Consider the following 43,679-nt stretch of genomic DNA (forward strand, 5'->3'; position numbering starts at 1 on the left):
CGCCACCTGCCCGGCGTCGCGCGCGTTGTCCAGCAGCACCAGCATGCGGCGGTCGGCGAGCAGCGACCGGAACAGCGCGGCCCGTTCGGCCAGGCCGTCGGGGATCACGTCCACCGGCAGGCCGAGCGCGCGCAGGAAGGCGGCCAGCACCGAGGCCGGGTCGGTGGGCTCCTCGCCGTAGCCGCGCAGGTCGGCGTAGAGCTGGCCGTCGGGGAACACCTCGTGCAGCGAGTGCGCGACGTGCACGGCCAGCGCCGTCTTGCCCACCCCGCCGATACCGGACACCGCGGCGACCGGCATACCCTCGCCGTGTCCCGCGGCGAGCAGGGTGCGCAGCCGGTTCACCAGCTGCCGGCGACCGGTGAAGTCGGCGACCGCCGCCGGAAGCTGCGCGGGGCGCGGCATCTCGTGCCGGACCTCCGGCCCGTCACGCGGCCCGTCCCGGTCGTCCGGTTCGGTGCCGCGCGGATCCGGGCCGGCCGGCCGCCGCGCGCCGCCGGCGTCCGGCCCGGCCGGCGGGCGCGCAGCCGGAGCCCAGGCCAGCCCCGGGTCGGCCGCCAGCACGCGCCGGTGCAGCGCGGCCAGCTCCGGACCGGGGTCGATGCCCAGCTCCTCCACCAGCGCGCGCCGGGTGTCGGAGAACACCGCGAGCGCCTCGGCCTGCCGCCCGCACCGGTAGAAGGCGAGCATCAGCTGGGCGCGCAGCCGCTCCCGGAGCGGGTGCTCGGCGGTGAGCGTGATCAGCTCGGGGATGACGTCGGCGTGCCGGCCGAGCGCCAGGTCCAGCTCCATCAGCGTCTCGAGCACGCCCACCCGGCGCTCCAGCAGCCGGCCGCGCTGGCTCTCGGCGTACGGGCCGACCGCACCGGCCAGCGGCTCGCCCGACCACAGGCCGAGCGCCTCGCGGACGGCCGCCGCCGCGCCGGCCAGGTCGCCGGCCCGGCGCTCGTTCTCGGCGGCGGCCACCCGGCGCTCGAAGACCTCCAGGTCGAGCAGGCCGGGGGTGAGCCGCAGGGCGTACCCGCGGCCGACCGAGGTGAGCAGTTCGGGCCGGGTGCGGGGGGAGCGGTCCGGCTCCAGCACCGCGCGCAGCCGCGACACGTAGGTCCGCAGCGCGCCGAGGGCGCGCGGCGGGGCCTCCTCGCCCCAGACCGCGTCGATCATCTCGGTCGGGGTGACCGCGCGGCCCTCGCGCAGCAGCAGCATGGCCAGGATCGACCGTTGCAGCGGGGTGCCGATCTCCAGCTCGCGGCCGTCCCGCCAGGCCCGGACCGGGCCGAGCACGGCGAACGTCAGGCCAGCCGCCAGACCATGACCAGCCATTGGACGCTTCCCCACCCTGAGCAAGGTTTCTTCCGCTGATGATAGATCCCCGCTCCGGCGCGCCCCAAGCGGTACACCTACCGGTAATCGCCGGTTCCGCCGGGCGTCGAGGCGTCGTCGCCGGGCGCGAGCCCGGCCGCCGCGGGACGGTCGACTTCGCCCGGCCCCCGAGGGCCGGATCCGGCCGGGCCGGCCGGATCCGGCGCCGCGGCGGTCAGCAGCCGACGCGGCGGGTGCTGAGCGCGATGTCGTCCATCCAGACGTCGTAGGCGGCAGGGGTCGGTCCGGGCTGGTAGAGCTGCCAGCCCAGCTTGACGGTGTCGAAGCGCGGGAAGACGAAGTCGACGTCGTTGCCCCCGTGCTCGCGGGTGGACACGGTGAGGTCCGGCTGCGGCACGCCGTCGAACCACAGGGTGATCCGGTTGTCGGCCGGGTCCATCCGCCATTCGACGCACTGCCACCGGCCGGCCCGGGACGGCGCGGACTCGCGCCAGTTCGTCCAGTCACCGGTGGGCCCGCCGTCCGCGCCGACCCCCCACAGGGCGGTCCGGGTGGTGGGCACGTACTGGCCGCCGAGCGGCCGGACGATCTCCGGACCGGCGCCGGTGGCCTCGATCAGCGTGTAGTGCGCCCAGTCCGGCGCGGTGGGGAAGGCGGCGACGCGCAGCCGTACCCGGCCGTAGAAGCCGTTGCCGGGCGCGGCGAAGTCGTCCACCCTGAGGAAGGCCCGCCCGTTGCCCTCGGTGTGCACGTGCAGGGCCTTCTGGCCGTCGCGCCCGGTCCGTTCCACGGTCAGGGTGCCGTGCCGGGTGTCGACCCCCCAGTCGAGGCTCGCCGCGCCGCCGGTCGGCAGGTCCTGGAAATCCTCGCAGAACAGCGCGGCATGCCGGCCGCAGGTGCCGGGGCCGCGGTCCCCGGCCGCGGCGGTGAGTGTGGACCCCGTCAAGGGCAGGATCATGGCCGCGCAGGCCACGGTCAACCATCTGCGCACGATCAGCTCCTCCGTTCGGACGACAGGAGCAACGTACGCCACTTGGGAGCGCTCCCATAGACCCATCTCCCAGCCGTCCCACTGGTCGATACGGCGGCCGGGCCGGATCAGCCGGGAGCGGTCCCGCGGGCCACCGCGCTGGACTGGGTGAGCCGGTAGTGCGAGGGCGGGACGCCGTACTGGCCGACGAACGCCTGGCGCAGGGTCTCGGCCGTGCCGAACCCGCAGCGGGCGGCCACGGTGGCCATCGGCAGGGAGGTGGTCGCCAGCAGCTGGGCCGCGGCCTCCACCCGCGCCTGCCGGACGAACCTGCCCGGTGTCTGCCCGAGGTACCGCAGGAACAGCCGGGTCAGGTGCCGCTCGCTCACCCCGGCGGCCGCGGCCAGCGTCCCCACGCCGAGATCGCCGCCCAGGTCGCCGGTGATGTGGTCGATCACCCGACCGACCAGGGCGTTGGCCGGTGGTGGCGCGGCGGTGAACATGCTCATCTGGGCCTGGTTCCCCGGCCGCTGCAGGTAGGTCACCAGCTGGCGGGCCACGGTGCGGGCCAGCTCGGTACCGTGGTCCTCCTCGATGAGGGCGAGGGTCAGGTCCAGGGCGCTGGTGACGCCGGCCGAGGTGTAGACGTTCCCGTCCCGGATGAAGATCGGATCGGGATCCACCCTGACCCGCGGATACAGCGCGGCGAGGTCGTCGGCCCACCGCCAGTGCGTGGTGACCCGCCGGCCGTCCAGCAGCCCGGCGGCGGCCAGGATCGCCGCGCCGGTGCACACCGACGCCACCCGCCGGCTCTCGCGGGCCAGCCGGCGGACGTGCGCGACGACCAGCCGGTCGGCGGCCGCGTCCTCGCTGCCCGCCCCGCCGGAGACGACCAGCGTGTCGATCGGCCCGGTGACCCGTTCGAGCCGCTCGCCGGCCTGCAACTTCACGCTCGGGCCGCAGTCGATGAGCCGCGCGCCCGGGGTGGCCAGCCGGACCCGGTAGTGCGGCATCCCGCTCCGGAAGTTCGCGCTCTCCAGCGCGCCGACCACGCAGGCGATGTCGAGCAACTCGGCGGCCTCGTAACCCACGATCAGGACGTGCCGGGTTTCCATGGCCTGAATATAGGCGGGAATGACACGACCCCCAAGATTCCGGACCGCCACCTTGTTGTCCCTTGGACGCCGGCCCGCCCGCTCCCATAGTCGAACCATGACTCACACAGCGGCACGAGCCCATGGTGGACGGCTCCGGTTCACCCTTCACTACATCGAGATGATCGTCGCGATGTTCGTCGGGATGGCGGTGTTCGGGTTCCTCCGGTCGCTGGCCGGCCTGGACGTCTCCTTCGCCCGCGAGCCCGAACTCGGCTACCTGGCGATGGCCTTCGACATGTCCCTCGGCATGGCGGTCTGGATGCGGATCCGCGGCCACGCCTGGCGGCACACCCTGGAGATGTGCGCCGCGATGTTCGTGCCGATCGTCCCGCTCTTTCCGATGCTCTGGACCGGCCTGATCGACGGCGATACCTTGATGATCGCCGCGCACGTCGCCATGTTCCCGCTCATGCTGGGCGCGATGCTGCTGCGCCGCCACGACCACCTCTGAGCCGGTCTGTAAGCGAATCGCAGGGCGGGGTAAGGCGGCTGTAAGCGCCTTGCAGGCGGTGCCCCGTATCAATGAGGACACAAGCCCCGGACGGGTCAGGAGGACCGGGGCATCGCAGGCACCAGGAGAAGAAATGCGCCGCTCCATCCGCACCGCGCTCGGTCTCGCCGCCGCGTCCACCGTCATCGCCGTCGGCGCCCCCGCCGTCGCCGCCTCGGCCGCCACCGCGGCCACGACCACCACCGCGTCGGCCACGGCCGCGAGCTTCGACCGCGACTTCTGGGGGCCGTACTACAGCAAGTACTTCCACGGCTCCCGCGCCAAGGCCAAGGGCAGCGTCTACGAGGACCACCACGGCAACATCCACGTCGAGGGCAAGGTGTACGACAAGGGCTCCCCGTGGTGGCTGTGCGGGTACGTCCAGGTCAAGTTCGAGAACGAGGACGGCGACGAGTCGACCTACTGGGCCAAGAAGTGCGGCTCCAGCGGCTACCGCTACTTCCACTACTACCAGGACGAGGTCGACAGCATCCAGACCCGCGTCTGCTACTGGGACAACCACCAGGCCAAGAAGAAGTACTGCGGCCGCTGGAACTACATCTACGAGGCCGACGGCGAGGAGTGACCCGCCGCCTCGGGGGCGCGTGCCCGCTGATGGCGAGGGCCTGGGACCGCCACCGGCCGCCGCATCAGGGTGCACCACCACGTGACGGGGAGGACCGCGGGGGCGCATCGGCCCGCCGGGCCGCCATCAGGCGGTCCGGCGGGCCTTTCGCGTATCGGGAACCGCCCGCCGGGGTGTCGACCACCGGCGGGCATCCCCACCGGTACCCGCCCGGAGCGGCGGGAACCGGTGGCGGCCGCAGGTCAGCAGTCGACGAGGTCGGGCCGCTGGTTGAGGATCTGGGCGCGGGCGGTGACGAACTCCGCGTGCGCCTTCTCGGCCGCCGGGTCGAACACCGCGACGCGGTGGCAGTTCTGGAAGGCGAGCCGCACACCGAACCTGCGCTCCAGCGCGCCGCGCATGGCGTCGCTGGCCAGGCAGCGCAGCAGCTGCCCGCGGGCCGCCTCGTCCGGCGGCGGCGTGTGGTTGTCCGCGAACTCGGCACCGCTCTGCTCGCGCCGGTGCACCAGCTCGGTGATCAGGGACCACGCGTAGGGCAGCGAGTCGCGGACGCAGGCGAGGAACGCCTCGTCGTCGACGTCGCCGGCGCGGGCCTGGTCGACCAGCTCGGTTGGAACGGTCAGCGACATGCTTGGTTCTCCTCTCGGGAGGGGACGGATCCGACGTTAGGCGGGCGGGGTGATCGGCTCCAGATGGCGGGACGGGGACAGTCGCGTGGACGCCGCGCCGGCGGCCACCGGCCGGCCGGCACCGGTCGCGGGGCGTTCACCGAAGACGAAGTCGGGGTCGATCTGCCCGATCAGGTCCGCACCGGTGGCGCGGTTCGCCCACGCGCGGGCGTTGCGGATGTGGAATTCGACGGCCTGCCGGCCGAACTTCGCCCAGTCCTTGGGCCGGCCGGCGACCTGGGCGGCGAGCACGCCCAGCGCCTGCCGGCCGGACGGTTCCAGGTCGTCCAGGGTGAACGGCCGGCCCTGCTCCATGGCGCGGACGGCCGGCGAGTGTTCCAGGCAGACCAGCAGGTCGTCGCCGACCTGCTCGCGAAGGAAGGCGACGTCCGCCGCCGAGTGCACCTTGTTGCCCACCACCGCGACGGGCACGTCGAATTCGCGGGCGTGGTCGCGGTACTGGCGGTAGACGCCCACCCCCTGGCGGGTCGGCTCGGCGACCAGGAAGGTCAGGTCGAATCGGGTGAACAGCCCGGAGGCGAACGCGTCGGCGCCGGCGGTCATGTCCACGATCACGTACTCGCCGGGACCGTCCACCAGGTGGTTGAGGAAGAGCTCCACCGCGCCGACCTTGGAGTGGTAGCAGGCGACGCCCAGGTCCTCTTCGGCGAACGGGCCGGTGACCATCAGGTGCACGCCCTGGACCTCGGTGGCGAACCGGCCGAGGAAGAACGGATCGGTGACGCCGACCAGGCGCGACCCCCGGCCGGGCGGGGTGGTCTTGACCATGGCGGCGGCCGAGCCGATCCGCCGGTTGTCACCGCGCAGATATTCCTTGATCTCGTCGAGGTGGGCGCCGAGCGGGACCGGTGCCGCCGCCGGGTCCAGGCCGAGGGCCATGCCGAGGTGCTGGTTGATGTCGGCGTCGACGGCGACCACCGGGCCGCCCTGCCGCGCGAGATATCTGGCGAACAAGGACGACAGCGTGGTCTTGCCGCTGCCGCCCTTGCCGACGAACGCAACTCTCATGCGCGGCATTCAACATGATTATGAAAACCATTTCAATCACATCGAGCGGCATACCTGGGGTTCCAGGTATTGGCACGGTGGCGCCGGGACCGCCGCACCCGGCGGCCGGCGCGTACGGCTCAGTCGACGGCCGGCGGGTCGTAGCGGTCGAAGACGGCGCGCATGGTGGGCTTCATCCGCTCCCACTCGGCGGCGGTGGTCACCCAGTCCAGCACGGTCGTCCGGCCGCCGGAGACCACCAGCCGCTGGACCGCGTGGTAGTCCACCCCCTTGACCGTCCAGGAACGGTGCCCCGGCCCGGTCCAGGTGCTCTCCCACTCCGCGACGACCTCCCGGCCGCCCGGCACCCGGCCGACCCGCACCCGCCGGTACTCCCGGACCGACGCCGAAAGGGCGGCCTCGCTCGCCCGCAGCCGGCGCAACGGATCCTTCACCGCGGACCTGAGCAGCCGCAACTCCAGGTAGGCGGTGCCCGCCGGCTCCGCCCAGGTGAACACCTCGTGCTGGGCGGTCAGCCGCCAGCCGCGCGGCACCGCCGCCCGCCAGCCCTCGCCGGCGTCGAACCACCGCATGCGTTCCTCCCCGGGGCTGGCCGACGGGGGCGTCAGCGACCCCCGCTCGCGCACCGCGGGGCCGGCCGGCCGGTCGGCGGGCCCGCGCGGCGCCGCCGATCCGGTGGTGACGTCCGACGGCCGCAGCACCGCCCAGCCGCCGATGGCACCGGCGGCCACCGCGGCGGCCGCCACCCCGGCGAGCACCCGGGTGTGCCGCGCGGCCGCCGGCCGGCCCGGTTCCCGGGTGGCGAGCGCCTCCAGCATCTCCCGGGCCTGCGCGGCGCCCATCCGCCTGGCCGGGTCCTGGGCGAGTAAACCGGCCAGCACCGGGCGCAGCTCGGCCGGTGCCCTGCCGAGGGCGGCGTCCTGGGTGAGCAGCGAGGCCAGCGGCCCCATCGGGCCGGACGCCGGGGGGCGGCCCACCACCATCGCGTAGAGCGTCGCGCCCAGCGACCACAGGTCTCCGGCCGGCGTGGCCGGCGCCCCGGCGATGCGTTCGGGGGCGAGGAAGCCCGGCGAGCCCACCGTGCCGCTGCGCTGCGCGTAGGGGTCGCCGAGCGAGATGGCGATGCCGAAGTCGCTCAGCACCACCCGCCCGTCGTATCCGATGAGGATGTTGGCCGGCTTCACGTCGCGGTGCACGATGCCGGCGGCGTGCGCGACCGACAGCGCGGTGAGCATCTGCGCGGCGATGGGCGCGGCCCGGGCGACCGACAGCGGGCCTTCGCTGCCGATCACCCGGTCCAGCGACCGGGACGGGACCAGCTCCATCACGATCCACGGGCGCCCGTCCTCCTCGGCGACGTCGAAGACGGTGACGATGCCGTGGTGGTGCAGCCGGGCGGCGGTGCGGGCCTCGCGGGAGGTGCGGTGGATCATCGCCAGGCGCTGCCGCGAGTCGAGGGTCTGCGACACCAGCACCTCCTTGATCGCCACCGGCCGGTCCAGCAGGGTGTCGTGGCCTTCCCAGACCATGCCCATGCCGCCCTGGCCCAGCGCGCGCACCAGCCGGTACCGCCGCACCAGCAGCTGCCCGGGAGTTCCCATCCGATAAGCCCCCTCGCGGGTGATAGAGCGAGAAGTCAGCAGATCGGAAGTCTTCCACAACGCACGACGAATCTGGCGGGACTGTCACTTCCCCGGCACCGGACCGCACCGGCTCACGGGACGGCCAGCGCCTCGGTGGGCGGGAGGCGGGCGGCCCGCAGCGCGGGATACAGACCGGCCAGCGCGCCGATGGCCGGCGGGACGGCCACCCCACCGAGCAGCGCCCACGGCGGGACGACGACCGGCCAGCCCTGGTAGGCGGCGTACCCGGCGGTGAGCGCGGCGCCGAGCAGCGCACCGGCCACCCCGCCCGCCGCCGAGAGCAGCAGCGACTCGGTGAGGAACTGGGCGCGCACTTGGCCGCGGGTCGCGCCGAGTGACCGGCGCAGCCCGATCTCCGCCCGCCGCTCCAGCACCGAGATCACCATGGTGTTGGCCACCCCGACCCCGCCGACCAGCAGCGCGACCGCGCCGAGGCCGAGCAGCAGCCCGGTGAACGCCTGCCCGGCGGCCTGCCGGGCGGCCAGCGCGTCCGACGGCCGCGAGACCTCCACCTCGTTGGGCGCCGCCGGGTTGGCGGTGGCGCCGAGCACGTCGCGCACCGCCGCGACCTGGTCGTCCGCCGCCCGCGCGTAGACCATGGTCGGGTGCCCGTCGAACCCCAGCCGGTCCGCCGCCACCGGCCAGCCGACCAGGGCCGCGGTGTCCAGCTCCGGAGCGAGCTCGGCGGGCCGCAGGACGCCCACGACGGTGAACCAGACGCCGCCGGCCAGCACCCGGGTGTCGGGCCCCGGGTGGCCGATGCCGAGGCGCGCCGCCGCGGTGGCGCCGAGCACCGTGGCCGGGTAGCGGGCGGTGGCCCGGTTCAGCCAGGCGCCGAGGCGCAGCCGGACGCCGAGGACGTCGCGCAGGTCCTCCCGGGCGGCGTACACGGCGAGCCCGTTGGTCTGGACCTCGGGGATCCTGCCGGTGCGGTACACCTTCGCGCCGTCCACCCGCCCCACGGCGGAGACCGCGCGTACCGGCCCGATCCGCCCGATCATGGTTTCGGCGGTGTCCGGCAGCCAGGCCTGCTCGCCGGTCAGCGTAGTCCCTCGGGAGACGGTGAGCAGGTTGGTGCCGAGGGCGGCGAGGGCCCGGTCGAGCTCGGCGCGGGAGGAGGACGACACGCCGACCACGGCGACCATCGCGGCGATGCCGATGGAGATGCCGAGCGCGGACAGGAAGGCGCGCAGCGGGCGGGCGCGCATCCCGGTGGCCCCGACCCGCAGCAGGTCGGCCGGCCGCAGCCGGGCCGGTCGCGGCGGGGGAGGCGGCCCGGCCGGCCGGGCGGGGGTGAGGACGGGGCCGGCGTTCGCCGGCGGGGTGGCGGCCATCAGCACTCCTTCGCTGCGGCGCCGGGGGACACGCCGTCGTCCAGGACGCGACCGTCGCGCATCCGCACCCGGCGCGGCAGGGACGCGGCGATGCCCTCGTCATGCGTGATGATCAACACGGTGGTGCCGCCCGCGTTCAGCTCGCGCAGCAGCGCCATCACCCCGGCGCCGGCCGCCGAGTCGAGCGCGCCGGTGGGCTCGTCGGCCAGCAGCAGTGACGGCCCACCGGCGACGGCGCGCGCGATGGCGACCCGCTGGCGTTCCCCGCCGGACAGCTCGTGCGGCTCGTGGTCCATTCGGTGCGCCAGGCCCACCCGCTCCAGCGCGCCGGCGGCGAGCCGCCGCCGCTCGGCCCGCCGCAGCCCGCGGTACAGCAGCCCGTCGGCGACGTTGTCCAGGGCCGGCACGCCCGGGGCCAGGTGGAACCGCTGGAAGACGAAACCGATCCGGCCGGCCCGCAGCGCGGACAGCTCGGCGTCCGACAGCCGGGTGACGTCGTATCCGGCGACGTGCACGGTGCCGGAGGTGGGCCGGTCCAGGGTGCCGGCCACGTGCAGCATGGTGGACTTGCCGGACCCGGACGGCCCGACGATGGCGGCCAGTTCCCCGGCCTCGACGGCCAGCGACACCCCGGCGAGGGCGGTGACGCCGCCCGGGTAGGCCTTCGTCACGTCGCGGAGGTGGATCATGCCGGCACCCCCACCGCCGTGCCTTCGGCGATCCCGGCGCCGGAGATCTCCACCAGGCCGTCGGCGAACAGACCGGTGCGCACCGGGACGTACCGCGAGGTACCGCCCTGGACGACCTCCACGCCGAACCCGCCCTCGCGCAGCGCGAGCAGCGCGGCCACCGGGACGGCGAGCACCCCTTCGCGCCGGCCGGCGGTGAAGGTGACGTCCACCGCGGCGAGCGCGTACGCGCCGGCCGCCCGCCGGGCCGCGCGCCCGGGGAACCCGACCGTCACCTCCACCTTGGTGGCCGGTTCCTGCTCGCCCTGCGCCTGCTCGATGACCGTGGCGCTCTCGGTGACCCGGCCGGCCACCTCCTTCCCGTCGGGGAGGGTGACGGTGACCGCGGCGCCCCTGGCGGCCAGGCGCGCGTCGGACACCTCGAGGTCCACGGTGACGGCCGTGGTCACGCCGGTGTAGGACAGCACCCGCTGCCCGGGGGCGGTGGGGCCGCCCTCCTCGGCGTGCAGCGCGTCGATCCGCACCGGCCCGGACGCGAAGACCACCCGGCCGAGCGGGACGGTGCCGGTCTCGGCCATCTTCCGGTCGGCCTGCCACTCGCGGACCGCCGTGGCGGTGCCGTAGGTGTACTCGCCGTCCACGGTGAAACCGTCGTAGCCGAGGGCCCGCAGGTTGCGCTCCAGCTGCCGCACGTCGGCGCCCTCGGCGCCGGGGGCGAGCGTCCGGTAGGCCGGGGTCGAGCCGTACATGAGCGTCACCGGGTCACCGTCCACCGAGTACAGCGCCCGGCCGCGGGTGATCTCGGCGCCGGTGCCGGGCAGGTGGGTGAGCGTGCCGGGCAACCGGCTGGTGGCGGTGGTGGCCGGGCCGTGGCCGAGCACCCCGTCGGCGGTCGTGGTGTCGCTCAGCGTCCGGCGGGTGACGGTGGCGGTCGCGGGCGGGGCGGTGCTCGCCGCGGTGGCGCCCGGCGGGCCGCCGCGCAGCACCGGCAGGCCGGCTGCCGCCCCCGCGATCGCGGCGACGGCGGCCAGCGCGGCGCCGTAGGCCCACGGCCGCGCCCCGCGCCGGCGCCGCCGGCCGGGCGGGGGCTCCGGGGCGCCGGGCGCGGGCGTGCCCGTCACCTGGTCCCCACCGAGACGCCGGAGGACAGGATCTCGTTGCACTTGCGCTCGGCGGCCGGGAAGTCGGGGTCCTCGCCGATCTCGGGGGTGATCTTGATCTGGCCGCCCTCCAGGTCGGGGAACTTCTCCACGCCGTTCTCCCGCATGCACGCGGCGAACTTCCGCTGGTTCTCCTGCCGCTCCGGATCGGCGCCGCCGGTGCCGACCTTGCCGGGGGCGTACCGGCGGCACGCCTCCATCGCCTTGTCCACCGTGGTGCGGTCGGTGTCCTTGCCGAACTTGAAGCGGATGCCCTCGCCGGGCTGCGGGTCGGGAACGTCGAGCCCGTGCTCGCGCAGGCACTGAGTGAACTTGATCCCCATCTCCTCGGGGTCGGCGCTCGCGGCCGGGCTCGCGCCGGCCGGCGCGGCGGTACCGCCGCCGCCGGTGGCGACCCGCGGGCCGGCGTCGCCGGCGCAGCCGGTGAGCGGGACGGCCAGGGCGAGGGCCAGGGTGAACGTCACCAGGGCGCCGGGTGCTCGCATCGTCGTCTCCTCCACAGGGGTGGTGCCGGCCGGGACGGTCCCCGCCGGTCGGACGGCATGCAACGCGATCGGGCGTTTCCCCGGCGTTTCCGCCCGGCCCGCGGCGGACCGCCGTCCCTATCACCGGGGCCGCTAACGGCGAGGAAACGGGCCCGGCGGTCATCATTGCCTTGGCCGTCCCCCGGTGGCGGACGCCGGAAGGGGAGAGCGATGCGGGTACTGGTGGTGGAGGACGAGCCGCTGCTGGCCGGGACGATCGCCGAGTGGCTGCGCGAGGAGGCGCACGCGGTCGACGTGGCCCATGACGGCGCGGCGGCGCTGGAGCGGCTCGCCGTACACGACTACGACGTGGTGGTCCTGGACCGCGACCTGCCGGCGGTGCCCGGCGACGAGGTCTGCCGCGAGCTGGTGGACTCGGCGGCCGGCACCCGGGTGCTGATGCTCACCGCGGCCGCCGAGATCACCGACCGGGTGGCCGGGCTCTCGCTCGGCGCCGACGACTACCTCGCCAAGCCGTTCGCCTTCCCCGAGCTGGCCGCGCGGGTGCAGGCGCTCGGGCGCCGCTGCCGGCCGGCCGCGCCGCCGGTGCTGCACCGCGCGGGCATCACCCTGGACCCGGCCCGCCGCGAGGTGTTCCGCGACGGCCGGTACGTCCCGCTGTCGAAGAAGGAGTTCGCCGTGCTCGCCGAGCTGCTGCGTGCCGGTGGCGCCACGGTGTCCGCCGAGCAACTGCTGGAGAAGGCGTGGGACGAGAACGCCGACCCGTTCACCGGCGCGGTCCGGATCGCCGTGCTCAAGCTGCGCCGCAAGCTCGGCCCGCCCGCGGTGGTGGAGACCGTGACCGGCGTCGGCTACCGGATCCGGTGATGGCGCGCGAGCGGCGTCCCCGCCGGGTCAGCCTGCGGGCCCGGCTGACCCTCATCTACGGCGGGTTGTTCCTCGCGGCCGGGGTGGTGCTGCTCGGCACCACGTACGCGCTGTTCAACCAGCAGCTCAACGGCTCCGACCGCAAGTTCGTGGCCCAGTTGCTGCCGCCGCCGGCCGCCGCCTCGGCGCCGGGCGCCTCCCCGCGTCCGAGGTCGACCGTCGTCTACACCGGCGACGGCGACATCCTGTCCGGGCCGGACGCGAGCAGGTGGCTGGACGCCCAGCGGGGCAGGCTGCACGACGCCGCGACGACCTCCCTGCTCACCCAGGGCGCCATCGCCCTGATCGTGGTGGGCGGCGCGGCGGCGGCGTTCGGCTGGCTGGTCGCGGGCCGGGTGCTGGCCCCGCTGCACCGGGTCACCGAGACCGCCCGCCGCATCGCGGCGGCGCCCGCGGCCGACCGCGGCCTGCACGAGCGGATCTCCCTCACCGGCCCGCACGACGAGGTGAAGGACCTGGCCGACACGTTCGACACCATGGTGGAGCGGCTGGACCGCTCGTTCGACGGGCAGCGCCGGTTCGTCGCCAACGCCTCGCACGAGCTGCGCACCCCGCTCACCCTGGGCCGGGCGCTGGTGGAGCTGGCCATGCACCGGGCGTCGGCGTCGGAGGACGTCAAGCGGCTCGGCGAGAGCCTGCTGGAGATCAACGTGCGGCACGAGCGGCTGATCAGCGGCCTGCTGCTGCTGGCCGGCTCGGAGCGCGAGATCGTCGGACGGCTGCCGGTGGACCTCGCCGACGTGGTCGGCCACGTGGTGGCGCAGTGCGCGGCGGAGGCCGCCGCCGCCGGGGTGGCGGTGGAGGAGCGGGCCGGGCCCGCACCCACCGCCGGCGACGCGCTGCTGCTGGAACGGATGGTGCACAACCTGGTGGAGAACGGGATCCGGCACAACACCGGGACGGGCGGCCGGGTGCTGGTCGCCAGCCGCCACGCGGGCGGCGGCCGGGTGGAGGTGACGGTGAGCAACACCGGCCCCGCCGTGCCGCCCTACGAGGTGCCCGGCCTGTTCGAGCCGTTCCGCCGGCTGGGCCGGGACCGGGTGATCGGCCCCGGCGGTGCCGGGCTCGGCCTGTCCATCGTCCGGTCGGTGGCCCGCGCGCACGGCGGGGACGTCACCGCCCGGCCCCGGGCGGGCGGCGGTCTCGCGGTGACGGTGACCCTGCCGGCCGCGCCGGACGACCTGCCGGCGGGCCCGGACGGCCTGCCCGCCACCCTGGACGGCCTGCCGGCCGGCCCGGACTCCGGCGCCGGCCACGCCGGCCCGCGCGGCGGCGACCCCGGCCGGGCCCGCCCGGCACGGGCGGCGGACCGCTGACCGGTGGCCTGGTCACCGGTGGCCGGTGACCGGGATCACCTGGTGGCCGGCGGCCGGGTCACCAGGTGACCGGAAGCTCGGCGAAGCCGCCGGTGAGCATGCCGCTGCGCATCTGCAGGTCCGCCACCGGCCGGGCGAGCTCCATCGTGGGGAACCGCCGGAACAGGGTGGCGAACACCGTCCGCAGCTCCAGCCGGGCCAGGTGCGCGCCGATGCAGAAGTGCGGGCCGTAGCCGAAGGCCACGTGCCGCTCGGCGCCCGCCCGGCCCGGTTCGAAGTCGTCCGGGGCGCTGAACACGGTCTCGTCGCGGTTGGCCGCCTCGGTGAGGACCACCACGGCCTCGCCGGCCCGGATCGTCACCTCGCCGAGTGGCACGTCCTCCCTGGCGTAGCGGATCAGGCCGTGGTCGGACGGCGCGGCCACCCGCAGCACCTCTTCCACCACGCCGGCGGCCGATTCGGGGTCGCGGGCCAGCGCGTCCCGCCGGCCCAGGTCGCTCAGCAGGATCACCACCCCGTGGTCGATGCGGGTCATCGTGGTCTCGTGCCCGGCGAACAGCAGGCCGGCGCCGAGCGAGGCGATCTCCTCGTCGTCGGCGTCCATGGTCGCCAGGTCCGACAGCACGTCGTCGGCCGGCCGCCGCCGCTTCGCCACGACCAGCCCGTGGATGTAGACGCCGAGGTCGGTACGCGCGGCCGCGGCCGACAGCGGGTCGGTCAGGTCGGCCATCCGGTCGGCCAGCGCGCGGAACCGGTCGCGGTCGGCGTACGGCACGCCCAGCAGCTCGCAGATCACCAGCACGGGCAGCGGGAACGAGAGGTGCTCGTGCAGGTCGACCGGCGGGCCCATCCCGGCGATCCGGTCGAGCAGGCCGTCGACGAGGTCCTGTACGTGGCCGCCGAGCGCCTTCATCCGCCGCGGCGAGAACGCCGGGACCAGCAGTCGGCGCATCCGCTCGTCACGTTCCCGCTCGGTGGCGTGGTCGCCCATCGGGCCGCCGATGAGCACCGAGTTGGAGATCCGCGGCGCGTTGGCCGGGTCGGGGTGCGAGCGGCCGAACCGGCGGTCGGCGAGCACCCGCCGCACGTCCTCGTATCCGCTGACCAGCCAGGCCTCGTCCCCGGCCCGGGTGCGCACCCGGGCGATCGGGGTCCGCCGGCGCAGTTCGCGGTACTCGGTGGAGACGTCCAACCGGTCCCGCCGCGCGAGCGGCAGCTGCGGCAGATCGGACATCAGGTGATGCCTCCCTTGTTCGGCGTCGCCCCGCCGGGCGGCCGGGCCCTTCGACCGTCGCATCCGCCGGGGTGCTCCGGCAATGCGGATGGTCAAGAATTGTCACGGAATCGAGTGACGGTCAGCCGGCCGGGATGATGTCGAACGCCACCAAGGCGATCACCACGATGCCCAGGATCACCCGGTAGATGATGAACGGCGTGAAGCGGTGGGTGGCGATGTACCGCAGGAACCACGCGATGGCGGCGTAGCCGACGGCGAACGAGATAAGGGTGGCCAGGATGGTCGGCCCCCAATCCGGGGCCTCGCCTTCGCCGATGGAGAACAGCTCCAGCACGCCGGACATCAGCACCGCCGGGATCGCCAGCAGGAAGGAGTACTCCGCCGCCTGCTCCCGCCGGTAGCCGAGCAGCAGCCCGGCGCCGGTCGTGCCGCCGGAGCGCGAGACGCCCGGGATGAGGGCCAGCGACTGGGCGAGGCCGTAGGTCAGCGCGTGCGGCAGGTTCAGGTGACGGTCCAGGGTGAGCTCGTTGCGGGCCAGCCGGTCGGCCACCGCGAGCAGCAGGCCGAAGACGATCAGGCAGGCGCCGACCAGCCGCAGGTCGCGCACGGTGGTCTCGATCTGGTCCTTGAAGGCCAGGCCGAGCACGCCGATCGGGACGCTGCCCGCGATCACGTACCAGCCCATCCGGGCGGCGGGCAGGCCGCGCAGCTCGGGCGTCCACAGCGCGCGGGTCCAGGTGGAGATGATGTCCCAGATGCGGCGCCGGAAGTAGATGAGCACGGCGGTCTCGGTGCCGAGCTGGATCACCGCGGTGAACGCGGCGCCGGGGTCCTCCCAGCCGAAGAAGGCGGACACCACCCGGACGTGGGCGCTGGACGAGATGGGGAGGAACTCGGTCAACCCCTGGACCACGCCTAGAACGAACGCCTCGAACCAGCCGATCAACGAACACACCTTCCGGGGGAGGGGACGCGGCCCGCCGACGGGCCGGACGCGGACGCTGGCCCCTGAGGCTAGCCGAATTCGGCACCGCCCGGATTCGGTCGAACGGCCGATGTGCCCGGTTCGCCGCGCGGCCCGCCGCCCCGCCCCCCGTCCGCCGCCCGGCCCCGTCCGCCGCCCGGGCACGCCTCGGGCCTGCCCGGCCCCGGCACGCCGCCGCCCCCGGCCGGACGTCGTGACCGGGCGGGGGGGGGCGGGCGGCGCCGGCCGGTGCGGCTCAGACGTCGATGCGGGCCTCGGGGCGGCCGGGCAGCTCCCAGTGCGTGTGGTAGAAGCCCTCGCGGTCGTCGCGGCGGTAGGTGTGCGCGCCGAAGAAGTCGCGCTGCGCCTGGATCAGCGCGGCCGGCAGCCGTTCGGCGCGCAGCCCGTCGTAGTAGGCGAGCGAACTGGCGAAGCCGGGCGCCGGGATGCCCCGCCGGATCGCGGCGACGACCACCTCCCGCCAGGCGTCCTGCCCCTTGCTGATCTCGGCGGCGAAGTTCGCGTCGCTCAGCAGGGTCGGGGTGGCGGGGTCGGCCTGGTAGGCGGCGCGGATGCGGTCCAGGAAGTGCGCCCGGATGATGCAGCCGCCGCGCCAGATGGTGGCCATCGCGCCGAGGTCGATGTTCCAGTCGTACTGCTCGCTGCCCGCCCGGATCTGGTCGAAGCCCTGGGCGTAGGCCACGACCTTGGAGGCGTACAGCGCCTGCTCGACGGCGTCGGCGAAGGACGCCTCCAGGCCGGCGCCGGACGCGCCCGGCAGCTCGCGGGCGGCCCCGCGCACCGCGGCGTGGCCGGACAGCGAGCGGGCGAACACCGCCTCGGCGATGCCGGTGACCGGCACCCCGAGGTCGAGCGCCGCCTGCACCGTCCACCGGCCGGTGCCCTTCTGCTCGGCCTGGTCGAGCACCACGTCGACGAACGGCCGCCCGGTGGCGGCGTCGGTGTGCGCGAGCACCTCGGCGGTGATCTCGATCAGGTACGACTCCAGCCGGCCGGAGTTCCAGGTGCGGAACACCTCGGTGATCTCCGCCGGGGACAGCCCGGCGCCCTTGCGCAGGATGTCGTAGGCCTCGGCGATGAGCTGCATGTCGGCGTACTCGATGCCGTTGTGCACCATCTTGACGAAGTGCCCGGCGCCGTCCGGCCCGACGTGCGCGCAGCACGGGACGCCGTCGACCTTGGCCGCGATGTCCTCCAGGATCGGCCCCAGGGACGCGTACGCCTCCGCCGACCCGCCCGGCATGATCGACGGTCCTTCCAGCGCGCCCTGCTCGCCGCCGGAGATGCCCACGCCGACGAAGTGGATGCCGAGCTCGCGCAGCGTGCGCTCCCGGCGCCGGGTGTCGGCGTAGTGCGCGTTGCCGCCGTCCACCAGGATGTCGCCCGGCTCCAGCAGCGGGGCGTACTCGTCGATGACCGCGTCGGTGGACAGGCCGGCCTTCACCATGATGATCATCTTGCGGGGCCGGGCCAGCGAGGCGACGAACTCCGCCGGCGTCTCGGCCGGTATGAAGTCACCCTCGTGGCCGAACTCCTCCATCAGCGCCGTGGTCTTGGCGCTCGTCCGGTTGTGCACCGCGACCGGGTACCCGTGCCGGGCGAAGTTGCGCGCCAGGTTCCGGCCCATGACCCCGAGCCCGGTGACGCCGATGACCGCCTGCTGTGCCATTCCGATCACTCCCCTTCCCATCGGGCAATACGCCCGGGAGCGCGGCCGGGTTCGACCGGGGGCCGATGGCTGCGCCGGCGCATCACCCGTCAATTCTGGACGAGGCGGCCGATCGGGCTGTCATCGAGGTGGGAAAGCAGGTCCTGGCAGTCCTTGTAGACGGCCATCGCGCCCGCGTCGGTCAGCGACGCGGTGTCGATGCCGCCGGACCGGACGGCCACGCAGCCGACCTTCGCGGCCCGGGCGGCGACGCAGTCCCAGACGCTGTCCCCGACCAGCAGCGCGTCCTGCGGGCGCAGCCCGGACTTCTCCAGCGCCTGCCGCACCGGCTCGGGGTCCGGCTTGGACCGCTCGACATCCCCGGCGTGCACCAGCACCGAGACGGCGTCCTCCGCGCCGGTGATCGCGATCAGGCGTTCGGCCTGGTCCTTGGGCGCGCTGGTGGCGATGATCACCTCCAGGCCGCGGGCCGCCACGGTGCGCAGCAACTCGCCCGCGCCGGGAACCGCGCGGACCTCGCCCAACCGCGCCTGGTACCGCTCCGCGTGCGTGTCGGAGATCGTCTGGATCTCCTGGTCGGTCGCGTCCGGCACCAGATAGTCGAGCAGGGCCCGGTCCGCGCGGCCGACGGCCCCGTGCACGTCCACCATCTGGACGTCCCGTCCGGCCCGCCGGAAGCCCTCCCACCAGGCGACCACGTGCAGGTAATCGCTGTCGACCAGCGTGCCGTCCAGGTCGAATATCACTCCACGCCGCATGTCCACCACCCCTGTGTCGCTCGCCGGCCTCGCCCCGGAGCCCCGGCGAAGGACGGCCGATACATGTCACCTTCATTACCCCGGCGCCCGCCGCTACACCGGGCCGGAGGTCCTGCGGGCCGCCCCGGCCGGCGGCGCGGGGGGTCAGGCCGGGGCCGCGCAGGAGTCCTGGGTCGCGTCGATGCCGGTCAGCTCCTTCTCCGCGAGCGGCGGCGGCTTCACCCCGCGCCAGTCGTCGCCGATCACCAGCACCAGCCGCCGGGTGGTGGCGGCGGGCACCGGGAGATTGCGCGAGACGAGCAGATCACCGGCCAGGGTGGGCACCGAGGTCGCGCCGCCGGGGGAGTACTTGATGGTGGTCTTCGGGTACGGCTTGCGGCGGGCGTCGCCCACGTGCACCACCGGATAGCCGAGCCGTTCCAGGTCGGCGGCGACCCGGGCGCCGAGCCCGCCGCGGTTCGTGCCGTTCTGCACCACCACCTCGACCGTGGACTTCGGCACCTTGCCCTGCCGCCCGGTCCTGATCTGCGAACCCTTGAGCGTGCCGTCCGTCGCCACCAGGCGGAACAGCTGCCGCGCCTGCGGCTGCACCCACTCCACCCGGCCGGGCTGCGTCAGCGAGTAGTGCCAGGGGGTGGTGACGAAGCGGATGTTCCCCGCGGCCAGCCCCTGCGCGCCCGCCGCCAGGTCCTTCATCACCCCGACGGTGAGGGCGGGATCGGTCGTCACCGACCGGGTGGCGGCGTCCAGGAAGCGGAACAGGGTGGCCGGGTCGCGGAGCGTGGCCCCGCTCATGGCCTTCTTGACCATGGACGCCAGGAACATCTGCTGGCGCTGGATGCGGCCGATGTCCGAGCCGTCGCCCAGGCTGTAGCGGGCGCGCACGTAGCCGAGCGCCTGCTCGCCCCGGACGGTCTGCCGGCCGGCCGGCAGGCGCAGCATGGCCTTGCGGTCGTCGATCGCCTTCGGCACGCAGATCTCGACGCCGCCGAGGGCGTTCACCATGCTCTTGAACCCGGTGAAGTCGACCTTGACGAAGTGGTCGATGTGGATGCCGGTGAGCGACTCGATCGTCTGCCAGGTGCAGCCGATGCCGCCGAAGTTGAACGATTCGTTGATCATGCCGAGGTGGGCCCGCTGCCCGGGCAGGCCGTTCTTCGCCCGGCAGGCGGGCAGCTGCACCAGCGAGTCACGCGGGAAGCTGACCAGCAGCGCGTTGTCCCGGCGCGGCGAGATGTGCGCCAGGATGATCGTGTCGGTGCGCTCGCCGAACTCCCGGTGGCCGTACTTGGCGTTGGCCCCGGCCCGGGAGTCGGAGCCGACGAGCAGCACGTTGATGGCCCTGCCCAGCTTGACGGGCCGCCGGCCCAGCTCGCCGGGGTCCACCGCCACGTGCTTGATGTTGCCGCTCAGCCGGGTGTAGGCGCCGACCAGCGTGGCGCCGCCCGCCACCGCCACGCCGGCCACCGCGGCGACCGCGCACCACACCCATGGCATGAACCGCCGCCGGCCCGGGCGCGCCGCGGAATCATCCGCAGGCCGGACGGCAGGCGTGTCGAGGAGCTCGCCGCTCAACTGGTCCCCATGTGATCGGCCAGGGCTGTGGCCGGGGCCACGCACCGACGAAGGTCGGCCGGGTCCCCGCCCGGCGAACCGCCGGCAAGTCTAGCGATCGTGATGATATTCCTGCCGCTCCGTCACCGTATTCGCAGCAAAGGTTCATTTTCCGGCCACTATGCGCTCCGGGGACGACCGCAGGAGCCGTGCTTCGGGGGGAAAGGTACGCTCTTTTCGTGATCAGTACGAATCCTCCCGAGGCGGCGACGTCGGTCTGGGGGACCGAGCTGCTCGACCTGCCGGCCTACCTGGACCGGATCGGCCGGCCCGCGCCCGCCGCCCCGACCGCGGAGACGCTGCGCCTGCTGCACCGGGCGCACGTCGAGGCCGTTCCGTTCGAGAACATCGACGTGTTCCTCGGCCGCGAGCTGCGGCTGGACCCGGCCGGGCTGCAGGCCAAGATGCGGCCCGGTCGCGGCGGTTACTGCTACGAGCAGAACCTGCTCTTCGGCGCGGTGCTGGAGCGCCTCGGCCACCGGGTCGAGCGGCAGCTGGCCCGGGTCCGGATCGGCGCGGACCGGGTGCGCCCGCGCACCCACGCCATGCTGGTGGTGCACGCAGACGGCGGCCGGTGGCTGGCCGACGTGGGGTTCGGTGCCGAAGGGCTGCTGGAGCCGCTGCCGCTGGTCGGCGGCGCCACCGTCACCGTGGGCGCCCGGACCTGGGATCTCACCCATCATGACGGCGACTGGGTGCTCCGCGCGGTGCGGCCGGACGGCCCGGTCGACCTGTACACCTTCCGCGAGGAGCGCCACCACCCGGCGGACTTCCAGATGGCCAACCACTACACCGCCACCTCGTCCCGGTCGCCGTTCCTCGGCGCGCTGGTGGCCCAGCGGAGCGGCCCGCGGGTCCGCCACACCCTGCGCGACCTGCGGCTGACCGAGGCGACTCCGGACGGGACCGCCGAGCGTGACATCGCGCCCGGCGAGCTGGCGGGCGTGCTGCGCGAGACCTTCGGCATCGTGCCGGACGCCGAGGACGAGCGCGCGATCATCGCCCGGCTCGCCGCGGCCCCAGCCTGACCATCTGCCGCGGAGCCGCTGCGGGCCCGGGCCGGGCGCGCGCGTGCCGTGCCGGTCCGGCGTGATCAGCGCGCCGAGCCGGCGAGTTCGCGGCCGCCGGCCGGGCCGCCTGGACCCGGTCCGGCGGTCTCCCGGCGGGCCGCGGCCCGGGCCAGCCGGTGACCGAGGCGCTGCGCCGGGGTCTCCACGTACCGGTAGGTCAGCGCGGCACAACCGGCCACCGCCGCGAACAGCACCGCCTCCCAGGCCAGCCGGGCCGGCAGCGGGATCCCGGCGGGGTCCACGGTGATCCGTCGGATGACCTGCACCACCAGCGGGTGCAGCAGGTAGACGGAGTAGCTGGCCAGGCCGAGCCAGGCCAGCACCGGGGAAACCTCGCGGTGGCGCAGCGCGAGACCGGCGGCGAAGGTCAGCCAGGCGGCGACGACCGCCACCGACCAGCTCCATTTGAACTCCACCTGCGCGGCCGGCGGCATGCCCCAGCCGGGGCCGTGCAGCACAGCCGCGGTGACCGACAGCACCGGCACCAGGGCGATCGGCAGGGCGGCCCGCAGCGAGGACGAGCGCTCCAGGCGGTAGATCGCGGTGCCGCCGAACATGGTGGCGAGGATGATCAGGCTCTGCCAGGAGCCGACCCGGCTGTTGGCGGTGACCAGCAGCAGGACCGGTACGGCGAGCAGCACGGCGCCGCAGGCCCGGATGCCGGGCCGGCCGGTGAGTACGGCGGCCAGCCCCGCGACCAGCACGAACGTGGCGCCGGCCACCACCGGGCCGGTGCCGAGCACTCCGGTCAGCCGGCCGGCCGGCACCAGGGCGCCGGCGGCCAGGGCGCAGCCGGCCAGGGCCGCCGAGGTCCCGGCGGCGGCCCGGTGCACGCCGAGCACGAACATCGCGGTCACCAGCAGGTAGAACGCCATCTCGTAGGACAGCGTCCAGAAGACGTTGACGATGCTGGACACCTGGAGCAGGTCCTGCAGCATGGTCAGGTGGGCCAGCCCGGAGGTCCACGGCGCCGCCGCCGTCTGGGCGGGCAGCGACGAGTACACCTGCAGCAGCCCGAATCCCGCTCCCAGCACCGCCACCACGGCCCACAGCGGGTACAGCCGGAAGAACCGGGTGACCCAGAAGCCGCGCACGCTGCCGCGCCGTTCCAGCGACACCGGGATGACGTATCCGCTGACCAGGAAGAACACCAGGACGCCGTACTGTCCGAAGTCGAACCACGGGCTCACCGCGTTGCGGACCTCCGGCAGCAGCGGATCCAGCGAGTGCTCGAAGACCACCAGGAGCGCGGCGATGCCGCGTAGCGCGTCCAGCCACTGCTGGCGGGGCCGGCGGGCCTCCGGTGGCGCGGGCGGACGTGGTCCGGGCCGGGGCGGCCGGCCGGTCAGGTCGGACATCTGCCGCTTGCTACCCGAGATTTCCCCTCATTCACCATGCACTCACGCTATGGCAGTAAAACGGGTGAAACGGTCAAAGGGCATCAATACTCAGGGAATCCTCAGGCGGCCGGATCAGGCGGGCGGGTCGTCGTGGTGGTGCAGCAGGCCGGTGAGGACGTCCTCCATGGTGGCCACCCCGATCACCCCGCCACCCTCACCGACGACCGCCGCGAGCTGGGCGCGGCTCTTGCGCATGGTGGCCAGCACGTCGGCCAGCGTCGTGCCGCCCGGCACCCGCGGCAGCGCCCGCACCGGCAGCGGCTCGTCCCGTGCGTGCCCGTTCAGCGCGTCCAGCACGTGCAGGTAGCCGCACAGCTCGCCGGGCGCGTCCCCATGCACCGGGAACCGGGAATGGCCGTGCCGCCCGGCCTGTGCCTGCAACTCGATGCCGCGGGTGGTGGCCGGCACGCTGACCACCTCGGCGATCGGCGTCATGACCGAGGCCACCGGGCGGGCGCGCAGTGAGAGGGTGCCGATCATGCGCTGGTACTCGTCCTGGTCCAGCAGGCGGTGCCGGCGCGACTCGCGGATCAGCGCGGGCATCTCGTCGGGGGTGTAGACCGAGCGCACCTCCTCGGCCTTGGGGATGCGCAGGGCCCACAGCACCGCCGCGGCCAGGCCGTTCACCACCACCAGCAGCGGCCGGGTGGCCCGGGCGACCAGGCGCAGCGGCGGGACCAGCCACAGCGCGGCCCGGTCCGGTCCGGAGAGCGCGAGGTTCTTCGGCACCATCTCGCCGATGATCACGTGTGCCGAGACCACCAGGAACATGGCCAGCGCGAAGGCGAACGGATGCACCAGGCCGGCCGGCAGGCCGAGCGCGCCGAACAGCGGCTCCAGCGCGTGCGCGAGCACCGGCTCGCCGACCGCGCCCAGCGCCAGCGAGGCGAGCGTCACGCCGAGCTGGGCGGCGGCGAGCATGAGCGGCACGGAGTCCATCGCGGCGAGCACCGCCCCGGCCCGCCGCGACCCCGCCTTGGCGGCCGGTTCGATCTGGGTCCGGCGCGCGGAGATCAGGGCGAACTCCGCGCCGACGAAGAAGCCGTTGACCGCCAGCAGGGCCAGCACGGCGAACGCGTCCAGCAGCGTCATCGGTGCTCCTCCGGTGCGCCACCCGGGGCGCTGAGGATGATCCGCTCGACCCGGTGGCGGCGCACCGCGTCCGCCTGGAGCGTCCAGCCGTCCACCACCACACCGTCCCCCGGGTCCGGGATGCGGCCCAGCCGGCTGATCAGCAGCCCGGCGAGCGTCTCGTACGGCCCCTCGGGCATCCGGAAGCCGGTCCGCTCCTCCACCTCGTGGGCGCGCAGCACCGCCGGGAGCGTGGCGGAGGCACCGGGCGGGAGCGGGAGGTGCTCGGGCTCGGCCGAGCCCTCCTCCGGCAGGTCGTACTCGTCGGCGATGTCGCCGATCAGCTCCTCGGCCAGGTCCTCCACCGTGACGATGCCCGCGAAACCGCCGTACTCGTCGACCACCACCGCCATCTCCGCGCGCGCCTCGAACAGGCGGGACTGCAGGGTGGCCAGGTCCAGCGACTCGGGGACCAGCAGCGGGGGCCGGCGGATCTCGGCCACCCGGACCCGCGCCCGGTCCGCCTCCGGGACGGCGAAGGCGTCCACCACCGACGCCACCCCGGTGATGTCGTCCATCTCGCCCGCCGAGACCGGCAGCCGCAGGTGACGCTCCCGGCGGGCCAGCGCCAGGAACACCTCGACCGTGTCGGCGTCGGTCACCGTGACGCAGTCGGTGCGCGGGGTCATCGCCTCGGCCGCCGTGCGGTCCCCGAAGCTCAGCGCCCGGCGCAGCATGGCCGCGGTGCCGGTGGGCAGCGTGCCCGCCTCCGCCGACAGCGTCAGCAGCAGGCTCAGCTCGTCGGCCGACCGGGCCGAGGCCAGCTCGTCCTGCGGCTCGGCGCCCACGGCGCGCACGATGGCGTTCGCCAGCGCGTTGCACGCCTTGATGAGCGGGGCGAACGCCGCCGAGAACATCCGCTGCGGCGGGGTGGACAGCCGCGCCACCGCCAGGGGACGGGACAGCGCGGCGTTCTTGGGCACCAGCTCGCCGAGCACCATCTGGCTCACCGTGGCGATGAGCAGCCCGAGCAGTGCCGCCACGCTGTCGGCCCCGCGCTCGGGCAGGCCCGGCACGGCGTGCACCGCCGGGCGTAACAGGTCGGAGATCGCCGGCTCGGCCAGCACCCCGAGCAGCAGCGAGGTGATCGTGATGCCGAGCTGGGCGCCGGACAGCTGGAAGGAGAGTCGGCGGATCGCCGCGAGAATGCCCCGTGCCCCGCGGTCACCGGCCGAGGCCAGCCGCTGGACCTCACCGCGCTCCACGGTGACCAGGGAGAACTCGGCCGCGACGAACACGCCGTTCGCGATGACCAGCGCCAGCGCGCCCAGCAGGAAGACCAGGTCGACGGTCATCGTGTCGTCCTCCCGCGGGGCCGGCCGCCGGACGGGCCTGGCGTGGAGTCCGGTCCCCCGCGGGCACACCGTATCGGTACCGCCCAGGGTGGCGGAACGGGCGTTCCCCGGGTGGCCGGCACCGCCGCGGCCGTGCCCCGGTCAGCGGGGTGTTCGGTCACGCAACTCCTCCGGTCAATCCCTCATTCCATCTCCAATGGTGCACCCGGCCACCGGATGAATTGTCTTCAGGCCGGGAACGTCCTGGTGCGGAAGAGGCGGAGAACGGCGACCCCGGTGAAGCGCCCGAAGCGGCGTCCGCGCCGGGGCCGGTGAACGGCGCGAGGAGGCATTCGTGACCGGAACCAAGCTCACCCGGGCGCGCTGGACGCACGTCGCCTTACCCAGTTGCGACCTGGACCGGGCCATCGACTTCTACACGACCATGACGCCGCTCGAGGTGGTCGCCCGGCACCGGGACGGCGACGGCCGCAACGCCTGGCTGGCCGACCGCGGGCCGGCGGAGGAGCCGTTCGTCCTGGTCCTGGTGGAGTTCGCCAAGGATCGCGGCGTGCCGAGACCCCAGCTCACCCCGTTCGCGCACCTCGGTATGGAGGTGCCCGAGCGGGCGGAGGTGGACGAGATCGCCGGCCGGGCCCGGCGGATGGGCTGCCTGCATTGGGAGCCGAGGCTGCTGCCGCCGCCGGTCGGGTACGTGTGCGCCCTGACCGATCCGGACGGGAACGTGATCGAGATCTCCCATGGCCAGCAGGTGTACGAGGAGGTGCGCGCCCGGTGGGCGGGCCGCCCGCGGGACTGAACCGGCCCTACCGCCGACTATTTTTTTCGGATTCCCGGTCATCGCGGCTATTGCGGGTTCGGGATATGCCGCTCGCCTTCTTGTGAAAACTCGCTCGATACGGCATTTTTTGTGCATGCCGCCGCCGCCCGACCGAGTAAGACAGGACTTTGCCCAATCCAGAGTTCGCCGCGCTGAGTAAAGTTTCGCGCGACGTCCACCGCCCGGCCGTCCACCCGGCCGGGTCGATGGTGCTCCCGGGGCCGGTCGTACCGGTGGCCCGCCGGCGCCGGCCGGGCGGCCCGCCATGGCCATCGGCCGGATGTCCGGTCCGGCCGGGCCGCGTCATCGGCGAACACCCGCCAGTGACATCGCGAAATTCCATAAGAGGTGATCAACCGTGGTTCCGCCCACCACCGCGATCGCGGACGTCCTACAACTACGCGGGCTCACCGGCTGGCTGAGCCCGCCGCTGCGCCCGGTGCACCGCTCGCTGGGCCTGCTCGGGCGGGCCCGGACCGTCCGGGTCGAACCAGGACCGGGCGGGCACGGCATGGCCCCGCTCTACTCGATGATGGACGAGGACCTGTCCGGTCGCGTCGTCGTCGTGGCGGGCGCCCAGGCCGCGGCCGGCGCGGTGTGGGGAGAGATCCTCACCCGCGCCGCGCTCGCCCGCGGGGCGGCCGGCCTGCTCGTGGAGGGCGGGGTGCGTGACGTGAACGCCTTTCGCGACCTCGGCCTGCCGGTCTGGGCCCTGTACGAGGCCACCGCAGGTCCCGGGCCCGAGGTGCACGTCGCCTCGGTGGGCGGGGCCGTGGAGATCGCCGGCGTGCTGGTGGACGAGCAGACCTCGATCGTCATGGACGGCTCCGGGGTCGTCGCCCTGCCCTCCACCGACCTGTTCCCCGACTGCTACATGTACGCCAACGCCGAGGAGGACGTCGTCTCGGCGCTGCGGGACGGGGCGTCGCTGGCCGAGGCGCACCGCCACAAGGAGGACCTGATGGCCAAGCTCCGCCGCGGGCGCTGAGCCCGGCCGCGTCCGGGCAGGACACGGCGGCCCGGACATGACGGCGCGGGCGGCCCCGGCGATCGGGGCCGCCCGCGCGGCGTCCGGGTCACTCGCCGGTGACGGCCCGCTTGACGTCGTGCGCGGCGTCCTTGACCCGCTCGCCGGCCTGCTTGAGCTTGCCGCCGGCCTCCTCGCGCTCGCCCTCGGCGCGCAGCCTCTCGTCGTCGGTCGCGTCGCCGATGCCCTGCTTGGCCCGCCCCTTGAGTTCCTCGGCCTTGTTCGCGAACTTGTCGTCGGCTCCCATGCCGTGCCCCTTCCCCTCGGCTGCTCTCACCCCCTCGCCTGTCCGGGAGGCGGGCGGATAAACGCGCCCCTGGTATAGGCGGGACAAAGTCCGCCGCGGCCACCGGCGAGCGCCCCGGCCGGTCGCCGGGGCGGAGCGGTCAGAACAACCAGTCGAGCAGGCCGCCGCCACCGTCGCGGGTGGGGCTCGGCGCGGGCTCGGGCGACCGGGCGGGCGGCTCGGACGACGCGGTCGGCGACGGCGACGGCTCGTCCTGCGGCCGGTCCGGCCGCGGCTCGCCCTCCGGCGGGTTGCCGGTGGCCGTCGGGCGCGGCTCGGGCTGGGTGACCCGGGTACGGGTGGCCGTCGGCCGCGGGGCCGGGGACCGGTCGGCCCTGCTCCGGGTGGCGGCCGGCCGGGGCGCGGCCGTCGGGCTCTGCGGCGCCGCCGTCTCCTCCGGCGGGGCCGTCGCATCGTCGGCCGGCTCCTCCAGGGACGGGCCGGCCGACGGGGTGGTGTCGTCGAGGGTGGGATCGGGCGCGGGAGCGCAGGAGGCCGGTGCTGCGCAGGCGGCCTCCGGGCTGCCGCCCACCGAGGCCGAGACGATCCAGCCGCCGGTCACCGCCAGCACGACGATCGCGGCCAGCGCCAGCACCAGGCGACGGTTCTGGCCGCGCTTGCGCTCTTCCTCCTCGTCCGCGCTGGTCCAGCCGGAGCCGAGGAAGCCGCGCGGCTCGTCACCGTCTCGTTCCTCGCCGTCCAGGCCGAGGTCGCCGGCCGGTTCGCGGTCGCCCGGCGCGGGCTCGCCGGGCGCGGCCCGCTCGACGCGGGTGTGGTCGACGCGGGTCTGGTCGTCGGGGGATTCGGCACCGGGCCGCCCGCCGTCCTTGGTCCGGTCCCACCCGTCGGAGAGCAGGTCGCCGCCGGTCGGTTCCGGTTCGTCGCTCCAGTCGACGTTGAACGGGCCGGTCTGCTTGACCGGATCCTCGTCGGGGCTGGGGGTGACGTCGCGGCCCATGCCGAACCTCTCTGCTGGAAATCCTGACCGCGCAACTTCTTAGCAGGTCTGACAACGCTTGTATGGAAACTTCGCAGAATTTCTGGACAAGAGGCATCGCCTCACCGGTCACCGTGGCCCCATCGGCACCGTCCCGGCAAAGCCGGCCGGAGGCGGGCCCGGCCCCCGTCCGGCGCCCGCCCCGGATCGTTGCCCGTCCCGAGGCCGGCCGTTGGCACCACCATGACGGGAGCGCGCGGCACGCCGCGGGCCACGGGAAACGGGCCGGCTCCCCGGCGGGCCGGGCCGCCGCCGGGCTCGCGGCGTCGTACGTTTGGAAAGAGGGGACCACCGCGTCCGCCACCGGCGATGCCGGCGGAAGAAGACGCAGGTGGCGGGCGGGCGACGGGCGGGTGACGGGCAGGGCCGAACGTCCCGGCCGCCGGGCGCCGTAAGCCTCTGCCGGGGTCGTCCGGGCCTGACCGACCCTGGAGGGAGATTCCCTGACAGGGAGGTGCGCCATGCGATCCTTGGCCAGGTGGACGATGCGGTGTGTTCGCCGCTACCGGTTCGACCGCAACCCGCTGCGCCGGCGTTCCGACCGGATCGAGGCGGTGGCCGTACTGGTCACGATGCTGGCGGTGCTGGCCGCCGTATGGCCGGCCCTGCTCGCCGGCCGGGTCGTCTACCAGCGCGGTCTGGTCGCCGAGCGGGTCGAGCCGGCGGTGCGCCACCGGGTGACCGCGGTGCTGCTGGAGGACGCCGCGAGCTCCGACACGGTCACCTCGCAGGGCGCCGTCCTCGGCATCAAGGCCAAGGTGATGTGGCACACCCCGGACGGCCGGGCGCGTAGCCAGGTGGTACCGGTCCCCGCCCAGGCCAAGGCCGGCTCGACGCTGAAGATGTGGATCGACGCCGCCGGGCGGCCGGCTGCCGCGCCGCGTACCCACCCGCAGACCGTCGCGGACGCGGTGGTCGCCGGCTTCGGGGTCTTCGCCGGCGGCACCGGCCTGCTCATCGGCGGGCTGGCCCTGGCACGGTGGTCGCTGGACCGTCGCCGCTACCAGGAATGGGAGGAGGCGTGGTCGACCGCGCACGACCGGTGGCGGCGGCCGCGGCAGCCGTGAGGCGGCACTCCCGGGCCGGGCGGAGGTGGCCATGAGCGCGCCCGTGGTCGTCGGAGCCGACGGATCACCCGCCGCGCTCGCGGCGGTGCGCTGGGCGGCGGACGACGCGGTCCGGCGGGACACCGGGCTGCGGATCGTCCACGTCACCGAACCCTGGGTCTTCGACCTACCGCTCACCACCCCGCCGGGCTTCCATGACTCGCGTACCCGGCAGGCGCGGGCGGTGCTGGCCGAGGCCGCCGGCGCGGCCCGGGACCGGGTGCCGGGCATCGGCGTGCTGACCGCGGAGGCCATCGGCGACCCGCGCCGGGAACTGCTCGCCGAGGCGGGGAAGGCACAGGTGCTGGTGGTGGGCTCGCGCGGGCTCGGCGGGTTCGCCGGCCTGCTGCTGGGCTCGGTGTCGATCGGCGTCGCGGGGCACGCCGGCTGCCCGGTGGTGGCCGTCCGGGCGGCCGGGAACGAGGAGCCCGGGGAGCCCGGGGAGCCCGGGGAGCGCCGGGAGCGCCGGGAGATCGTCGTCGGCCACGACGGCTCGCCCTACTCCGAGGCCGCGCTGGACTACGCCTTCGAGGAGGCCGCGCTGCGCGGCGCCCTGGTCCGCGCCGTGTACGCCTGGCAGGTGTCGGCGTTCCTGCCCATGCTCGCCAGCTACACCCCCGAGCTGGACCGCGTCTACGACCTCGGGCTGCGGGCCGCCAAGGAGCAGCTGCGGCCGTGGCGGGAGAAGTACCCGGCGGTGGAGGTGCGCGACGCCATGGTGCGTGCCCACCCCGTCGCCGCGCTGGTGGAGGCGTCCGCCGCGGCGGACCTGGTCGTCGTGGGCTCGCGGGGACGGGGCGCCGTCGGCGCGGCGGTGCTCGGCTCGGTGGGCCACGGAGTGCTGCACCACGCGCGCTGCCCGGTGGCGGTGGTCCGGTCCCGCTACCCGGCGCCCGTGCCGGACCGGGACGAGGAACCGGAAGGAGGCCGACCGGCATGAAGCAGAGCATCCGTCTGGGGCGGATCGCCGGGATCTCGGTGGGGGCGCACTGGTCGACCCTGGTGATCGCCCTGCTGGTGGCGGCGGTACTGGCCGGCTCGGTGCTGCCCAAGGACGTGCCGGGCCGCGGGCCGGTCGCCTATTGGGCGGCCGGCGCGGTCACCGCCGTGGTGTTCCTCGCCGCGCTGCTGGCGCACGAGCTGGCCCACGCGATCGTCGCGCGGCGGCGCGGGGTGCCGGTCACCTCCATCACCCTGTGGCTGCTCGGCGGGATGACCGAGTTCTCCGAGGAGGCCAGGACGCCGGGGGACGAGTTCCGGGTGGCGGTCGCCGGGCCGCTGACCAGCCTGCTGCTGGCGGCGGTGTTCGGCGGGGCCGCTCTGCTGTCGGCCGGGCCGGACCTGCTGGTCGCGGCGGTGCGCTGGCTCGCGCTCATGAACGCCGTGCTTGCGGTGTTCAACATGCTCCCCGGTGCCCCGCTGGACGGTGGCCGGGTGCTGCACGCGGTCCTGTGGCGGGGTTACCGCGACCGTTCCCGCGCCGACCGGGCGGCGGCCCGCGCCGGTCAGACGCTCGGCATGTCGCTGATCGCGCTGGGGGCGATGGAGCTCATCCTGCTCGGCTGGGCGGGCGGGCTGTGGCTGATGCTGATCGGCTGGTTCCTCAGCAGCGCGGCCCGCGGCGAAGGCGTGGTGCGGGCGGCCCGGGACGGGCTGCGCGGCTGGTCGGTCCGCGATCTGATGACCCCGCACCCGGACGTGGCACCCGCCTGGCAGGACGCCGGCGAGTTCGTCGCCGGGGTCGCGCTGCGCTCGCGGCAGCCGGTGTTCCCGGTGGTGGACTTCGCCGGCGAGCCCACCGGCGTGGTGTCGCTGGAGGCGCTGGCGGACACGGCGCCGGAACGCCGCCGGGGCGTCCGGATCTCGGCGCTGGCCCGGCCGCTGGACCGCCGGCACCGGCTCGCCCCGGACGACGACGCGGTGCGCGTGCTGGAGGTGCCCGCGTTCTCCGGCGATCTGGTGGCCGTGGTGGTGGACGCCGGCCGGGTGGTCGGCATGGTCACCACCGCCGACCTTTCCCGGGCCCTGCGGCAGGCCGTGCTGCGCGCCACCCTGCCCGGCGGCGCCGCGGCGCCGCCGTCCGGCCGGCGGCCCTCGGCCGATGGCGGGCCGGCGGACGGCACCGTGGACGGCACCGTGGCCGGCGGTGTGGACGGCACTGTGGACGGCACTGGAGGCCGCACGGTGAACGGGCCGGTGGACGGGGCGGCGTCGCCGGGCGGACCGTCCGGCGATCCGGCGCCCGACCGGCCGTCCCGGCCGCTCGCCGGCCCGGGCGGCTGAGCGGCGCGGATCAGCCCTCGTCGCGGCAGCGCAGCAGCAGCATGGCGGCGTCGTCGTGCAGCGGCGCGTCGACGTGGGCCACCAGGTCGCGGCGCAATTTCTCCAGTGCCTCCTCCGGATCGTCCTCCTTGAGGAGGAAGGCACGCTCGGCGAGCGGGTAGAAGCGGCCGGCGCGGTCCCGGGCCTCGATCACGCCGTCGGTGTAGAGCAGGATCTGGTCGCCGGGCTCGAACGGCACCTGGTGCGGGTCCGGTCCCTCGACCTGCAGCACGGCCAGGCCGAGCGGCGGTGCGCTCTCCACCGGCTCGGCCATCACGATCGTGCCGTTGCCGCGCAGGATCAGCGGCGCCGGGTGGCCGTAGTTGAGCAGCGTCAGCTTCCCGCCCGCGTCCGCCTCCACCAGGATGGCGGTGACGAACTCCTCGCCGGACAGCCGCCGGTTCAGCGCCTTCTCCAGCCGCCCGCTGACCGCGCGCAAATCGGGCTCGTCGTGCGCCGCCTCGCGGAACGCGCCGAGGACGAGCGCCGCGGTCTCCACCGCCGCGAGCCCCTTGCCCTGCACGTCGCCGACGATCGCGCGGACGCCGGTCGGCCCGGTGACCACCTCGTACAGATCGCCGCCGATCCGTGCCTCGGCGTTGGCGGAGGTGTAGGACACCGCGGCGCGCAGGTGGCCGGCCCGGCGCGGCACCGGCCGCAGCAGCACCCGCTGGGCCACCTCGGCCACCGACCGGACGCTGGCGAGCTCGCGCTCGCGCCGCTGCCGGCCGACGGTGGCCAGGATGCTCGCCGCGGTCACCCCGGTGATCGAGATCACGCTCATGTTGCTCTGCCGGTCCCCGAGCAGGCCGTTGTACGCGGCGAGCAGCAGCGAGAGCACCAGGGCGACCACGCCGATCAGCACGGTGCGCCGCACCCCGCCGACCAGGCTGGCGAAGGCGGGACCGAGGGCGAGCAGCGGAAGGTAGCCGAGATCCGGACCGGTGAGCAGATCGACCCCCGCGACGACCGCCAGTGACGCGAGGGGCAACGCGGCCATGAGCCGCTGCGTTCGGCGATTCACCCGGTTCATAGGCGCTCCGCTGCCGTGACGGTCGATTCTCGATCCGGATCGGTGGGCACCCGGCGGCCGCCCCGGAATGGTGCCGATCCGGAGCCCTTCCTACCGGCCGCCCGGTTCACCGCGGCCACTGTAACAAGGTGAAGAAACCACGAACAGCGGGAGAATGTGACGTCACGGCCACAGCCGCGGGACCGGCGGCCCGCCGCCGCGGCCGGCCGCACCGGGCCGCCGGGCCGGCGCCGGTCCGGCCGGCACCCGATCGGCCGATCACCAGCGGGAAGGCCGGCCTCGCCCGTGACGGGGCGCGCTAACCACCCCGCGGACACTCCAGCAAGCACCTGACGACCTCACACCTACGAAGCGGGCGCCTTCATCCTTTGAAAGCCGGACCGAGCCTGCCCGAGCGCGATTCGAACCGGGAGGTCTCTGAAGGGCTCATGAATCGAACCTTACTCTGGGTTCAGCCGGCGGGCGCCGAATACCGGCAGCCCTCTGGAGTTCGCAAGGTGGAATTCTGCTGTCGCCTACTGATGCCCGATAACGAACGCTCATGAAAAGCGGCGGCATATCACGATAAAAGGCTTATGTAACTATTAATCAGGATGAATCGGCCGGAGCGCCGGCGGGGCCCGTAGCGCCCGCCGTGGCGGATGCGGTCCGGGCGGGTGCCCTGACCTGCAGCTCGTCCAGCAGCGCGCGGGTCGCCGCGGCGACCTCCGCCACGGCCCGGTCGAACACCTCCGCGTTGCGGGCGGCCGGCGCCCGGAAGCCGGAGATCTTGCGGACGTACTGCAGGGCCGCGGCCCGTACGTCGTCCTCGGTCACGTCACTGGTGAAAGGCTCACGGAGCGTCTTGATGCTGCGGCACATGACTGGACGGTACGTCATCGGGGTGGCCGGCGGGCACCCCGGAAGGCCGGGGCGAGGGCCCCGGTCGGACCGGCGGGTGGCCGCGCCCCGCACGGGGACACGGCCACCTCCTGGTGCCGGTCGAGGTCAGCGGTCGAGCCCGCCGTGGTCGTGGTCGGCCACGGACTTCAGGGCGGACCGGGCCGCGGTGGCCGGCCGCTGGTCCGGGCCGGGCAGGTCACGGCTGAAGCCGTACACCACGGCCGCGGTGGCGATGGCGCCGGTGTTCAGCGCGAGCGCCTTGTCGTTGACGTTGGCGATCGTGTCGCACGCCTGGTGGTAGCACGAGTCGTACGCCTGGCCGGCGGTACCGCCGAACAGGGCCTGCTCGGCGGCCGTCTTGATGCCCTCCGCGCCGGTGAACAGGCCGCCGGACGGGATGCCGACGCCGATGAACGGGCCGTAGTCCGAGCGTCCGGTGAAGTCGGTGCCCACGTGGCCCTGGCGAAGCACGTCGAAGTACTTCTCGAAGAGCTTCTCGATCTCGGCGGACCCCTCCGGCCCGGCGGGCGCGCCGGTGGCGTCGGAGTCGTCGCCGTCGTAGATCATCAGCGAGTAGTTCGGCGAGGCGACCATGTCGAAGTTGAGGTAGAGCTTGGTCCTGGCCTGCTCCTCCGCCGAGAGGGTGGCGACGTAGTGCTCCGAGCCGAGCAGCCCGAGCTCCTCGGCGCTCCACCAGGAGAACCGCAGCTTGTTACGGGTGGGGACCTTGGCGAGGGTCTCGGCCACCTCAAGGATGGCCGCGCTGCCCGAACCGTTGTCGTTGATGCCGGGGCCGGCCAGCACGCTGTCCAGGTGCGCGCCCAGCTGGACGACCTTGTTCGGGTCGCCCCACCGGGAGTCGGCGATGACGTTCTCGGTGGTCCGCATCTCGCTGATGGTGTCGGTCTTCAGGTGCAGCACGGTGCCCGCCGCGGCCAGCTCCTGGCCGATGGCGAAGCTGGTACCGACCACCGGGATGGACACGGTGGGCTCGCCGGCCGTGCCCGCCAGCGTGTCGGTGCGGCCCGGCTGGCCCTCGTTGAAGATCACCACACCGGCCGCGCCGGCCGCCTGGGCGTTCTCGGCCTTCTGCTGGAAACTGCAGGTGCCGCGCTGCATCAGCGCGATGTTGCCGGCGGTGAACCCGGCGAAGTCACTCGCCTCGCACCCCGAGGTGTTGCCGTTGGGCGCCGGCGAGGGCGGCAGCACCAGGTCGACGCCCTGCACGGCGGCGGTGACGTCCCCGGCGCCGGAGTAGGTCATGGTGTCGAACTCGCCGACCGAGCTGCCGTCCGGCGGGGTGGGCGCGTAGACCCGGGGGGCGGGGGCGACCCGCTCCATCACCGCGTTGCTCTTCTCCTCGAAGAACGCGAAGTCGAAGGGCTGGACGGTGACCTTGTAGCCGGCCTTCTTCAGCCGGGCGGCGACGTACTCTCGCGAGGCGGTGTACCCGGGCGTACCCGCGGCGCGGGTGCCACCGTTGGCGTTCGCTATCTCCTGCAGCTTCTGAAGATGCTCCTTGACTCCGCCGGGTGCCACCGTGCGGGCGAGCGCGGCGGGGTCGGGATCGGCGCCGGCCGGCACGGCCTGCGCCAAGGGGAGGACGAGAGCGGCGGTCGCGGTGGCGACGCCGGCGCCCATCCGGAGAGTGAAACGCACTGGTTCCTCCTCTTTGGTACCACTGACAAACGAGTTCCCCCGAGCTGTGCTGACCGCCGAAACTAGCGGCGTTGGACCCGTCTCGGGAAGAGGGCTGATGGTTCGCTATGACTTTTGCTGGAAACCGGTAAAAAGCGAACCATTTTCAACTTCGCCGTAGTACCGCCCGGCCGCGCACGCCGCGTTCCGGCCCGGAGCCACCGGGCGGGGAACGCGGCGTGCGCGCCGGTCAGGAGGAGCCGGTCAGGAGGCGCTGCAGGTCGCGGTGGCGGGCACCTGGGTGTTCCCGCCCGGCCGCGAGGCCTGGAAGCCGAAGTTCGTGCTCGCGTTCGGGCCGAGCGAACCGTTGTAGGACACGTTCTTGGCGGTCACCGTCTGGCCGCTGCTGGTCACCGTGGCGTTCCACGACCCGGTGACGGCGTGCCCGGACGGCAGGGTGAAGGTCACCGTCCAGCCGCTGACGGCGGCGGTGCCGGTGTTGGTGACCTTGACCTCGGCCACGTAGCCGCCGCTCCACTGGCTCTGCGCGGTGACGGTGGCCGAGCAGCCGCCGTTGCCGTTGCCGCCCCCGGTGGTGGTGGTGAAGGTGGCGAGCGCCGAGTTCCCCGACAGGTTGCCGGCGCCGTCGCGGGCGCGGACGAACACCTGGTACTGGGTGGCCGCGGTCAGCCCGGTGAGGGTGGTCGAGTTGGTGGCGGTCTGGGCGAGCAGCGTGTCGGTGGTCCCCTGCCGGCGGTAGACGTCGTAGCCGGCCAGGCCGGAGCCGCCGGTGTCGGTGGACGCCGACCAGCTCAGGGTGGCCCCGGAGGAGGTGATGTTCGCCGCGCTCGGCGTGCCCGGGGTGCTGGGCGGGGTGGTGTCGCCCCCGGTGCCGCCGCCGAAGATGGCGGCCTGCTTGGCGGTGGCCTTGATGCCGTTGGCGCCGTTGAAGATGCGGTCGCCCCAGGAGGTGAGGCTCGCGGTGTTGAAGCCGGTCACCATGTCCAGGTACTCGACGCCGCCGCCATTGCCGCTCCACGACCAGCCGAGGTAGCCGATGCCGCGCGACACGGCGGTGGCCATGATGGTGTCCTCGTCGGGGTTGCCGTCGGAGTGGTTGAAGCCGAACTCGCCGATCACCAGCGGCAGGCCCGCGCTCTGGGAGGCGTCGACGTAGCCGGTGATCTCCGCCGCGGTGTCGTAGACGCCGTACATGTGCACGGAGAACACCGTGTTGCGCTGCGGGTCGGCGGCGAAGACGGTGGCCGCGTTGCTGCGCATGGTGTTGGTCCAGTCCTGGCCCCAGTTGGGCGCGTCCACCATGATCAGGTGCTGCAGGCCGGCGTTGCGGAGCTTGGTGATCGCCCCGGTGGTGGCGGAGGTCCAGCTGCCCGGGTTGGTGTTGCCGATCGGCTCGTTGCCGATGTTGATGACGACGTAGTCCTCCTGGCCGGCCAGCACGCTCTTCAGGCCGACCCAGTAGTTCGCCGCCTGGTCCAGGGTGTAGGCGGCGCCGTCCTCCCCGTAGCCGGTGGTGTCGTGGTCCTCCAGCACGCAGATCATCTTGTTCGCCTTGCACTGGGCGATCACGTTGGCGACGTCACTGGCGCTGTTGGTCCCCCAGCGGCCGCCGCTGAGCACCACGCGCACCGCGTTGGATCCGTAGGACTTGATGCCGGCCATCGCGGAGTTCAGCTTGTCGGCGTACCAGGCGTGCGCGTGGCTGACGCCGCGCATGATGAACGTGCTGCCGTTGCCCTCGACGATCTTCGTGCCGCTCACGTGCAGTCCCACCGCGGCGTTCGCGGGCTGGGCCGCGAACAGCATGGGGACCAGGAGCGCGAGCAGCGACAGCGTCACCGTGCGCACCATGCGGGCTCGTTGTTCCATCGGTTACCTCTCAAACGCCGATTAACCGGTTAAGCATCGGTGCGAGCTCCGCCCTGCCCGCAGCGCGGCCGCGACCGGATCAGGCCCGGTCCCGGCGCCGCGGGAACGGCGGTCAGGGAGCGGGCCCATAGTGGAACCGTTTCCGGAAGATGTACAGCAGGCCGCCCGCCCCCGGCCGGCGGCCGGGCCCGCCCGCTGCCGATGGCCCGCCCTCACCTCGGACGACGCCGGCCCGCCGCCGCCCGCCCGCCGGCGTCCGGCGTCCGGACCTGCTGAAACTTTCAGTCCGCCGGACCGGGCAGGCGCATCTCCAGCACCCGGCCCGGCCAGTCCCCGACGGTGAAGGCCTGGGCCGGGGTGAACCCCTGTTCCTGGTAGTAACGCACCAGCCGGCCGTCGCCGCCGGCCCAGCAGTCCACCCGCAGCAGGGACTTGCCGCCGGCGACGGCCTCCTGCCGGGCCCGGCGCAGCAGCGCGGCGCCGACGCCGCGGCCGGTGTACGCCCCTGAGGTCAGCAGCACCCGCACGTACAGCTCCGGTTCGCCCGCCGGCGGCACGTAAGGCATGGCGTCCCCGACCACCAGGCACCCGGCCGGCCGGCCCGCCACCTCGGCGATGCGCATGCCGCCGGAGGCGGCGAAGCCGGCGACCTGCGCCACCCGGGCCGGCACGGCGGAGAACGGCTCGGTGCCCCACTGGGCGGCGCGACCGGCCGCGACCAGCCGGCGCACCGCCGCGTCGAACATCTCCAGTACGGCCGCGGCGTCGTCCGGGCCACCGTTCCTGATTCGCATCCCGGGATGATACGGGCGGGCCGCTCAGCGTTCCCGGCGCCAGCCCTCGCTGCTGGTCGGGCGCAGGTAGTCCTCGGCCGGCGGCTCCACCGGCCGCTCGTCGTACTGGGTGGACAGCACCAGCGTCCAGCGCAGCCCGCCGTGCTGCCAGAGCCGCTCCAGCAGCCCTTCCAGGTGGTCCAGCGACGCGGCCCGCACCTTGAGCATGGCGCAGTGGTCGCCGCTGAGCTTGTGGATCTCCACGATCTCCGGGTGGTCCGCCGCCTTGGTGGTCCGCAGCAGGCACTTGTCGATGGCGCATCGCATCTCCACGAACGCCATCACCGGGTGGCCGGCCCGGCGGGCGTCGATCCGGGCGTGATACCCGCTGATCACCCCGGTGTCCTCCAGCCGCCGCACCCGCTCGGCCACCGCCGGCGCGGACAGGTTCACCCGGCGGGCGAGTTCCTTGAACGACAATCGGCCGTCCGCCTGCAGCTCCTCGATGATCCGCCAGTCCACCCGGTCCAGCGGCCTTTCCGGGCGCAAGGTCATCACCGCCATATTCCTTTCGCGTGCCTGCCGAAGCGCCGGAAGGTGCTTTCCGGTGGCATTCATCTTCTATGGTCGCCTTTCCTAGCATCGCTGGTCATGGACATCTCAGTGACAGCACGGGAGACGGCCGGGCGGACGCGGGCGATGGTCGCCCTGGTCGCGGGGGTGGCGTGCGTCAACACCGCGATGGTGGCGGGCAGCACCGCCGCCAACCTCGGTGCGGCGGAGGTCGGCGGGCCCGCCTGGAGCGGGGTGCCGAGCGCGGCCGGGGTGGCCGGCACCGCGCTCGGCGCGCTCGGCTCGGGCGCCCTGATGGCCCGGTTCGGCCGGAAGCGGACCCTGCTCGGCATGTACGCGGCGGGGGTGGCCGGCGCGCTCATCGGGTTCGCCGGCGCGGTCACCGGCTCGCTGGCGGTGCTGCTGGCCGGCATGGTGCTGCTCGGCCTCGGCAACGGCGGGGCGCAGCTGTCCCGCTACGTGGCCGCCGAGCTTTACCCGGAGGGCAGGCGGGCCACCGCGCTGTCCGCCGTCCTTTGGGGCGGCACCGTGGGCGCTCTCGGCGGCCCGGCGCTGATCACGCCGGCCGCCGCGGTGGCCGGCTCGCTCGGGGCGCCCGCGCTGTCCGGGCCGGTGGCGGCGGCGGTGCTGATGATGGCCGCCGCGCTGGCCTGCGCCATCACCCTGCCCCGCCGGACCGGGGTCGTGGACGCCGGCCCGGCGCCCGCCGCTGGAGCACCGCGTCCCGGGGCCGGTGAGGTGCGGGCGGTGATGGCGCGCCCGGCGGTGCGCACCGCCCTGGTCGCCATGGTGGCCGCGCAGCTCGCCATGGTCACGGTGATGACGATGACCCCGATCCAGCTGCACCAGCATGGTCACGGGCTCGGCGTGGTGTCGTGGGTGCTGGGCGCGCACCTGTTCGGCATGTTCGCGCTCGCCCCGATCTCCGGCCGGATCGCCGACCGCTGGGGCGCCCGCACGGCCATCGCCGCCGGGGTGGCCGCCCTGGTGGCGGCGACCGCGCTGGCCACCGCGATGCCCGACGCGCACGACACCGGCCTGCCGGTCGCGCTGTTCCTGCTCGGCTACGGCTGGAACCTGGCCTTCGTCGGCGGCAGCGCGCTGCTGAGCCGCGGCCTGCCCGCGGGGACGCGCACCCGCGTCCAGGGCCTGGTCGACGCGCTGGTCTGGGGCGGGTCCGGCGTCGCCGGTCTCGCGGCCGGCCCGCTGTTCGGCGGCGGCGGCCTCCCGCTGGTCGCCGTCGTGTCCGGCGTGCTCGCCCTGGCGCCGCTGCCCCTGCTGCTCGGCCGGTCGCGCGAGCGGGGGTGACCGGCCCGGCCGGTCAGCGCGCCAGCTCGGCCAGCAGGCCGTCCCAGTCGGCCAGGAAGCGGGCCAGCCCGTAGCGGGCGAGCGCGGCGGCGCGCGCGGCCTTGCCGGCCTGCGCGGCCCGCGCCGGGTCGGCGACCAGATCGGCGAGCGCGGCGGTCAGCGTCGCCACCCGGGTGGAGATCACCCCCGCCTCCGGCGGCACCGCCTCCACCGCCTCGGTGGTGGCCAGGGCGACCACCGGCATTCCCAGGTGCATGGCCTCGATCAGCGACAGGCCGAGCGACGTCCAGCGGTAGGGGTGCAGGTAGACCCGGCGGCGGGCCAGCTCGGCGTGCATCTCGCGCTGCGGCAGGTCCTCGAACGTGCCGTACGGCAGCCCGGTGACCTTCATGCCGAAGACGTCCAGCGGCGCCGCGGCGGCGAAGGCGGGCAGCAGGTCGGTGCCGGCGACCCGCGCCCGGCGGACCGGCTCGTTGACCACCACTCCCGCGCGCGGCAGCTCGCCGGTGTAGCGCGGGCCGGGGTCGACGACGCCGTGCTCGATCACCCGGGTGGGGGCGCGGCCGGAGTCCCAGAACAGCTCGTTGAAGTGGGTGACGTGCACGATCGGGATGTCGTCCCGGCCGGCCAGCGGGTGGCGGGTCTTCGGCACCTCGCCCGCCGGGGTGTTGTGCTCGACGTAGACGGCGGGCACGTCGCGGCCGGGCCGGCGGCCGAGCCACGTCTCGGCCAGCTCGACCTCGTGCGGCCGCTGCAGCACGACCACGTCGACGTGCTCGCCGCGCAGCCGGCCGGCCGGCACCTCGCGCGCGGCGTCCGGCCAGTCGAAGGTGCGGGCCCGCCCCCGGCCGTCCGGCCCGCGATCGGCGACCAGCGGCACCAGGTACTCGTGCGGGCCGCGCACGAAGGCGGTGGACCAGGAGCCGTGCACGTGCCAGGACAGGATCCTCATCGCAGCACCAGGTCCACCGCGCCGGCCAGGTCCGCGGCCACCTCGGCGGCGGCCGCCACCTCCGCGGGCCGGGTGACCGGGGTGGGGACCAGGATGCCGCGTGCCCCGGCGGCCCGCGCCGCCTCGACGTCCCGGCCGATGTCCCCGATGACGACGCAATCGCCCGGGCGGACGCCGAGGGCCGCCGCGGCGCGCAGCACCAGCCCGGGCCGGGGCTTGCGGCAGTCGCACCCGTCGGCGTCGTCGTGCGGGCACACCGCCCAGACGCCGAACGGCCCGAGCAGCCGGTCCACCCGGGCGTTCACCTCGGCCAGCTCCCGCATGGTGATCAGTCCTTTCGCGACGCCGGCCTGGTTGGTGACCACGCCGAGCGGCAGCCCGGCCCGGCGCAGCCGGTCGAGCGCGGCCGCGGCGCCGGGCATCGGCCGGACCCGCTCGGGGTCGTTGTTGTAGGGGACGTCGACGATCAGGGTGCCGTCCCGGTCGAAGAGCACGGCGCGGGGGGTGGCGGGTGTCTCCACGGCCGGGCGATACCCGGCCCTTGGACCAAGTAACAACTACTTTGAGTAACGATGTCCTGGGTGGTAGGTCAATAACCTGCACTGATCGGATTTGTCCGGTTTGAGAAGCGCTCCGCTCGGTATCGACTCTCCGCCACCTCCGATTGGAGCACGCCATGAAGTTCCTGGGGATCAACGCGATCTTCCATGATCCCGCCGCCGCGCTGGTGGTGGACGGCGAGGTGGTGGCCGCCGCCGAGGAGGAGCGGTTCAGCCGCCGCAAGCACGGCAAGCGGCCGGTGCCGTTCTCGGCGTGGGAACCGCCCGAACTCGCGGCCCGGTGGTGCCTGGCCGAGGCGGGGATCTCGCCCGGCGAGCTGGACGCCGTCGCCTACTCCTACGACCCCGCCCTGGTCATCGAGGGCGGCGCCGGCCAGGACCCGGCCTGGGAGGGACTGCGCACCAGGTTCGCCGAGCGGGCGCCGTGGTTCCTGTCCTCCGCCCTGCCCGGGCTGGACCCCGGCCAGGTCCGGTTCGTACCGCACCACGTCGCGCACGCCGCCTCCGCCGGGCTGGCCGCGCCGTTCGACTCGTGCGCGGTGCTGGTCTGCGACGGCCGCGGCGAGGCGGTGTCCCACCTGGCCGGGGTGTACCGGGGCGGCGAGGTCGAGGTGCTGGCCGCCCAGCCGTTGCCGCACTCGCTCGGGCTGCTGTACGAGGAGGTGACCGAGCACCTGGGCTTCCTGCGCTCCAGCGACGAGTACAAGGTGATGGCGCTGGCCTCCTACGGCAGCCCGCGCTTCGCGCCGCTGATCCGCGAGGCGGTGCACGCGACCGGCGACGGGGGGTTCGTCACCGAGCCGGTGGAGTGGGGGGCGCTCGCCAAGCCGGTCGGACCGGGCGAGACGCCGCAGGCCGAGCACGCCGACCTGGCCGCCAGCGTGCAGGACGTCCTGCAGGAGGTGCTGCTCGACCTGGCCGGCTGGCTGCACGCCCGCACCGGCGAGCGCTTCCTGGCCATGGCCGGCGGCGTCGCGCTCAACTGCGTGGCCAACACGGTCCTGGCCGAGCGGGGCCCGTTCGAACAGGTGTGGGTCCAGCCGGCCGCCGGGGACGCCGGCACCGCGCTCGGCGGCGCACTGCACCTGGCCGCCGCGCACGGCGAGGCCGCGGCGCCGATGCCGGGCGCCGACCTGGGCCGGGGCTGGAGCGACGAGGAGATCGTCGCCTGGCTGGACACGGTCCGGGTGCCCTACACCCGGCCCGCCGACCTGCCCGGCGAGGTGGCCGCGGAGCTGGCCGCCGACCGGGTGATCGCCTGGTTCCAGGGCCGGTCGGAGTTCGGGCCGCGCGCCCTCGGCCGGCGGTCGCTGCTCGCGCACCCCGGCTTCGCCCGCAACACCGAGCGGCTGAACGACGTCAAGGGACGCGAGCAGTTCCGGCCCATCGCGCCGATGGTGCTCGCCTCCCGGGCCGGTGAGATCTTCTCCCGCGGCCCGCTGCCCAGCCCGTACATGCTGTTCGTGCACGACGTGGCGCCGCCGTGGCGCGAGCGCATCCCCGCGGTGGTGCACGTGGACGGCACCGCGCGGGTGCAGACGGTCGACGAGGGACGCGAGCCGGCGCTGGTCGCGATGCTGCGGGCCTTCGAGGCGCGCACCGGGCTGCCGGTGGTGGTGAACACCAGCCTGAACACCGCCGGCCGCCCGATGGTGGACGATCCGCGCGACGCGCTGGAGTGCTTCGGCTCGGCGCCGATCGACGTGCTGGCGATCGGCCCCTGCCTGATCCGCCGCGGGGACCTGTTCCGGTGACCGACCTCGAGATCACCGTGGTGGTGCCCACGGTCGGCCGGCCGTCGCTGGCGGCCACGCTGGCCGCCCTCGACCCCGATCCCGGCGTCGAGGTCATCGTGGTGGACGACCGGCCGGCGGGCGCGGGCGACCCGCTGCCGGTGCCCGGGCACGTCCGGGTGCTGCCCGGCGGCGGCCGCGGCCCGGCCGCCGCGCGCAACGCCGGCTGGCGGGCCGCCGCCACCGGCTGGGTCGCCTTCCTGGACGACGACGTGGTGCCGCCGCCCACCTGGCTCCGCGACCTGCGCGCCGACCTGGCCGGCCTGCCCGGCGACGTGGCCGCCTCGCAGGGGCGGATCGACGTCCCGCTGCCCGGCGGGCGAAGGCCCACCGACGCCGAGCGCAACACCGCCGGGCTGGCCGGCGCCCGCTGGATCACCGCGGACATCGCCTACCGGCGCGCCGCGCTGGCGGCGGCCGGCGGGTTCGACGAGCGCTTCCCCCGCGCCTACCGGGAGGACGCCGACCTGGCGTTGCGGGTGCGCGCGGCCGGCCACCGCCTGGTGCGCGGCGAGCGGGTCACCCGGCACCCGGTCCGCGACGACGGGTGGTGGGCCAGCGTCCGCGCCCAGCGCGGCAACGCCGACGACGCGCTGATGCGACGGGTGCACGGGCCGGGCTGGCGGGCCGCCGCCGGCACCGGGCCCGGGCGGCTGCGCCGGCACGCCGCCACCACCGGCCTGGGGCTGCTGGCCGCCGCGCTGGCGCTCGCCGCGCGGCTTGCCCCCGGCCCGCGCGCCCCCGGTTCGCGCGCCCTCGGCCCGCGCGTCCCCGGTTCGCGCG

Annotated in this window: 41 protein-coding genes; 13 read left to right on the top strand and 28 right to left on the bottom strand. The window is 74.5% G+C overall.

Translation table 11 applies throughout. The annotated features are described in order from the left end of the window. From Sru01_RS32100 to Sru01_RS32110, 3 genes are all read right to left on the bottom strand, one after another. Nucleotides 1-1,323 (bottom strand): AfsR/SARP family transcriptional regulator (locus Sru01_RS32100; protein WP_203993721.1); only part of this gene is annotated, 1,323 nt, incomplete at its 3' end. Between the two features lie 214 nt (nt 1,324-1,537). Then, nucleotides 1,538-2,314, bottom strand: a complete 777-nt coding sequence (locus Sru01_RS32105) for a hypothetical protein (protein ID WP_203993724.1) — start codon at nt 2,312-2,314, stop codon at nt 1,538-1,540. A gap of 107 nt (nt 2,315-2,421) precedes the next feature. After that, nucleotides 2,422-3,408 (bottom strand): GlxA family transcriptional regulator, encoded by a 987-nt coding sequence (locus Sru01_RS32110; protein ID WP_203993727.1) that lies wholly within the window; start codon nt 3,406-3,408, stop codon nt 2,422-2,424. A 97-nt stretch (nt 3,409-3,505) separates the two neighbouring features. Between Sru01_RS32110 and Sru01_RS32115 the strand changes: the two genes are divergently transcribed. Together Sru01_RS32115 and Sru01_RS32120 are read left to right on the top strand one after the other, a co-directional pair. Next, nucleotides 3,506-3,901 (top strand): hypothetical protein, encoded by a 396-nt coding sequence (locus Sru01_RS32115; RefSeq protein WP_203993730.1) that lies wholly within the window; start codon nt 3,506-3,508, stop codon nt 3,899-3,901. A 133-nt stretch (nt 3,902-4,034) separates the two neighbouring features. Then, complete coding sequence (locus Sru01_RS32120) at nt 4,035-4,526, top strand: hypothetical protein (RefSeq protein WP_203993733.1); 492 nt, start codon at nt 4,035-4,037, stop codon at nt 4,524-4,526. Between the two features lie 242 nt (nt 4,527-4,768). On the opposite strand, the gene Sru01_RS32125 is transcribed toward Sru01_RS32120, so the two are convergent. The 7 genes from Sru01_RS32125 to Sru01_RS32155 form a co-directional block, all read right to left on the bottom strand. Beyond that, the gene (locus tag Sru01_RS32125; RefSeq protein WP_203993736.1) at nt 4,769-5,155 is read right to left on the bottom strand and encodes an SCO5389 family protein; all 387 of its coding nucleotides are present in this window, start codon (nt 5,153-5,155) and stop codon (nt 4,769-4,771) included. Between the two features lie 36 nt (nt 5,156-5,191). Then, on the bottom strand, nt 5,192-6,223 hold the full coding sequence (locus tag Sru01_RS32130) for an ATP-binding protein (RefSeq protein WP_203993738.1): 1,032 nt from the start codon (nt 6,221-6,223) through the stop codon (nt 5,192-5,194). 119 nt (nt 6,224-6,342) lie between these two features. Then, the gene (locus tag Sru01_RS32135; protein ID WP_203993741.1) at nt 6,343-7,824 is read right to left on the bottom strand and encodes a serine/threonine-protein kinase; all 1,482 of its coding nucleotides are present in this window, start codon (nt 7,822-7,824) and stop codon (nt 6,343-6,345) included. Nucleotides 7,825-7,937: 113 nt separating this feature from the next. Beyond that, nucleotides 7,938-9,200, bottom strand: a complete 1,263-nt coding sequence (locus tag Sru01_RS32140; RefSeq protein ID WP_203993744.1) for an ABC transporter permease — start codon at nt 9,198-9,200, stop codon at nt 7,938-7,940. Further along, the gene (locus Sru01_RS32145; RefSeq protein ID WP_203993747.1) at nt 9,200-9,889 is read right to left on the bottom strand and encodes an ABC transporter ATP-binding protein; all 690 of its coding nucleotides are present in this window, start codon (nt 9,887-9,889) and stop codon (nt 9,200-9,202) included. The genes Sru01_RS32140 and Sru01_RS32145 overlap by 1 nt, the downstream gene beginning before the upstream one ends. Further along, a complete protein-coding gene (locus Sru01_RS32150; protein WP_203993750.1) occupies nt 9,886-11,010 on the bottom strand; it encodes a peptidoglycan-binding protein in 1,125 nt (374 codons plus the stop codon). The genes Sru01_RS32145 and Sru01_RS32150 overlap by 4 nt, the downstream gene beginning before the upstream one ends. After that, entirely contained in the window at nt 11,007-11,534 is a 528-nt protein-coding gene (locus tag Sru01_RS32155) for a hypothetical protein (RefSeq protein ID WP_203993753.1), read from the bottom strand. Before Sru01_RS32155 ends, Sru01_RS32150 begins: the two co-directional genes overlap by 4 nt. Nucleotides 11,535-11,744: 210 nt before the next feature. On the opposite strand from Sru01_RS32155, the gene Sru01_RS32160 reads away from it, so the two are divergent. Together Sru01_RS32160 and Sru01_RS32165 are read left to right on the top strand one after the other, a co-directional pair. Further along, nucleotides 11,745-12,401, top strand: coding sequence for a response regulator transcription factor (locus Sru01_RS32160; protein ID WP_203993756.1), 657 nt, complete (start codon nt 11,745-11,747; stop codon nt 12,399-12,401). Continuing rightward, nucleotides 12,401-13,777: a sensor histidine kinase gene (locus Sru01_RS32165; RefSeq protein WP_239137926.1), complete on the top strand. Its 1,377-nt coding sequence runs from the start codon at nt 12,401-12,403 to the stop codon at nt 13,775-13,777. Before Sru01_RS32160 ends, Sru01_RS32165 begins: the two co-directional genes overlap by 1 nt. A gap of 58 nt (nt 13,778-13,835) precedes the next feature. On the opposite strand, the gene Sru01_RS32170 is transcribed toward Sru01_RS32165, so the two are convergent. The 5 genes from Sru01_RS32170 to Sru01_RS32190 all read right to left on the bottom strand — a co-directional run bounded on the left by Sru01_RS32170 (nt 13,836) and on the right by Sru01_RS32190 (nt 19,923). Beyond that, a complete protein-coding gene (locus Sru01_RS32170; protein ID WP_203993757.1) occupies nt 13,836-15,011 on the bottom strand; it encodes a cytochrome P450 in 1,176 nt (391 codons plus the stop codon). A 121-nt stretch (nt 15,012-15,132) separates the two neighbouring features. Further along, the gene (locus tag Sru01_RS32175; protein WP_239137927.1) at nt 15,133-15,969 is read right to left on the bottom strand and encodes an undecaprenyl-diphosphate phosphatase; all 837 of its coding nucleotides are present in this window, start codon (nt 15,967-15,969) and stop codon (nt 15,133-15,135) included. A 265-nt stretch (nt 15,970-16,234) separates the two neighbouring features. Then, a complete protein-coding gene (gnd, locus tag Sru01_RS32180) occupies nt 16,235-17,668 on the bottom strand; it encodes an NADP-dependent phosphogluconate dehydrogenase (protein ID WP_203993759.1) in 1,434 nt (477 codons plus the stop codon). An 89-nt stretch (nt 17,669-17,757) separates the two neighbouring features. After that, on the bottom strand, nt 17,758-18,426 hold the full coding sequence (locus Sru01_RS32185; protein ID WP_203993761.1) for an HAD family hydrolase: 669 nt from the start codon (nt 18,424-18,426) through the stop codon (nt 17,758-17,760). A gap of 144 nt (nt 18,427-18,570) precedes the next feature. Next, nucleotides 18,571-19,923, bottom strand: a complete 1,353-nt coding sequence (locus tag Sru01_RS32190; protein ID WP_203993763.1) for an LCP family protein — start codon at nt 19,921-19,923, stop codon at nt 18,571-18,573. Nucleotides 19,924-20,219: 296 nt separating this feature from the next. Between Sru01_RS32190 and Sru01_RS32195 the strand changes: the two genes are divergently transcribed. After that, nucleotides 20,220-21,068 carry an arylamine N-acetyltransferase family protein gene (locus Sru01_RS32195; protein ID WP_203993765.1) on the top strand — a complete coding sequence of 283 codons (849 nt, stop codon included), beginning with the start codon at nt 20,220-20,222 and terminating at the stop codon, nt 21,066-21,068. 65 nt (nt 21,069-21,133) lie between these two features. Here Sru01_RS32195 and Sru01_RS32200 read toward each other — a convergent pair whose 3' ends face one another. From Sru01_RS32200 to Sru01_RS32210, 3 genes are all read right to left on the bottom strand, one after another. Next, entirely contained in the window at nt 21,134-22,468 is a 1,335-nt protein-coding gene (locus tag Sru01_RS32200; protein WP_203993767.1) for an acyltransferase family protein, read from the bottom strand. 114 nt (nt 22,469-22,582) lie between these two features. Further along, on the bottom strand, nt 22,583-23,602 hold the full coding sequence (locus Sru01_RS32205) for a hemolysin family protein (protein ID WP_203993768.1): 1,020 nt from the start codon (nt 23,600-23,602) through the stop codon (nt 22,583-22,585). Continuing rightward, complete coding sequence (locus tag Sru01_RS32210; protein WP_203993771.1) at nt 23,599-24,936, bottom strand: hemolysin family protein; 1,338 nt, start codon at nt 24,934-24,936, stop codon at nt 23,599-23,601. Before Sru01_RS32210 ends, Sru01_RS32205 begins: the two co-directional genes overlap by 4 nt. A gap of 334 nt (nt 24,937-25,270) precedes the next feature. Between Sru01_RS32210 and Sru01_RS32215 the strand changes: the two genes are divergently transcribed. Together Sru01_RS32215 and Sru01_RS32220 are read left to right on the top strand one after the other, a co-directional pair. Next, entirely contained in the window at nt 25,271-25,735 is a 465-nt protein-coding gene (locus tag Sru01_RS32215; RefSeq protein WP_203993774.1) for a VOC family protein, read from the top strand. Nucleotides 25,736-26,114: 379 nt separating this feature from the next. Then, a complete protein-coding gene (locus tag Sru01_RS32220) occupies nt 26,115-26,744 on the top strand; it encodes an RraA family protein (RefSeq protein ID WP_203993776.1) in 630 nt (209 codons plus the stop codon). Between the two features lie 88 nt (nt 26,745-26,832). Here the strand turns inward: Sru01_RS32220 and Sru01_RS32225 are convergent, their stop codons facing one another. Then, on the bottom strand, nt 26,833-27,030 hold the full coding sequence (locus tag Sru01_RS32225; protein ID WP_203993778.1) for a CsbD family protein: 198 nt from the start codon (nt 27,028-27,030) through the stop codon (nt 26,833-26,835). A 139-nt stretch (nt 27,031-27,169) separates the two neighbouring features. After that, nucleotides 27,170-28,027: a hypothetical protein gene (locus Sru01_RS32230; protein ID WP_203993780.1), complete on the bottom strand. Its 858-nt coding sequence runs from the start codon at nt 28,025-28,027 to the stop codon at nt 27,170-27,172. Between the two features lie 500 nt (nt 28,028-28,527). Between Sru01_RS32230 and Sru01_RS32235 the strand changes: the two genes are divergently transcribed. The 3 genes from Sru01_RS32235 to Sru01_RS32245 are packed head-to-tail and all read left to right on the top strand — an operon-like array spanning nt 28,528 to nt 31,455. Beyond that, nucleotides 28,528-29,133: an Rv1733c family protein gene (locus tag Sru01_RS32235; RefSeq protein ID WP_203993782.1), complete on the top strand. Its 606-nt coding sequence runs from the start codon at nt 28,528-28,530 to the stop codon at nt 29,131-29,133. 31 nt (nt 29,134-29,164) lie between these two features. Then, on the top strand, nt 29,165-30,112 hold the full coding sequence (locus Sru01_RS32240) for a universal stress protein (protein WP_203993784.1): 948 nt from the start codon (nt 29,165-29,167) through the stop codon (nt 30,110-30,112). After that, nucleotides 30,109-31,455 (top strand): site-2 protease family protein, encoded by a 1,347-nt coding sequence (locus Sru01_RS32245; RefSeq protein ID WP_203993786.1) that lies wholly within the window; start codon nt 30,109-30,111, stop codon nt 31,453-31,455. Before Sru01_RS32240 ends, Sru01_RS32245 begins: the two co-directional genes overlap by 4 nt. A 10-nt stretch (nt 31,456-31,465) precedes the next feature. Here Sru01_RS32245 and Sru01_RS32250 read toward each other — a convergent pair whose 3' ends face one another. The 6 genes from Sru01_RS32250 to Sru01_RS32275 all read right to left on the bottom strand — a co-directional run bounded on the left by Sru01_RS32250 (nt 31,466) and on the right by Sru01_RS32275 (nt 38,265). Further along, entirely contained in the window at nt 31,466-32,494 is a 1,029-nt protein-coding gene (locus tag Sru01_RS32250; protein ID WP_239137928.1) for a PP2C family protein-serine/threonine phosphatase, read from the bottom strand. A 621-nt stretch (nt 32,495-33,115) separates the two neighbouring features. Next, the gene (locus Sru01_RS32255; RefSeq protein ID WP_203993792.1) at nt 33,116-33,388 is read right to left on the bottom strand and encodes a DUF2277 domain-containing protein; all 273 of its coding nucleotides are present in this window, start codon (nt 33,386-33,388) and stop codon (nt 33,116-33,118) included. A 126-nt stretch (nt 33,389-33,514) separates the two neighbouring features. Beyond that, complete coding sequence (locus Sru01_RS32260) at nt 33,515-35,068, bottom strand: M28 family metallopeptidase (RefSeq protein ID WP_239137929.1); 1,554 nt, start codon at nt 35,066-35,068, stop codon at nt 33,515-33,517. 243 nt (nt 35,069-35,311) lie between these two features. Further along, nucleotides 35,312-36,937 (bottom strand): cellulase family glycosylhydrolase, encoded by a 1,626-nt coding sequence (locus Sru01_RS32265; RefSeq protein WP_239137930.1) that lies wholly within the window; start codon nt 36,935-36,937, stop codon nt 35,312-35,314. A 281-nt stretch (nt 36,938-37,218) separates the two neighbouring features. Continuing rightward, a complete protein-coding gene (locus Sru01_RS32270; RefSeq protein WP_203993794.1) occupies nt 37,219-37,731 on the bottom strand; it encodes a GNAT family N-acetyltransferase in 513 nt (170 codons plus the stop codon). A gap of 24 nt (nt 37,732-37,755) precedes the next feature. After that, on the bottom strand, nt 37,756-38,265 hold the full coding sequence (locus Sru01_RS32275) for an Lrp/AsnC family transcriptional regulator (RefSeq protein WP_203993796.1): 510 nt from the start codon (nt 38,263-38,265) through the stop codon (nt 37,756-37,758). A gap of 96 nt (nt 38,266-38,361) precedes the next feature. Here Sru01_RS32275 and Sru01_RS32280 point away from each other — a divergent pair, with 96 nt between their 5' ends. Further along, nucleotides 38,362-39,591, top strand: coding sequence for an MFS transporter (locus tag Sru01_RS32280; RefSeq protein ID WP_203993798.1), 1,230 nt, complete (start codon nt 38,362-38,364; stop codon nt 39,589-39,591). A 13-nt stretch (nt 39,592-39,604) separates the two neighbouring features. Here Sru01_RS32280 and Sru01_RS32285 read toward each other — a convergent pair whose 3' ends face one another. Both Sru01_RS32285 and Sru01_RS32290 read right to left on the bottom strand, forming a co-directional pair. Further along, nucleotides 39,605-40,543 (bottom strand): glycosyltransferase, encoded by a 939-nt coding sequence (locus tag Sru01_RS32285; RefSeq protein ID WP_203993800.1) that lies wholly within the window; start codon nt 40,541-40,543, stop codon nt 39,605-39,607. Beyond that, the gene (locus Sru01_RS32290) at nt 40,540-41,064 is read right to left on the bottom strand and encodes a D-glycero-alpha-D-manno-heptose-1,7-bisphosphate 7-phosphatase (protein WP_239137931.1); all 525 of its coding nucleotides are present in this window, start codon (nt 41,062-41,064) and stop codon (nt 40,540-40,542) included. Before Sru01_RS32290 ends, Sru01_RS32285 begins: the two co-directional genes overlap by 4 nt. 155 nt (nt 41,065-41,219) lie before the next feature. Here Sru01_RS32290 and Sru01_RS32295 point away from each other — a divergent pair, with 155 nt between their 5' ends. Both Sru01_RS32295 and Sru01_RS32300 read left to right on the top strand, forming a co-directional pair. Then, nucleotides 41,220-42,857, top strand: coding sequence for a carbamoyltransferase family protein (locus Sru01_RS32295; RefSeq protein WP_203993802.1), 1,638 nt, complete (start codon nt 41,220-41,222; stop codon nt 42,855-42,857). Beyond that, nucleotides 42,854-43,679, top strand: an 826-nt coding sequence (locus Sru01_RS32300) for a glycosyltransferase family 2 protein (protein WP_203993804.1), incomplete at its 3' end; no start/stop codon positions are given. The genes Sru01_RS32295 and Sru01_RS32300, both read left to right, overlap by 4 nt.

The organism is Sphaerisporangium rufum (assembly GCF_016863395.1).
In the GTDB taxonomy this organism is placed as follows: Bacteria; Actinomycetota; Actinomycetes; order Streptosporangiales; family Streptosporangiaceae; genus Sphaerisporangium; species Sphaerisporangium rufum.

Bases quoted from the DNA above. Each gene is read 5' to 3' on its own strand.
- Sru01_RS32200 (WP_203993767.1), bottom strand. From the start codon at position 22,468: ATGTCCGACCTGACCGGCCGGCCGCCCCGGCCCGGACCACGTCCGCCC.
- Sru01_RS32135 (WP_203993741.1), bottom strand. From the start codon at position 7,824: ATGGGAACTCCCGGGCAGCTGCTGGTGCGGCGGTACCGGCTGGTGCGC.
- Sru01_RS32210 (WP_203993771.1), bottom strand. From the start codon at position 24,936: ATGACCGTCGACCTGGTCTTCCTGCTGGGCGCGCTGGCGCTGGTCATC.
- Sru01_RS32170 (WP_203993757.1), bottom strand. From the start codon at position 15,011: ATGTCCGATCTGCCGCAGCTGCCGCTCGCGCGGCGGGACCGGTTGGAC.
- Sru01_RS32120 (WP_203993733.1), top strand. From the start codon at position 4,035: ATGCGCCGCTCCATCCGCACCGCGCTCGGTCTCGCCGCCGCGTCCACC.
- Sru01_RS32295 (WP_203993802.1), top strand. From the start codon at position 41,220: ATGAAGTTCCTGGGGATCAACGCGATCTTCCATGATCCCGCCGCCGCG.
- Sru01_RS32280 (WP_203993798.1), top strand. From the start codon at position 38,362: ATGGACATCTCAGTGACAGCACGGGAGACGGCCGGGCGGACGCGGGCG.
- Sru01_RS32245 (WP_203993786.1), top strand. From the start codon at position 30,109: ATGAAGCAGAGCATCCGTCTGGGGCGGATCGCCGGGATCTCGGTGGGG.
- Sru01_RS32275 (WP_203993796.1), bottom strand. From the start codon at position 38,265: ATGACCTTGCGCCCGGAAAGGCCGCTGGACCGGGTGGACTGGCGGATC.
- Sru01_RS32160 (WP_203993756.1), top strand. From the start codon at position 11,745: ATGCGGGTACTGGTGGTGGAGGACGAGCCGCTGCTGGCCGGGACGATC.
- Sru01_RS32255 (WP_203993792.1), bottom strand. From the start codon at position 33,388: ATGTGCCGCAGCATCAAGACGCTCCGTGAGCCTTTCACCAGTGACGTG.
- Sru01_RS32235 (WP_203993782.1), top strand. From the start codon at position 28,528: ATGCGATCCTTGGCCAGGTGGACGATGCGGTGTGTTCGCCGCTACCGG.
- Sru01_RS32155 (WP_203993753.1), bottom strand. From the start codon at position 11,534: ATGCGAGCACCCGGCGCCCTGGTGACGTTCACCCTGGCCCTCGCCCTG.
- Sru01_RS32110 (WP_203993727.1), bottom strand. From the start codon at position 3,408: ATGGAAACCCGGCACGTCCTGATCGTGGGTTACGAGGCCGCCGAGTTG.
- Sru01_RS32190 (WP_203993763.1), bottom strand. From the start codon at position 19,923: ATGCCATGGGTGTGGTGCGCGGTCGCCGCGGTGGCCGGCGTGGCGGTG.
- Sru01_RS32285 (WP_203993800.1), bottom strand. From the start codon at position 40,543: ATGAGGATCCTGTCCTGGCACGTGCACGGCTCCTGGTCCACCGCCTTC.
- Sru01_RS32205 (WP_203993768.1), bottom strand. From the start codon at position 23,602: ATGACGCTGCTGGACGCGTTCGCCGTGCTGGCCCTGCTGGCGGTCAAC.
- Sru01_RS32140 (WP_203993744.1), bottom strand. From the start codon at position 9,200: ATGGCCGCCACCCCGCCGGCGAACGCCGGCCCCGTCCTCACCCCCGCC.
- Sru01_RS32115 (WP_203993730.1), top strand. From the start codon at position 3,506: ATGACTCACACAGCGGCACGAGCCCATGGTGGACGGCTCCGGTTCACC.
- Sru01_RS32145 (WP_203993747.1), bottom strand. From the start codon at position 9,889: ATGATCCACCTCCGCGACGTGACGAAGGCCTACCCGGGCGGCGTCACC.
- Sru01_RS32130 (WP_203993738.1), bottom strand. From the start codon at position 6,223: ATGAGAGTTGCGTTCGTCGGCAAGGGCGGCAGCGGCAAGACCACGCTG.
- Sru01_RS32165 (WP_239137926.1), top strand. From the start codon at position 12,401: ATGGCGCGCGAGCGGCGTCCCCGCCGGGTCAGCCTGCGGGCCCGGCTG.
- gnd (WP_203993759.1), bottom strand. From the start codon at position 17,668: ATGGCACAGCAGGCGGTCATCGGCGTCACCGGGCTCGGGGTCATGGGC.
- Sru01_RS32185 (WP_203993761.1), bottom strand. From the start codon at position 18,426: ATGCGGCGTGGAGTGATATTCGACCTGGACGGCACGCTGGTCGACAGC.
- Sru01_RS32270 (WP_203993794.1), bottom strand. From the start codon at position 37,731: ATGCGAATCAGGAACGGTGGCCCGGACGACGCCGCGGCCGTACTGGAG.
- Sru01_RS32265 (WP_239137930.1), bottom strand. From the start codon at position 36,937: ATGGAACAACGAGCCCGCATGGTGCGCACGGTGACGCTGTCGCTGCTC.
- Sru01_RS32225 (WP_203993778.1), bottom strand. From the start codon at position 27,030: ATGGGAGCCGACGACAAGTTCGCGAACAAGGCCGAGGAACTCAAGGGG.
- Sru01_RS32230 (WP_203993780.1), bottom strand. From the start codon at position 28,027: ATGGGCCGCGACGTCACCCCCAGCCCCGACGAGGATCCGGTCAAGCAG.
- Sru01_RS32125 (WP_203993736.1), bottom strand. From the start codon at position 5,155: ATGTCGCTGACCGTTCCAACCGAGCTGGTCGACCAGGCCCGCGCCGGC.
- Sru01_RS32250 (WP_239137928.1), bottom strand. From the start codon at position 32,494: ATGGCCGCGTTGCCCCTCGCGTCACTGGCGGTCGTCGCGGGGGTCGAT.
- Sru01_RS32240 (WP_203993784.1), top strand. From the start codon at position 29,165: ATGAGCGCGCCCGTGGTCGTCGGAGCCGACGGATCACCCGCCGCGCTC.